The 51,816-nt window shown below is 56.3% G+C and carries 35 protein-coding genes; 20 read left to right on the top strand and 15 right to left on the bottom strand.

The window, feature by feature from the left end; genetic code table 11:
- The first annotated feature begins 465 nt into the window (after window positions 1–465).
- The 4 genes from H9S92_RS22780 (at window position 466) to H9S92_RS04430 (ending at window position 2,958) form a co-directional block, all read left to right on the top strand.
- Window positions 466–714 carry a PIN domain-containing protein gene (locus tag H9S92_RS22780; RefSeq protein ID WP_406612067.1) on the top strand — a complete coding sequence of 83 codons (249 nt, stop codon included), beginning with the start codon at window positions 466–468 and terminating at the stop codon, window positions 712–714.
- Between the two features lie 86 nt (window positions 715–800).
- The gene (locus H9S92_RS04440) at window positions 801–1,676 is read left to right on the top strand and encodes an NADAR family protein (protein ID WP_187465510.1); all 876 of its coding nucleotides are present in this window, start codon (window positions 801–803) and stop codon (window positions 1,674–1,676) included.
- Between the two features lie 212 nt (window positions 1,677–1,888).
- A complete protein-coding gene (locus H9S92_RS04435; protein WP_187465509.1) occupies window positions 1,889–2,530 on the top strand; it encodes a GIY-YIG nuclease family protein in 642 nt (213 codons plus the stop codon).
- Window positions 2,527–2,958, top strand: coding sequence for a UPF0158 family protein (locus tag H9S92_RS04430; protein ID WP_187465508.1), 432 nt, complete (start codon window positions 2,527–2,529; stop codon window positions 2,956–2,958). The genes H9S92_RS04435 and H9S92_RS04430 overlap by 4 nt, the downstream gene beginning before the upstream one ends.
- Before the next feature lie 163 nt (window positions 2,959–3,121).
- Here the strand turns inward: H9S92_RS04430 and H9S92_RS04425 are convergent, their stop codons facing one another.
- From H9S92_RS04425 to H9S92_RS04400, 6 genes are all read right to left on the bottom strand, one after another.
- Complete coding sequence (locus H9S92_RS04425) at window positions 3,122–5,029, bottom strand: DUF3857 domain-containing transglutaminase family protein (protein WP_187465507.1); 1,908 nt, start codon at window positions 5,027–5,029, stop codon at window positions 3,122–3,124.
- Between the two features lie 14 nt (window positions 5,030–5,043).
- Window positions 5,044–7,011, bottom strand: a complete 1,968-nt coding sequence (locus H9S92_RS04420) for a DUF3857 and transglutaminase domain-containing protein (RefSeq protein ID WP_187465506.1) — start codon at window positions 7,009–7,011, stop codon at window positions 5,044–5,046.
- A gap of 278 nt (window positions 7,012–7,289) precedes the next feature.
- Entirely contained in the window at window positions 7,290–8,387 is a 1,098-nt protein-coding gene (locus H9S92_RS04415; protein WP_187465514.1) for a ligand-binding sensor domain-containing protein, read from the bottom strand.
- 70 nt (window positions 8,388–8,457) lie between these two features.
- Window positions 8,458–9,255, bottom strand: coding sequence for a hypothetical protein (locus H9S92_RS04410; RefSeq protein WP_187465505.1), 798 nt, complete (start codon window positions 9,253–9,255; stop codon window positions 8,458–8,460).
- Between the two features lie 345 nt (window positions 9,256–9,600).
- Window positions 9,601–10,401 (bottom strand): hypothetical protein, encoded by an 801-nt coding sequence (locus H9S92_RS04405; RefSeq protein ID WP_187465504.1) that lies wholly within the window; start codon window positions 10,399–10,401, stop codon window positions 9,601–9,603.
- 165 nt (window positions 10,402–10,566) lie between these two features.
- The gene (locus tag H9S92_RS04400) at window positions 10,567–11,874 is read right to left on the bottom strand and encodes a dicarboxylate/amino acid:cation symporter (protein WP_187465503.1); all 1,308 of its coding nucleotides are present in this window, start codon (window positions 11,872–11,874) and stop codon (window positions 10,567–10,569) included.
- 238 nt (window positions 11,875–12,112) lie between these two features.
- On the opposite strand from H9S92_RS04400, the gene thyA reads away from it, so the two are divergent.
- From thyA to H9S92_RS04385, 3 genes are all read left to right on the top strand, one after another.
- Window positions 12,113–13,018: a thymidylate synthase gene (gene thyA / locus H9S92_RS04395; protein ID WP_187465502.1), complete on the top strand. Its 906-nt coding sequence runs from the start codon at window positions 12,113–12,115 to the stop codon at window positions 13,016–13,018.
- A 91-nt stretch (window positions 13,019–13,109) separates the two neighbouring features.
- Window positions 13,110–14,165 carry a Fic family protein gene (locus H9S92_RS04390; protein ID WP_187465501.1) on the top strand — a complete coding sequence of 352 codons (1,056 nt, stop codon included), beginning with the start codon at window positions 13,110–13,112 and terminating at the stop codon, window positions 14,163–14,165.
- Window positions 14,166–14,206: 41 nt separating this feature from the next.
- Window positions 14,207–14,686 (top strand): YkgJ family cysteine cluster protein, encoded by a 480-nt coding sequence (locus H9S92_RS04385; protein WP_187465500.1) that lies wholly within the window; start codon window positions 14,207–14,209, stop codon window positions 14,684–14,686.
- A gap of 353 nt (window positions 14,687–15,039) precedes the next feature.
- Here H9S92_RS04385 and H9S92_RS04380 read toward each other — a convergent pair whose 3' ends face one another.
- The 5 genes from H9S92_RS04380 to H9S92_RS04360 all read right to left on the bottom strand — a co-directional run bounded on the left by H9S92_RS04380 (window position 15,040) and on the right by H9S92_RS04360 (window position 22,543).
- Window positions 15,040–16,152, bottom strand: a complete 1,113-nt coding sequence (locus H9S92_RS04380) for an Mrp/NBP35 family ATP-binding protein (protein WP_187465499.1) — start codon at window positions 16,150–16,152, stop codon at window positions 15,040–15,042.
- 23 nt (window positions 16,153–16,175) lie between these two features.
- Window positions 16,176–18,707 (bottom strand): TonB-dependent receptor family protein, encoded by a 2,532-nt coding sequence (locus H9S92_RS04375; protein ID WP_246463650.1) that lies wholly within the window; start codon window positions 18,705–18,707, stop codon window positions 16,176–16,178.
- A 13-nt stretch (window positions 18,708–18,720) separates the two neighbouring features.
- Entirely contained in the window at window positions 18,721–20,052 is a 1,332-nt protein-coding gene (locus H9S92_RS04370) for an HTTM domain-containing protein (protein ID WP_187465498.1), read from the bottom strand.
- Between the two features lie 44 nt (window positions 20,053–20,096).
- Window positions 20,097–21,173 (bottom strand): imelysin family protein, encoded by a 1,077-nt coding sequence (locus tag H9S92_RS04365; RefSeq protein WP_187465497.1) that lies wholly within the window; start codon window positions 21,171–21,173, stop codon window positions 20,097–20,099.
- Window positions 21,174–21,340: 167 nt separating this feature from the next.
- Window positions 21,341–22,543: a DUF4856 domain-containing protein gene (locus H9S92_RS04360; RefSeq protein WP_187465496.1), complete on the bottom strand. Its 1,203-nt coding sequence runs from the start codon at window positions 22,541–22,543 to the stop codon at window positions 21,341–21,343.
- 289 nt (window positions 22,544–22,832) lie between these two features.
- Between H9S92_RS04360 and H9S92_RS04355 the strand changes: the two genes are divergently transcribed.
- Both H9S92_RS04355 and ffh read left to right on the top strand, forming a co-directional pair.
- Window positions 22,833–23,318 (top strand): GNAT family N-acetyltransferase, encoded by a 486-nt coding sequence (locus H9S92_RS04355; protein ID WP_187465495.1) that lies wholly within the window; start codon window positions 22,833–22,835, stop codon window positions 23,316–23,318.
- A 284-nt stretch (window positions 23,319–23,602) separates the two neighbouring features.
- A complete protein-coding gene (gene ffh / locus H9S92_RS04350; RefSeq protein ID WP_187465494.1) occupies window positions 23,603–24,946 on the top strand; it encodes a signal recognition particle protein in 1,344 nt (447 codons plus the stop codon).
- A gap of 592 nt (window positions 24,947–25,538) precedes the next feature.
- Here the strand turns inward: ffh and H9S92_RS04345 are convergent.
- The 3 genes from H9S92_RS04345 to H9S92_RS04335 form a co-directional block, all read right to left on the bottom strand.
- The gene (locus H9S92_RS04345) at window positions 25,539–26,684 is read right to left on the bottom strand and encodes a DUF4221 family protein (RefSeq protein WP_187465493.1); all 1,146 of its coding nucleotides are present in this window, start codon (window positions 26,682–26,684) and stop codon (window positions 25,539–25,541) included.
- 129 nt (window positions 26,685–26,813) lie between these two features.
- Entirely contained in the window at window positions 26,814–27,512 is a 699-nt protein-coding gene (locus H9S92_RS04340) for a hypothetical protein (RefSeq protein ID WP_187465492.1), read from the bottom strand.
- A gap of 1,122 nt (window positions 27,513–28,634) precedes the next feature.
- Entirely contained in the window at window positions 28,635–29,402 is a 768-nt protein-coding gene (locus tag H9S92_RS04335; protein WP_290283492.1) for an RluA family pseudouridine synthase, read from the bottom strand.
- Window positions 29,403–29,615: 213 nt separating this feature from the next.
- On the opposite strand from H9S92_RS04335, the gene H9S92_RS04330 reads away from it, so the two are divergent.
- The 11 genes from H9S92_RS04330 to H9S92_RS04280 all read left to right on the top strand — a co-directional run bounded on the left by H9S92_RS04330 (window position 29,616) and on the right by H9S92_RS04280 (window position 51,101).
- Complete coding sequence (locus H9S92_RS04330; protein ID WP_187465491.1) at window positions 29,616–29,894, top strand: DUF4212 domain-containing protein; 279 nt, start codon at window positions 29,616–29,618, stop codon at window positions 29,892–29,894.
- A gap of 136 nt (window positions 29,895–30,030) precedes the next feature.
- The gene (locus H9S92_RS04325) at window positions 30,031–30,471 is read left to right on the top strand and encodes a four helix bundle protein (protein WP_246463646.1); all 441 of its coding nucleotides are present in this window, start codon (window positions 30,031–30,033) and stop codon (window positions 30,469–30,471) included.
- A gap of 147 nt (window positions 30,472–30,618) precedes the next feature.
- A complete protein-coding gene (locus H9S92_RS04320) occupies window positions 30,619–32,334 on the top strand; it encodes a sodium:solute symporter family protein (protein ID WP_187465490.1) in 1,716 nt (571 codons plus the stop codon).
- Window positions 32,335–32,905: 571 nt separating this feature from the next.
- Window positions 32,906–36,040 (top strand): glycoside hydrolase family 2 TIM barrel-domain containing protein, encoded by a 3,135-nt coding sequence (locus tag H9S92_RS04315; protein WP_187465489.1) that lies wholly within the window; start codon window positions 32,906–32,908, stop codon window positions 36,038–36,040.
- Between the two features lie 21 nt (window positions 36,041–36,061).
- On the top strand, window positions 36,062–39,022 hold the full coding sequence (locus H9S92_RS04310) for an Ig-like domain-containing protein (RefSeq protein WP_187465488.1): 2,961 nt from the start codon (window positions 36,062–36,064) through the stop codon (window positions 39,020–39,022).
- 78 nt (window positions 39,023–39,100) lie between these two features.
- Window positions 39,101–39,943 (top strand): glycoside hydrolase family 16 protein, encoded by an 843-nt coding sequence (locus H9S92_RS04305; RefSeq protein WP_187465487.1) that lies wholly within the window; start codon window positions 39,101–39,103, stop codon window positions 39,941–39,943.
- A 315-nt stretch (window positions 39,944–40,258) separates the two neighbouring features.
- Complete coding sequence (locus H9S92_RS04300) at window positions 40,259–43,675, top strand: hypothetical protein (protein ID WP_187465486.1); 3,417 nt, start codon at window positions 40,259–40,261, stop codon at window positions 43,673–43,675.
- Between the two features lie 119 nt (window positions 43,676–43,794).
- Window positions 43,795–44,985 (top strand): glycoside hydrolase family 17 protein, encoded by a 1,191-nt coding sequence (locus tag H9S92_RS04295; RefSeq protein ID WP_187465485.1) that lies wholly within the window; start codon window positions 43,795–43,797, stop codon window positions 44,983–44,985.
- Window positions 44,986–45,052: 67 nt separating this feature from the next.
- Complete coding sequence (locus tag H9S92_RS22180) at window positions 45,053–47,446, top strand: MFS transporter (RefSeq protein ID WP_187465484.1); 2,394 nt, start codon at window positions 45,053–45,055, stop codon at window positions 47,444–47,446.
- Window positions 47,447–47,459: 13 nt separating this feature from the next.
- On the top strand, window positions 47,460–48,350 hold the full coding sequence (locus tag H9S92_RS04285; RefSeq protein WP_187465483.1) for a glycoside hydrolase family 17 protein: 891 nt from the start codon (window positions 47,460–47,462) through the stop codon (window positions 48,348–48,350).
- A gap of 42 nt (window positions 48,351–48,392) precedes the next feature.
- Window positions 48,393–51,101: a helix-turn-helix and ligand-binding sensor domain-containing protein gene (locus H9S92_RS04280; RefSeq protein WP_187465482.1), complete on the top strand. Its 2,709-nt coding sequence runs from the start codon at window positions 48,393–48,395 to the stop codon at window positions 51,099–51,101.
- Between the two features lie 445 nt (window positions 51,102–51,546).
- Here the strand turns inward: H9S92_RS04280 and H9S92_RS04275 are convergent.
- A partial coding sequence (locus H9S92_RS04275) for a T9SS type A sorting domain-containing protein (RefSeq protein ID WP_187465481.1) occupies window positions 51,547–51,816 on the bottom strand: 270 nt, incomplete at its 5' end.

Genomic DNA, 51,816 nt, shown 5'->3' with positions numbered 1-51,816 from the left:
TACGGCCTCAGGAGCCGGGGACGCTGCGCGCCCTGCGGGCTGTAAAGCTTCGCTTTACTATTATCTAACCTAGACACAGGTTATTGAACACTCCCTTCCATTGACAAAGCATTCACAAAACTCATTTTCAAGATGACCTCTGAAGCCAGCCATCTTTTCATCTGTAATTTGTAACCTTATAAAACCAGATCCATGACAGTAGTTATCAAGCATTCCACCGACAAAGCCAGCATGGATAGACTCCTTGAAACCTTACCTAAGTTGAACAGGTTTGATGCAGCCAAGTTCTGTGGTGTACTGGCCTTGCGTGTATCGCCTCTGTCTATCCAAAAGGTGATGAGAGATGAGTGGAAGTAGTTTACTGATAGATACGAATATAGCCTTGTATCTTCTAAATGGAGACACAACAGTGTCGGCACTTTTAAACGGCGCGATATTCACGTATCTTTTATCACAGAGTTAGAATTGCTAGGCTATCAGGAACTTAAAGAGGAAAATCGTGCTATAATCAGAGAGTTTTTAGATAACTGCATTATAGTAGACCTCAATCAGGCGATAAAGCTTATTACTATAGATCTGAAACAAAAATACAGATTAAAGCTCCCCGACGCTATTATTGCCGCTACTTCAATTTATATGAATCTCCCCTTGATATCTGCAGACAAAGATTTCGAACGTATTCAAGATATTCAGTTCGTTCGCTACGAAATTTGAAAAGCTAGTTGCTACCAATGCTTTAAAAACCGTTTATTAGCCCTTGACGCGGGTCGCCTGAAAACACCCTACCAAATACCCCAAAAATGGAACTGAAATATTACCAATACCGGCTCGGCACCGCGCAAAGGCTGCCTAGCGAGCGACACCCCAATCGCTACGCCATTGCCTTAGACGCGCCCGGAGCTGACGCGAGCCCCTTCGTAGAGCAGATTTTGCGTTGCATTACGTCGGACCAGCTTTCGCCGATCATCCGAAAACACATTTACCGGGGCTTACAACTTGGGGATGCGGATTCCAGCAGATGGGTTGCTGTAGCAGAGTTACCTCTGAGGAAGTTCGAGGCACAAAATGATGGTTCTCGGTCGCAGGCTTTGGACTTGTCTGCTGAAGAAGCAGCTAAATATCCCCCCAATTTTTTGACGGAATCCTATTCCTATTTTTGGCGGAGCGTACACCCCTTTTCGCAGTGGCATAAGTGCAACTTTACGGCTGATGGGCAAGCCTTCAACTGCGCGGAACAATACATGATGTACGGCAAAGCCACCTTGTTTTCCGACGCGGAGGTTGCCGAGAAAATCCTACGTTCGACCAACCCCCGCGAGCAAAAACAACTGGGCAGGGAAGTGAAGGGGTTTGACCCCCAGGTTTGGACCCAGGAAGCTCCCGCCATCGTCTACCAAGCCAATAAGGAAAAATTCCAGCAAAACCCCGAACTACTGCAGCATCTTCTGGACACCCGTGGCAAAACCATCGTCGAGGCAAGTCCTGACGACAACATCTGGGGCATCGGTCTGGCGGAAGAGCACCCCGGGGCAAAGTCGCTGACCACCTGGGAAGGAACCAATTGGCTAGGCATCGTACTTACGGAACTCCGGGAAGAATTGCTGGGAAATGACTCAGAACACGGATATTTAGGGCAGGCCGAGCTGCCTGCGCAAACCATCCATCCGCAGCCATAAATCATGCAGTTCCTGGAGTTTGAAAGCGGCCCCTTCATGGGTGGGTTACATCCGCTCTTGCGCGAAGGCACCATTTTCCTCCCTGCGCCACTTGCCCAATTTCTCCGTCCGTTGTAGCTTTGAATGGCCAGCAGCCATGGACTGAGGATTGGGCTACGCAAGGGAACAAACAGGTGCCAACGGATTAACTGCGAAAACAGAGCAACTCAAATATGGACCCAAAAATCGAATCCTACTTAACTGGTTTAGCGCTGAAGCTGATTGACGGAAAGTGGAAAATATTCGAATTTTCGGAAGATTGGGTAAGGTCATTTGACACTGCCGCAGGGGTATACGCAATACGCGAGGAAGGAACCATTTGCTACATTAGCGAAACGAAAAATGTCCGGAAAAGCATGGAAAACCTGCTGGATACGCGTCACCACTCCCTAAGACGCACCATCGGCGCTGTCTTATTTTCGGATAAGGAAGGCTACCAAATGGCAAGTCCAAGTAAAAAGTTCCCGCCAGAGTTCGAGAAGAAATTGAACATGCGCTTTGAAGACAACTTCGAAGTGGCCGCCATCGCCGTTGCCATCGGGAGAAAGGAACTCGAAGAACATTTGATAGCGCAATACCAGCCAAAGTACAATTTTCGCGAAAAAAGAAAGTCGGAAAAGTCGGAAAAAGCTTACTCCGTAGAAGAAATCAGACAGAGCCACGGGAACGCTTACCAACCCTGGACCACCGAAGCTGATGAGCAACTGGCGCAACTCGCCAACGAAGGAAAATCGATCAACGAACTCGCCCTCCTGTTCGGAAGAAACCGAGGCTCCATTACCTCCCGTCTCAAAAAAATCGAAGCGCGAAAATGAAAAAACCAACGCCAAAAGACATCGAAACAATCGCCGAATACCTCGATACGGGGATGCGCGCCTTCTACAACAAGGTCATCGGGGAAACCATTTTCTTACCCGCCGACGATGAGGATATTGAAGATTTTGGCCTCGAAGAAGAATACGCCGACTCCCTGAAAAAGCTGAAAGACGAGGAGGATGATTTCGTCCAGATCCACAAATGGACTTCCAGCGAAGCCTTCAAGTGCAGGGAGGCGTTCGCCGATCAACTAACGGGAAATCCGCAGCTGCAAACCAAACTCTTCAATGCCCTGAACAATAGAAAACCCTTCAGCGGCTTCCGCTACGTCATTGATCAGGAAGACAAGTACCGGCAGCAGTGGTTCGACTACGAAGCAAACTGCATCTACAACTACGTAGCGCGGGAATTGCGGCATTTGGAGTAAGGTTCAATAATTCCTGATTCCGTAGCCTGGATTTTGCGGAGCTTGCGGGGCTAGTGTCCCTCCCCAGCTTCTCCCCCTTTGGGGGTTGGGGGGATGTCCTAACTCCCCCCTTCGGGGGGCCGGGGGGGAGCACCTGCGGCCGCGCCCAAAAAAACCTTCCTTGTTACGTCCGCTTCTTGCGCAGCACCACCTGCCGGCGATCGGCCTTGGCGACGTCCACAAAAAACTGGCGGAAGGCCTCGTAGTCCGTGGCGGGAAGCTGCACGGGCAGCAGCTTCAGGGTGCGGATCCATACCAGCTGCCCCGGTTCCGTTTTCACCTCCGAGCGGTACTCGCCCGCAGCGTGTTCGTAGGTGATGACGGGGTCCCCGAGGCTTTCCACCTCCAGCTCGCTGGGCACCTTCAGGTAGACCGAATCGACGTAAAAACGCGCCTCATTGCGCACGATGGGAAATTGGCGGGCACTCAGTTTATCCGGCACCTCATCGTAGTTGAAGTACTTGTTGAGGGGTACGAAGGATCGTTCACCGAGCGTGCGGGCGTATCCGGTGAGTCGGGTGGTGTAGTCCAGGCGCGCCACGGGCTCGTCTGGGTCGCATTCCAGGCGGTAGCCGCTGCCGGTTACGTCGGGCAAATCCGCCCAGTCCTGTAATATTTCCAACTGCTTGGTGGGGTTTTGCTCATGGTGCAGCAGCTCCCGGAAGTCTTCGTGCGGCACCCCGTAGTAAGCCGCCCGCATCCGGAATTCAGCATCGCCGTTGGGGGCCAGTTCCAGCGCAACGGAGCGCACGTGACCATTTTCGGCGGGCACCAATGCCGGCGTCCGCTGTAGGGAACCTCCTTCCGGAGTGACCCAGAGTACGTTGCGGTCCTGCTTGCCATCCCCCAGGTAGCCCGGCGGCGAAGTACTGCTGGTACACTCCAGGTACATGTCTTCGGAAGGGACGTACAAGATCATGTGGTTGAACGCCGAGGTGGTAAAGTCTTCCTCTACCGGGTAGAATTGCCGGTCATTCCAATCGATCAAAACGGGGTAAGAAGGGATGCCCACTTCACTGAGCATCGCGCCGAGGTAGTTGCTCAGTGCCTTGCAGTCGCCGTAGCGGTTTTCCTCCACGTACTCGGCCGAAAAAGGCTGCCAGCCACCGATGCCCAGCTGTACCCCCACGTAGCGGGTGCGCCCCTGCAGCAGGCGGTAGAGCGCAGCAATCTTTTCGCGGTCCGTCGTCAGGTCCGCCGTAGTTTCCGCCACCAGGCGCTTAAGGTCGGCCGGCAAGGCATTGCGGCCCGCCAGCAACTGGTTCATGAAAGCCCCAAAGTCTTGCCAGCTGTTGAGACTGCCCTGGTACTTCCCCACGTTGAAGCGCTCCAGGCCCGTGTGCAGGTAAGGCATCGTTTGCGTTATCGGAGGCGCCAGCGCTTCGGGCTTGCGCGCCGGCAGGTTTTCCACCCGCCAGCTGTAACTCATTTTACCACTCTCATCCGTCACCGTAGGCGCGGGCAACTCGTTGGAACGGTACAGCAGCTTATTGTTCTTGGGGACCACGGCCACGAAACTGGCCGCCTCCACCGATTGCCCGTAATACATCGGCAACCAGCGGGGAAATTCAACGATGCCGAAATTGCTCAGCTTTTTCTCGTATTCAAATTCGATGGTGTAGGGGTAAGTCGGGTGCGAAAGGGTCGTCACCTGCACGCGGCTATCGGTGTAAAACTGCCCGCCACTGATGGCCATATAATCTTCGATTTCGCTTTTTTTCGCCGTGCGGACTTTAGCCCCCAAAGCATCGTAAAGCGTCGCGGCAAAACGGGTGATTTTGGAGTCGTTGTCGTAGTACACCACCAGTTGGTTCTCGTCGTCGTGGTCGCGGTTCAGCAGGGTGACGACCTTGCGGACGTAAACCGTGGCCTGGTTGTCGGAGAGCACCTCGTAGCGCATATCGTAGGAACGCACCACCGAACCCGCATTTTCGCGCAAGGAGGATGGGACAGTGAGTGCGGAGATAGCCAGGTCCTGGGCCGACCCGCCAAAGCAGAGCAAGCAGAAAAAAACAGATGCGAAACCTTTCATGATGGGGTGCATGATTACGTACGTTTGAGCACCAGCGTAGACTGCTGCAGGTCGATGATGCGCCGGAACATATCCCGGACCGTAGGGTATTCGGCGGCGGCGTAAACCGTACGTTTCACATTGACGGTGAAGTTGAGGGAAATGGTTTGCTCGTCCTTTTTTTCCACGGCAAACGTTGCCACCAGGCTTCCGTCTTCGGAAATCAGCCGGATGGATTCGGGCAGTTCCTCGATGGCGTAGCCCTCCGGAAGTTTGATGTTGGTGATGTAGCGCCGTTGCCAGGGGTAACTGAAGTCCACGGGGTACAGGCGCTCCTCTACGTCGGCCATCCCTTTATCCAGCATCGGGCAGAGAATGGGCTGCACGTACAGATAATCGTCGAGGGGCTGCCCCATCGGCACCTTGAGTTGGTAATCGACGCTCAACGGCCCGCTCAGGGTTTCTTCCTCCTTAACTTTATAACTCACCAATTCTGCTTCGGGAAAAGCACCGAGGATATCGTCTACCAACGGCATTTCCAGGTCTTCTTTCTTTTCTTTGATCTTGGTCCGGCCATCGAAAGCAAAATAGCTGTTCAGGCGGGATTGAATGCTGACCTCGGCCAGGCCATCTTCGGCCAGTACTACTTCCGCAATAACGGCCTGGCTCGCGGACGGTACGTCCACATCCATCCAGTGCGGGTTCTCCGGGTCGGCAACGAAAGCGCGGTGGTTGAGGGCGACCACACGGGGAAGCCCGGGCGGCCGGCTGACGTCATTGGGATCCAGCAACACCTCTTTTCCGTCCAGTTGAACCACTACCATCAGGTGCCGGAACTGGGTCATCAAGGGGTAAAGCTCCAAGGGGCTGCCCGTGTCGCGCAAGGGCACCAGCACCGGCTGGGCGTTGAAGCCCGCCTCCCGCAGGAGCGCCAGCAAAAGCATGGCCTTTTCCCCGCTGCTGCCCTTGGCGGCGTCAAACACCTGGTTGGGCGTGTGCTCCGAAGTCCAGCTGAAGTAACCGTCCCACTCAATGCGTCCCGCTACGTAGTTGTAAAGGAATTCCACTTTTTCCGCGTCCGTGGCCTGTTGGTTAACCTGCGCTTGCAGTTCCTTCCAGGCTTTGCCGTAGTTGCCCCGGTTGCGGTAGGCCAGGCCAAAGGAAGGCCAGGTATGGATGTCCTTGGTCGTTTCTCCCCACGTACTGAAGACGTTTACCGTCGCCTGGTTGGGGTAGCGCACGGACTGAAGTTGCAGACGGACCTGCGGGATGTAATCCGTAAAGTTATTAACGTAGGGTTGGTGTTTAAAGGCGGGCAGATCCCGGTAGGCCCACTGGATAGAGGTGTGGGCAATCTGTTCGCTGCCGTAGTGCCGCGTCAAACGGTCCGTTTTGTTGATGTGGAAATTGCCGCCGTTGCCCAGGCTGATGTAGTTGAAATAGGCGGGAATCAACGCCCGGTATTCCGTCCAGCGCACCGGCACCGACTCCTGAAAATAGTAACGCGAAGGCACGGTGATGAACTCGTCCGTCTTCTGGTATTCGTATTCAATGATCGCCCCCGGCGTCAGGCCCGGGAAGGTAAACTTGAAAATGTCCCGCTCATCGTCGTAGCGCTCGCGGATGAAATCGGAATTCCTCAGCTTGATTTTTTCTCCGTTGGGCAGGTGGACCATCGCGCTGGTCTCCATCAGTTTCTCGTGCTGCCGGCTGTAAATGACCTGCACCTCCGCCCGGTCAAAACTGGATTCGCGCAGGAGTTTTACCCGGCGATGGACGCTTTCGCGCAGCCCCGGCCGGCCTTCATACGTATACTCGATGCGCATATCCATCAAATCATAAAGGACGTAAGCATCGGCCGTAGAGTCGCCGGGGGCCACCGTTAATTTCAGATCTTCCTCAGAAACCTGTCCGAATTTTACGTTTCCCGGGTCGTCTTGCGCAATAAGCTGGCTGCCGCAGCACCCCAGTGCTACGATCACAATAAAGAGTAAAGACTTCATAAGAGTGTAGTGAAATATGTTAAATAGAGCAACGACCCTGCGTTCTCAAAATAGGATTATTCAAATGTATAAGACCATTCTGATGGCAAGATAAGACATTTTTTTTGCGCGGCCGCAGGTGCAAGGATATTTTTTTAGCAATGTCCGGACAATTGCCCCAGGTCATTTACTGCGCAGAAAAGTCGGTTAAACACCCGAATCCGTACGCGGCCTTGGGCCCGTAGGCCGTTGCTGCGCTGGGCAACGCTTGCGTTATCGTCCGTTACCTAAGGCCTTGATTAAAGAACGAACGGCACAAAATTTGTCCCGTCAAATTTGTACACCCCCGCCTCGTGGGTCCCCACCCAGAGCTCGCCCTTGCGGTCTTGGTAGAGGCTAAAGAGGCTTAGGTCTTTCGTACCCTTTTTCACCGGATAGTGGGTGACGGACTGTCCATCGTAGCGCCAAACCCCTTCGTCGTAAGTGACCATCCAAAGGTCGCCAGCGGCGTCTTCCACCACGGAGAAAAAGTAGATGTGATCGGCTCCTCGAGCGGTGCTTAAGCCCCTTATTCCGGGGGATCGGCGGTACTCCAGCAGCGCCTTGCCATCCGCGTCGCTTACGCCCGCCGCGATGTCGTAACGGAAACGGTTGTTGCAAAACCAGTACTTACCCTCCGCGTCCTCCAGGATCGAGCGAATGCCAAAGGAGCCCCCCTCGGGCGTATTCGTCAGGTGGTCCTCGTACAGCCAGCCCAACGACTTCCCATCGTAGCGGCCGACGCCGAAGTTGGAGGTCCCAAACCACACCTGTCCTTTACGATCCCGGTAGATGCTGTACACATCGTAGGGGCTCCAGGGTTTGTCGGGGAACTCCGCGAAGTAGGCATCCGCCAGGTGGTGCTTCGGAAATTGCAATTGGTACAGCTTTTCCCCGTCGTAGCGGGAAGGCCCCTGCTCTCCTTCTTTCCCGAGGGTGCTGAACCATAAGTCGTCGGCTTGTAAGGCCCAGTGTTCTTCCGGTCCGTTGGCAATGACGGGTTCCAGCGTTTGGAAGCTTTGTCCGTCAAACTTACTAATGCCCGCCAGCGTGGTGAAAAAGATTTGGCCCTTTTTATCTTCCTGGATACCTCGGATGCCGCCGCTGCCCAACCCGTCCGCCGCAGAAAAATACAGGAGAACTTTCCCGTCGTACCGGTACGCACCGTCGCTGGCGCTGCCAAACCAATAATCGCCATTGCTCGCCTGGAAAATGTACCATATATCCTTGCTCAGCGCTGGCACCGTATCGCCGAGTTCCAGCGCTGGCTGCACCGCGCCTGCTTCGGGAGCGTTCTGCCCACGGCAGGCGAATATCGTGGCGAGTAGTAGTAAAAAGAAAAATTTTGGAGGTTTCATAGGCAAATATTGGCTATTCCCAAAAACGCATTTTTAGAATAGAGAGAAATAAGGCTGCCTTCATATTCGTTCACCCTTTGCAATCCCAAGAATAATATCCTCCTCTTCCATAACCAGCTCCTCTTTGCCCCTTACTGTATTTTAAATGCATCACGTGATTCGACTTGTAGTTTCGCAAAATTTTAATTACATCTGGCTTCAAAGTGCCATTCCTTAAACTTACTTTTTGTCCGAATTCGTTATTAATCCAGAAGGCTTCTTTGACGACTTCCCAGTCATTCAATTCTTTACTTTTATGGATACACCTTTCTAAGTCTCCGAAGGCAAGGTAAACCTTCGAATTCCATTGAAATTCATCATCCATGAGAAATTTAATATTCGCTTGGAGACTTTTTTGAGTGGGCTTACTAATTTTTTCAAAAAAATCTTCGCTGGCAGCCCTTCGCTCTTCGTCTTTGCTTACAACATCTAGAATTCTATCCAAAATTAACGTGCTACCAGAAATTTCTTTAACAGTAGCAGATATTCTATATTTTTTAGAGGGGTAAGCATTGGCAATTAGAGATGATTCGAAAGAAGCAATTGGTAATTCGTCCCCAACGTTTTTCACAGCGGGGTATATCAATACATTTTTCGATCCAGGTTCAGGCCATAACTTGATTACGTCTCCCGCCTTGAGATTATACTCTTTGTAATTATTCACACCAATTGCTTTTACATTTATGCGAATATCGTGACTTCTACTAGATAAAACGGACTGCTTTTTTGGTCCATCATTTTTTAGATGTGGCCCTTTTTCTCTTAGCCTAAATTGCGAAACCCAGACAAAAAGGAAAGCCGCAATTACGATAGCAAATAGTGTATACATAACAAAAAATTGAATTATTCATAACTATAATTTCCACTCCAAAGGACAATACATTTAACCCAATACACAACAACTTATCGCCTATGTTAGAGATGAACGCAGCCGATATCGAATCTAGCCATTTCAGCTTACTCTGAGACAATAATAAACAAAAAGTCACTCAAAAAGCAAAAATTTTCTTTAATACAAAAGCCAGCACAATGAATTATGATTTGCAGAGCTTGACAACTAAATTGCCTACCTGCCACCACTACCATTAAGTCCCGCAATTGGCGTAGGGGCTAAGGTAACAAGCTTACCACTAATTTTCACATAAAGTTAAATACTTAAGCCAAAATCTCCCTTTCACTGCCCCATCATCCACCCGTAAACCTGTCGCAGATACGGCGCCAGCATATCCAGTCTTTCGGCTGGCGGATAGGGCTCGAGCTGCGGGAGGGGTAAGACCGCGCCTTTCCAGTTTTCATTCAGTTCCCATTTCCAATGCTTTCCGGCGGGGAGGTCTTGGTACTCGATGCTGCGTCCTTCGGGGTAAGCGGACAGGTAGAAGTAGGGGGCGCCGATCATATCATCCTCCATGGCCAGGCCGAAGCCAATGCCCAGGTCTTCCTTCACCTTCAGGTAAATGCCGGTATCGAAGTGGTGGGGCCAGATTCGGATCTCCTCCCAAAGCTGGGCGTGGCCGAGCAGCAACAAGGCCGCCTGGTTGGCCAGGGCGCGGTATTCTTCCCAGGTCCGCAGGCCCTCCGGTGCCAACTGCCCGATTTCCTGCCCCGCAAAAGCATACTCGGGGATCGCGTAGTGCATATCGGCCAACAATCCTTCCACCGGCAGTCCCTGGGTGACAAAAACGTCGGCCAATTCCCGCTCCACCTCCACGCGGCGCCTTTGCAGGGTGGCTACGGAACCCACCACTTTTGACCGCTTATCCACAAGCTCAAAAGTCTGGGTGGGGAGGTTGAGGGTGAGCAGGAGCTTTCCCCCGGGCACCTCAATCCAGCGCCCGGTCAGGCGATCGCCCAAGGGATCAAAATACAGGTTGGTGTGGCTGTCGTCGTCCTTGGCCGCCACGTAGGTACGGTTGGCTTTGGCAATGACCTGGCTCAGGTAGTGCAGCTGTTGATCGGTTTCGGTATAGGTCTTCATGCCTTGCTTTTTTGAAAGGCAATCGCTGCCTCCGTTAGCTGGGGAACGTACCCTTGCTACCGCCTGTTCCCTCGCAAAATGTAAGTTACCGACGTATTCGCCTTGCTCCTTGTCCTAACTCCCCCCTTCGGGGGGCCGGGGGGGAGCACCTGCGGCCGCGCCCAACTATTCTGCTGCCACGTAATGATCATCCAACCTCCGCTCTTCGGGGTCGTTGAGTTTGTCGACGGATTTGGCCACAATCATTGCCACGGTGGCATCGCCCGTGACGTTGGCCACGGTACGGCACATGTCCAGGGGCCGGTCTACGGCAAAAATCAGGGCCAGGCCCGCCTCGGGAATGCCCGCCTGGCCGAGTACGATGACGAGCATGACCATCCCCGCACCGGGCACCGCCGCCGAGCCGATACTGGCCGCCAGTGCCGTGGTGATGATGCCCAGCTGGGTCATCAAACTGAGGTCCATACCGTAAGCCTGGGCAATGAACACGGCCGCCACTGCCTGGTAAAGGCTGGTTCCGTCCATATTAATGGTCGCGCCGATGGGCAACACAAAACTGGTCACTTCCTCATCCACGCCCAGGTGCTCCTCTACGCGCTCCATCGTCACGGGCAGCGTCGCGGCGCTCGAACTGGTGGAAAAGGCGAGGAGTTGCGCCGGACTGATCCCGCGGAAAAAGAAGGCGGGGCCGCGGCCAGCAAACACTTTCACCAGCGTGGGGTAAACGATGAAAATCATGATGGCCAGCCCGGCCAGTACGCACAGCGAGTAGTAGAACAGGGCCAGGAATAAATCCGTACTCGGTGCCTCCACCACCAGCGCCGCCAGCAGGGCAAAAACGCCGTAAGGCGCCGCAATCATGATGAGGTCAATGAGTTTGAGGACCACTTCATTGACGCCGTCAAAGAAATCTTTCACGGGCTGGGCCTTCTTAGGGTCGATCAAAATCAGGCCAATGCCGAAGCAAATGACGAAGAAAATGACCTGCAACATATTGCCATTGTTGGAGGCTGCCCCGACGATGTTTTCGGGCACCAGATCCACCAGCGCCTGCAAGGGGCCGGATTCGCGCTGGGCCGAAGCGGCGGTGATGCGGGCACCGGCGTCGGCGGCGTAGTCGTTGAGCAGCGAATCGCGCGTACTGGCGTCGAGGCCCCGGCCCGGCCCGATGAGGTTGACGATAAGTAGCCCGATGACGATGGCCAATACCGTGGTAGCGATGTAGATGACGATCGTCCGCCCCCCCATCTGGGAGAGTTTCGAGATGTCCTTCAGGTCCGTTACCCCCTTGATGAGGCTGGCCACGATGAGCGGAATGGCGATCAGCTTGAGGCTGTTGATGAAGATGGTGCCGAAAGGCTTAATCCAGTCTTTGACAAACTCGGCCCAGCCCATCTGGCTGGCCAAAACGCCAAAAAGGATACCGGCGGCCATGCCGAGAAGGATTTGCCAATGCAGCGCAAGCTTTTTCATGTGTAGCGGTGGTTTGGGCGAAAGATAGTAAAAAAGTAATGTCGTGGCTTTAGCCCAACCAGTAGTGCCAGGCTTAAGCCCGAAGCAGGGTCGGGCTTAAGCCGCGACAGTACCTTGAGGGAGTCGGGCTAAAGCCCGAAAGGGGGTCGGGCTAAAGCCGCGACAATACCGTGCCCGCCAGCAAAAGCCGACAAAAACGGCAAAAAGTGATAATTTGCCGCCAGCCAAGTGCTCCACCATGCAAGCTTACCACAAACTGCTCCAACACATCCTCGACCACGGCACCCTGAAGGAAGACCGGACGGGAACCGGCACCCGCTCAGTGTTTGGCTACCAGTTCCGTTGCGATTTGGCGGCGGGTTTTCCGCTGCTGACGACCAAGAAGGTCCACTGGCCCAGCATTGTCCACGAACTGCTCTGGTTCATCCGCGGCGATACGAACCTGCGCTATCTGGTCCAGAACAACGTCAAGATCTGGAACGAGTGGCCCTTCCGTCACTACTTAGAAGAAAAAGGAATGGCCGAGCGCTTCCCCCAGCACAGCCGGGAGTGGAAGGCGGAACTGGAACGTTTTGTCAATCGCATCAGGGAAGACGCTGAATTTGCCGCGCAGTGGGGCGAACTGGGGCCGGTCTACGGCCGGCAGTGGCGCAATTTCAACGGGGTAGACCAGCTGGCGAAAGTCATTGAAGACCTCCGCAACCAGCCCGATTCGCGGCGGCACATCGTCAGCGCCTGGAACCCTGCCGACCTCCCCGAGATGGTCAAAGCCGGACTGCCGCCCTGCCATACGCTGTTCCAGTTTTACGTTGCGGAGGGCAAACTCAGCTGCCAGCTCTACCAGCGTTCGGGCGACGTCTTTCTGGGCGTTCCCTTCAACATTGCTTCCTACGCCCTGCTGACCCACCTGGTGGCACGGGAATGTGGTTTGGGGGTGGGCGACTTCGTCCACACCCTCGGCGATGCCCACCTTTACAACAACCACGTGGAACAGGCGCGCGAGCAACTCGGCCGGCAGCCCCGTCCCCTACCCCGCCTGGAAATAGCTGCCAGTGCCCCGGATATTTTCCACCTCAGTTTCGAAGACATCCAGTTGCTCGACTACGACCCGCTGCCGGCCATCCGCGCGCCCATCGCCATTTAAGGACTGCGGGGAAAGACCATTTTATGCGTATTTATGTGTACTTTTTTGTCTGAGAGGGGGTTTTATGCGTACTTATGCGTACTTTTATGTCATGCGATCCGTACAAAACCTAGAAATTACCCCGGAGATCCTCAACCTCATTGCCGAGATTGATGAGTTCAAAGGAGCGTGGCGTGCCCTCGGAAATTTAGCCCCGGAGGTGTTGGTCCGGCTCCAGAAAGTAGCCACCATTGAAAGTATTGCATCGAGCACGCGTATCGAGGGAAGTAAGCTATCTGACCGACAGGTGGAACAATTGCTGCTCAACCTGTCTGTCGCCAATTTCAACACCCGCGACGAACAAGAGGTAGCCGGGTACGCCGAATTGATGAATACGATTTTTCAGCATTTCGCAGACATTCCGCTTTCCGAGAACTTCATACAACAAATGCACGGCCTGTTGCTCAAATACAGCGACAAAGACCAGTGGCACCAAGGCCAGTACAAGCAGCACCCCAACCACGTAGTAGCCACTGATGCAGAGGGGCAACAAATTGGCATCGTCTTTGAAACAAGTAGTCCCCGGGAAACGCCCCAGAAAATGAGGGAACTGGTGGAATGGACGCAGCAGGCGCTTTCCGACGGGCATTTTCACCCGCTTTTGGTAGTCGGTATTTTCATCCTCTGCTTTTTGGCCATTCACCCTTTCCAAGACGGGAATGGCCGCCTTTCACGGGCGCTTACCACCTACCTGCTGCTGAAAGTGGGGTACCGCTACGTGCCCTACAGTTCTTTGGAAGCCATCATCGAACAAGAAAAGCAAGCCTATTATTTGTCGCTCAGGCGCACCCAGTCTACCCTGGGCCTCGCGGAGACCGATTGGCATCCGTGGTTGCTGTTTTTTCTTAAATCGCTTAAGCGGCAAAAGGATAATCTGGAAATTAAGGTCAGCCGGGAACACATTCTCCTCACCCAAATGCCAGAACTGGCCCAGCAAATTCTCGAGATTATCCAATCGCGTGGCCGCACCACGATGAGTGAATTAGAAAGGCTGACCAGTGCCAATCGGAATACACTCCGAAAAAACATTGCAACGCTTATCCACAATCAGCAACTCCAGCAGAACGGGGTAGGAAAAGGGACTTGGTATTCTCTAGCCCTGGAGTAAACCACCCGGCCAAAGATCATCGTCCTTCAAATCAACAACCCATGGACATCCCCAAAGCCATCGCCCGCGCCGAGCGGGAACAGGCCGACAATAAGAAGTTCTTCCGCCAGCTGCGCACCCGCCCGCCGCGGGACCTCGACGAGCAGTTCCAAACCCAGCACGACGCCGTTTTCCGGGAAATCGACTGCCTGGACTGCGCCAACTGTTGCAAAACCACCAGCCCCATTTTTCGCGACGTCGACATCGACCGCCTGGCCAAGCACCTCGGCATCCGGCCAGCCGAACTGGTCACGCGCTACCTCCGCCTCGATGAGGAAGGCGACTACGTCCTCCGCACCGCACCTTGCCCTTTTTTGGGGGCCGATAACTACTGCTCCGTCTACACGGCCCGGCCCCGCGCCTGCCGGGAATACCCACACACCGACCGCAAAAACATGCTCCAGATTCTTCCCCTCACCCTGCGCAATACGCTGGTCTGCCCGGCCGTCGGGGAGGTCGTGCGGCGTTTGCGGGAGGGCTAACCGAGGTGAGTTGAGACCTAGGCTGTTCCGTTTGAATATGATTGTACGTTACTCTTTTTGCCCTCTCCCTCGGCTTATTTCTGGGGCCCCTACCCCAGAAAACGCGTCCAACGGAGAGGGATGACCCAAGCACCATTCTTTTTAAGTTACACTAAGCATTTTTGAGGCTCTAAGCTCGTCTCGACATTCTTGAAAGGGGAGCTAAAATTGGTAGTGACAAAAAGTAAGTAAAGGGAACAGCCTAAGTTGAGACCCTTCAATAATCACAACGAAGTGGCCTTCAACGGACTTTAGACGGCAGTACCCTAGTGGGGAATGGTCCACTACAGAACTACAGAACTACCGTACTAAAACTACCGCTTCACCTCCACCACCGGAGTTGCCGCCAGCAACTCATTGCGCAGCGCCGTTTGCCGGGCGACGTTTTTGGCCACTTTCATCCAGGCTTCGCGCGTGATGGCGTCTTCCTTGTTGAGGTAGGCGGGCAGGCCGGCATCGCCGCCTTCGCGGATGGATTGCACCAGCGGGATCTGCCCCAACAACATACTGTTCGATTTTTTGGCCAGCGTCTTGCCCCCGTCTTTGCCAAAGAGGAAGTACTTGTGGTCGGGCAATTCTGCGGGCGTGAACCACGACATATTCTCTACCACCCCCAGGACGGGTACCTGGACATCGGGGAGAAAAAACATATTCATGGCCTTGATTGCGTCGGCCAGGGCCACCTCCTGTGGGGTCGTTACCAGTACTGCGCCGGTAACGGAGACGGTCTGGACGAGGGAGAGCTGCACGTCTCCTGTCCCGGGCGGTAAATCGATGATCAGGTAATCCATTGGCGGCCAGACGCACTCTTCGAGAAACTGCCGGACGATGCCGGAGAGCCGCGGCCCGCGCAGGACCACTGCCTGTTCCGGCTCCACAACAAAACCCGTGCTCATCACGGGCATCCCGTAGGCGAACAGGGGCTTGATCTTGGGCTTGCCGTAGACTTTTTCCACCGTCGGCTTCTGGCCCTGGAGCCCGAGCATCGTAGGAATGGAAGGCCCGTAAACGTCCGCATCCAGCAAGCCCACTACTGCTCCCAGGTCTTGCAGCGCAAGGGCGAGGTTGACGGCAACGGTGCTCTTCCCTACCCCACCCTTCCCACTGGCGACGGCAATGATGTTGCGCACGTGCGGCAAGGGGTTGCTTTTCTGGGGGCCACCGCCCTGACCGGCGCTTGCCGTAGCCCCGGGATTGGCCATGTGGACGTGGACCTCCGCCTGGGGGTAAACCGCCAGGATCGCCTCCTGGCAGGCGAAGTTGAGTTGCTGTTTGTAGTCCGCATCCAACTTCGGCAATTGCAGCGTGAAGGAAACGTTGGGCGGCTCTACTTTCAGGTGCAAGACCATATTGGCCGTGATCAAGTCCTGCCCCGTGTTAGGGTCCTGTACCGTGGCTAAGGCTTTGACGATTTTACTGGTTTCCATGGCACAAAGGTACGGTGGGCGGCTTACAACACCAGCTCAATCCCCAGATACCCACCCCGTGGCGCACTGGGGATGATGCCCGGCCCGGGGTAGCCGGTAGCCCGGCGGGTGAAATACACTTCATCGAGCAAATTGGTCACGCCAGCTTCCAGTTTCAGCTTTTTCCACTGGTAGGAAAGCGACAGATCGAGCACCCCGTAGGCGGGGATGGCCCCGACGATGCCCGACTGGTTGTCTTGCCGGTCCTGGGGCGCATTGCTGGCGTCGGTGAATTGCCGGGAGAGGTAGCTGTACTGCAGCGAGCCCAGCAGGTCGGCGTAGCCAAAACGCAGGCCCGTCTTAAGATTAAGCAGGGGAATAAACTCCACGGCCTTCCCCACCACGCCGGCAATTTCGGAGGCGGTGTACCGCGACCCGGTCAGGCTGGTATTGGCAAAAGCCGTCAGGGTATACGGTCGGCCGGCCCGGCTTTTCCCCGCCAGGGCATTCCACTCCAGCAAAGATTCCAACCCGTAGAGAAAGGCCGCGCCAATGTTTCCCCGCCGACGGATGATCCGTCCCGTTTCCCCGCTCGTGCCGTCGGCCCGCACGACCACTTCGGGGGTCAGCACTTCCCCCAGGCGGTCGTTGTAGCGCAGGGCAAAGACGTTGGCCGTGTAGGCCAGTGCGCCCACTTCGCCCCGCACCCCGGCGTCGGCCGTAAATCCGTCTTCGTCCCGGATATCGGGATCGACCTGAAAGGAGGGATTGACCGTACGGATGTCGTTGAAAGTCACCGAACGGTAGTTCTGGCTGATGTTGCCGAAAAATTCCAGCTGCTCCGTCGGGCGGTAGCTCACGCCGATGCCGAGGAGGAAAAGCTGCCGTTCGAAGACGCGGTCGTCGGGGAAAGTCTCGTCGCGGATGGGGTTGCCGGCCAGGTCAAAGTCGATGCGGCGAAAATCGCCCAGACTGGCAGTGCGGATGTACTCAAAACGGGCTCCGGGCGTGATGCTGAGCCGCTCGTTGAGGTAAAGGATGTGTTCGCCGAAGAAGGCCAGGTTGCGGTTGGGGAAGGCGAAGGCCGACTGGTTGGGGTAGGCCGGGAAATCGGCGGTGGCCAGGCGGAAGTCGGCGTCGGCCCCGTTCGTCCCCGGGCCCTGTACGGCGCTGTTTTCGGCGTGGTAGTATTTGCTGCCGAGCAGGAATACGGCCGCGCGCCCGGCCAGCTGGTAGCGGTGCAGCACGCGGGCCTCCACGCCCCAGTTGTTGAACTCTCCGCTGATGAGGTCGCGCGGGGCCGTGGGGTCATCCACCTGCGAGACGCGGTTGGTGCGGAAACCCACGGCTTGCCGGCCCGCCGCGAGGCCAAAGACGCTGACGGAGGCATTGGTCCGGTCGTTCAGTTTCTGGTCGTAGCGCAGGTTAAAGAGTTGCCAGTCGACGGCAAACCAGTTCCGGCTGCGGTTGCTCTGCCGCGGGTCGGCGTAAAACTGGGCGTCGGTTAGTCCTCCGGCTTGCTGGGCGAGGTAGTCCAGGTAAGTGTACTCCAGGCGCACCCGGGCCTTTTCGCTCAGGGCGTAACCCAGGTGGAGATAGGCATTGCGGCTGTTGAAGCCCGAATTTTCCCGGAAGCCGTCGCCGCGCTTGTAGTTGAAGTAGCCGTAGTAGCCGAGCTTGCCCACCGTGCCGCTCAGGGCGTTGAAACTGGTAAAAAGGCCGAAGCTGCCGACGGTTTGGCGGCTCGTCAGTTCGATTTTTTTGCGGGGGCTGGGGGTGCGGAAGACAAAATTGACCAGGCCGCCAAACTGGGTGCCGTACTGCAGGCTGGCCGCGCCGCGCACGACCTGGATTTCGGCCAGGGCCTCGGCCGGCGGCGTGTAATAGCTCTCGGGGTAGCCCAGTACGTCGGCGCTGATGTCGTAGCCGTTCTGTCGGGTGTTGAAGCTGGCCGAGCGGTTGGGGTCCAGGCCCCGCCCGCCGATGGAAAGCTGGAGGCCCGCGTCGTCGCTTTCGTAGATGTTCAGGCCCGCTACCTGGGCGTAGAGCTGCCGCGCGAGGTTGCTGGCCAGGTTGACGGTGAGGGCTTCCAGGCGCACCACCTCGGTCTTTTTTCCGGCGTAAATGGCCGTCCCCTCCACGGCCCGCAGGCGTTGGAGGGCGAAGCGTTTTTCGCCCTCGGCGCGGATGGTTACGGCGTCGAGATCAAGCTGTAGGGGTTCGAGGGCGAAGCTTACCGCAGTGCGGGTGCCGGGCAGCGCGACGGCCTCCTGGCGGGTGCGGTAGCCGGGGGTGAAGATCGTGAGATTGACCACCGTCGTGCCGGCGGGGAAGGCGAGTTCGGCCGCGCCCTGGCGGTCGGTCAAGACCACTTTACCCGTTTCGGCGGCAAAGATTTCCACGGCCGCCAGGGGGCTTTCGTTGGCCGCGTCCAGGAGCCGGAAGAGCAAAGTTTTTGGCGGAGCAGCGCCACTCGGTTCCGTCGGGGGAGCCACCTGGGCGCGGCCGCAGGTGCAGGCCAGGATCATGAGGAGCAAGGTGAGGCGGCTCCGGCCCATCCACGGGTATCGGAGCAAAGTCCGAAAAGGATTACAGTCCATAAATAGTGTCTTCAAAAGGCAAGAGCCAGGCGGTGCGCGGCGTGGCCCAGGTCACCGTCGTCAGGTCAACGCTGGGGTTTACGTAGGGTCGGCTGCCCCGGCCGTTGAGGGCCACGTAGCTCTCGGCGTAGACGGCGGGCGGGGCCTGGCCTCTTTGCTGGTATTCCCGGGCCAGGTGGTGGGCAAATTCCAGGATGAAATCAGGCTGCGTAGCCAGTTGCTTGGCCTGCAACGGCGTCAGGTAGCGGCTGGGGTCTACCGTCCGGCTACGCCCCGTAATGGGGTCTTCAATGCGGTAGCTCAGGTAGCCCGCCTTTTCCATGAGCATCACCCGCCAGCTGAAGCGGTAGCCGGATTCGGTCCAGAACAATTCCCCCGGGTACAGCAGGTACCGCCACGGCAGCAGGAGGTGTAAGGCGAGCACGGCGCAGACCACCGTCTTGGGCAGGCCCCAATTTCGCTCCCTTACGACTTTCCCCGGCACCTGCGGCCGCGCCCCCAATCGCCCCAGCCCCGTGCGCAGGTACCCGATGATGCGCTCGTGGACGCCCGCATCGAGAAAGATGAGCGCACTGACAATCATGATGTACGGAAACATGCCGATGGGAAAGAGGACGCGGGTAAGGACGTGAAAGACCACCACCGCCCCGAAGGCCAGCCAGCGGGTGGGCCGCCAGAGCAAGAGGAAGGGGATGAACAGGTCGTAGGCCGCCCCCAGCCAGGCGAAGGCGAAGTGCACCCAGCGCTGTTGCAACAGATCGCCCAGGCCGGGGAGGCTGTACTTGGCCGGGAGCCAGATGGCCAGCGGCTGGGCCTGCAAGAGCCAATCGGAATTGAGCTTCGCCAGACCCGCGTAGCAGTACACCACGCCGACGAAAACCTGCAGGGCGTGGATCGTCCAGGCCGGCACCGTCGGCCGCTCCCGGCCCCGCGCGTCGAGGGAAAAGTAGTCGGCAGCCGGCAGCCAGATGAGCAGAAAACTGAGGAGACTGACGAAGTAGTAATGGTTCAGGTAGGTGCTCTTGTCCATCAGCTCCACGTAGGTGAAACTCAGAAAAAACACCGTGCTTGACCAGCGGTATTTCCAGCCCAGCAGGATGCCAAGCGCAGAAAGTCCCACGACGGCGAAGAGCAGGTAGGTCCAGTTGCCCAGCGGCTTGACCCACTCGAAGTAGCGGTAGCTGAAGAAGTAGGTCGGCTCCAGGTACAGCTTTTCAATCCATCCCTTGGCCCAGAAGCGGACGACGCTGAGCAGCATCATTAGCCCGAACCCGATACGGAACACGGCCAAAGGAGCGGCGGAAAGGGAGCGTCGTCCCATGAAACACTTTGTTTGGAGCGTAGTCAATCCGGCAAGCCCGTTACTCAGTCACCGTCGGCGTCGACGTAATCGACGTTGATGCTCAGGGCCTGGAGCATATCGACCTTGAGAAGCACGACGAGCTTTTGCATTTCATCGTAGAGGGCCAGCATGCGTTGGTTGTCGTTCGTTACCTGGTCGGCAAAGCTGCTGTCGAGGCCCGCCGTGGTGGTCCGAACCACCTCAAACTGCCGGATGATGCGGGCGCTGAGCAACTCGCCGTCGCGACGGACGTCCAGCGCGTCGAGGTAACGGGCCAGGCCGCGGTCGGCAAAGAAATCCCGGGAGCTGGCCAGTGCCTCCAGGAACAGGGGCAGGGAATTGCCCGCGTAGAGGCCCTCGGCGCGGTCGGGTAAGGGGTCATCGCTGAAGATGCCGGCGGGGATGCCGACTTTGCCCGCGCGCAGGAATTTCTCGTAGTAAAAGATGTAGTCGTTCACCGTCCGGTCAATGCTGGCCGTGGCGCTGTTGCCGTCGTTTTGGATGAAGACGGCACGGTAGCCGTTGTTCCAATCGGCCAGGGCTGTGGTCGTCAGCGCGAGCATGCGGTTGGCCAGTTGCGTCAGGTAAGCCTGGTAAGCGGTATGCTGCGGTCCGGTAGTCAGTGCTCCTTCTTCCAAGCCGTAGAGCAGGTATTCGACGGCGGGGAAGCCCTGGGCGGCGGTATTGGAGGGCAGGTCGAGGTTGGCGGGAGTGGTGGCGAGCGCGTTCTCTTCGATCTTCACGACGTTGGCCGGGTAAGTGTTGAGCTGCTCGCGGAGGCGGATTTCTTCGGCCTTGCCAATCACCAGGGGGCTGAGTCGCTGCCAGCTGAGGTAGGCCTGGGTGAAGGCATCCCGCAGCGCGGTGAGGTTGGCCGGATTGGCTGCGCTGGCAAAAGTGTCCTGGGCGGCGACCAACGTCGAGAGCCGGCTTTCCAGGTCGGTCAGGTTGGGGATCACCACTTCATCGGCCCATTCGGTCAGCATGCCGCGGCGGTCGAAGGAAGGCAGTACGGGGCCGTCGTCGTCCGCGCCATCGGGACCACAACCCGCCAAAAGCAGCACGGCAACGAGGAAAAGGAAAGGATAAGTCAGTCGCATCGTAATGGTTACTTGGTGGCTGAGGAGGGCCTGCGTGGCAGGTTAGCTGTTTTGAGCAATTTTTGAAGGGATTCCGAACGCCGCCGCCCGGCCCAACGTGGGCTCCGGGGCGCCATTTTCGTGGCGACTTCCCGGAGCCTTTAAAATCCATTGTTCAAAGTGTTGTCTTAGTTGGCGGCCTGGCTGACGGAAACGCCGTACTCCGCACCGATGGCGTCGGCGAGGCTGGCGAGGGCATCGGGGCTCAGGTCCCAGAAGCCGTTGCCGCCGGCGTTGCGCAGGGTGGTCAGGTAGTTGGCGGAGTTGGTGGCGGCATCGGCCGTATCGATGAAGCGCAGGCTGTAGATGAAACCGTAGGCTTCGCTCAGGTCGTGGAAGGCGCCACCGAAGTCGGCAGGCTGGGCCCGCAGGCCAATTTCCGCCTGCTTGAGGTAGAAGATGGCGCGGACGACGATGACCTTCTCCAGGGCACTGCGGATGATTTCGGCCTGGCGGTCGCGCTCGGCGTAGTCGCCCGCAACGATGGCGGCGCGGCCCGTGCGGAAGGCCGTTTCGAGCTCGGCGGCGAGGCCTGCGAAGTCGCTGTCTTGGTCGACCCGATCGGCGTATTCCCCGAGGAAACTATCGTTCGTATCCCCCAGGTCGAGCAGCGGCGTGGCGGGGGTGGCGGAAGCGCCGAAGAGGTAGCCAAAGGCTTCGTCCCAACGGTGCTCCATGTAGGTGTAGGGGCTGCTGCCTTCGGTGATGCCCGCGTCGTTGTCGGCCCGGCTACTGCCCGCATCGAGCACGGCTGGCGTCAGGTAGTGGTTGGCAATCTGGTCGTACATCATCGCGCCGATCAGGGATTTGCCGAAGGCCTGGTTGTACTCCAGTCCCCAGGCATTGACGTAGCGAACGGCGCTGCCGTCGGCAATTTGTCCGGGTTGGCCAGCGGAGGCGAGCTGCTCGCGGTTGGGGAAAACTTCGGCGACCTGGGCGGTGATCCAGCCGTCAAAATCGGCCTTGATGGCCGCCGCCGCTACGCTGTTGGCAGCAAAAAGGGCCTGGCTATCGGCGACTTTGGACCGGACGGACTTGGTAGCCGCATTGAGCGCCGCACTGGCGAAAGGATCAACGCCCTCGGGGTTGCGGAACATGTTGTTCAGGTCGGTCTCGGTACGGGAGAAGTTGAGGAAGGCAGCAAACAACTCACTAGCCATCCCAATGCGCTCGGTCTGGCCGGTGAAAGAAACGGTGGAGTTGCCAGCGCGACTGAAGTCATAGGTGGTGGGGATGGTGAAGTCGGGGCTGAGGTCATCGTCATCGTCTACGCAGGCGGCGAAGAAAAAGGTGCCGGCAAAGGCCAGCAGGAAGGGTAAAAAACGGCTCATTGAGGAGTTATTTTTATCTGTACCAATTCTTAATAGCGCAAAGGTAGGCACAGCCAATCGACCCCTGCAAGCGACTTGCCCATTATCTTGAATGAATCTAATTAAATTTAGGTTAAGTCCTGTTCCCGGGGAAATGTATCGGGACTGTCTTCCGGGTTTTCCCCAAGCAATCATCTGAGGTATGCGTGCCATCGGACGTAGAAATCACTGGTTGGCCCACTATTTTTGTGGGGCCGGTTCAGGCTGGGGAGAGTGGGAACTTTCTTCAGCAAAACTGCCGGGAATTAGTATGCTTTCTGTCCGTATCCGTCCCGCCGGGCCCTTCGATGCAGCCGCCCTGGCGGCCATTTTCAACGCCTACCTGGGAAAGGCAACCCTGGCGTTGGAGCCGCTCGGCGAGGTGGATTATCTGGCAGTGCTGGATGACCCGCGGGCGGCCTTGCTGGTGGCCGAAGGTGCAGCCGGGGTACTGGGCTACGCGGGGGTGAAGCCCTACAGCCCCCGCGGCGGCTACGCGGTGGCGGGGGAAAGTTCGACCTTTTTCCGGCCGGGACACACGGGAACGGGCGAAGGAGAGCGGCTCTACCGGGCCTTGCTGGCGGCGGCCTACGCCCTGGGCTACCGGCACCTGACGGCCCGGATTTGGGCGACGAACGCGGGCAGCATCCGCTTCCACACGCGGCTGGGTTTCCGGCTGGTGGGTACCCAGCACGCCATTGGCCGGGTGGACGGGCAGGTGGTGGATGTGGTGTTGATGGAGCTCGTGATGCCGTGATTGGGGGCGCGGCCGCAGGTGCAGTGGAGGGTTAAGGAGCGGAGGAGGTCGATTTCGCCGTAGCTGCCTGGACAAGGAACTCCATGCTACTCCATGGGCAAAAAAAGGGCCTTCGGCCTCGGGGTCGGGCTAAAGCCGCGACAATATCTTGGGCTTTGCTTCTTCAACGGGGCATTGCACCTGCGGCCGCGCCCGGATCCGCAAAAATCAGGCACCGCGAAAGGCAACCACCGCCGTGGACGCCGCGTTTTTGTATATTTGCCGCCCGATAAATTTTGCCCCGCATGTTTGATAACTTAAGCGACCGCCTGGAAGGTGCCTTTAAAAGCCTGACCGGTGACAACAAGATCACCGAAATCAACGTCGCCACCAGTTTGAAGGAGATCCGCCGCGCCCTGGTTGCGGCCGACGTGAACTATAAAATTGCCAAGGAATTCACGGACAACGTGAAGGAAAAAGCCCTGGGCACCGAAAACGTCCTTAAGGCCGTCAAGCCCGGGCAATTGATGGTCAAGATCGTCCAGGACGAACTGACCGAGCTGATGGGTGGCCAATCGGTGGGCATCAACATCAAGGGCGAGCCGGGTGTAGTCCTCATTGCGGGCCTCCAGGGTTCGGGCAAAACGACCTTCTCGGGCAAGCTGGCCAACTACCTGAAAGACAAGCGCAAGCTGAAGGTCTTGCTGACGGCCTGCGACGTTTACCGCCCCGCAGCCATTGACCAGCTGACGGTACTGGCCGGGCAGGTCGGCGCGGGCATCTACAAAGAGCCGGAGAACAAAAACCCGGTGGAGATTGCCCTCAATGCCATCGCTTACGCCCAGGACAATAAGTACGACGTCGTCATCGTCGACACGGCCGGCCGCCTTTCGGTCGACGAAAAGATGATGCAGGAGATCAGCGACGTGCGCGACGCGATCAGCCCCAACGAGACGCTCTTCGTAGTGGACTCCATGACGGGCCAGGACGCCGTCAACACCGCCAAAGTCTTCAACGACCGCCTCAACTTCGATGGCGTGGTGCTCACCAAACTCGACGGTGATACCCGCGGCGGTGCGGCCCTTTCGGTGAAGTACACCGTTGAAAAGCCCATCAAATTCGTCTCTACCGGTGAAAAGATGGAGGCCATGGACGTGTTCCACCCCGACCGGATGGCCCAGCGCATTCTGGGCATGGGGGACATCATTTCCTTCGTAGAACGGGCCCAGGACCAGTTCGACGAAGAAGAGGCCAAGCGCCTGGAGAAGAAAATGAAGAAGAACAAGTTCGACTTCAACGACTTCCTCGGCCAGCTCAACCAGCTCAAGAAAATGGGGGACATCAAATCCCTCCTCAACATGATTCCCGGCATGAAAAAGGCCCTCAACGGGGTCGACATCGACAACTCCGCCTTCTCCAAAGTGGAGGCCATCATTCAGTCCATGACCCCCAAAGAGCGTGCCAACCCCGAACTGATGAGCATGAGCCGCAAGCAGCGCATTGCCCGCGGCTGTGGGCAGAGCATGGACGATGTGAACCGCTTCATCAAGCAGTTCGATCAGATGCGCACGATGATGCACAAAATGTCGAACAACCCGGCGATGGCGGGCATGGGGGGGAATTTTAAAGGGCCTAAGCGGCGGCGGTAGTTGTGAATGAGCTTCGCTCTTTTTTTTGAACCACTGAGTTCCTTGAGAGAAGAGCTTCGCTCTTATTTTTGAACCACTAAGGACACGAAGAGGGGCTAAGGTATAGCAGGAAAACCTGGTTGAAGGTGCCCCCACTCAAATAGGAAGACCCGGTTGAGGGTGTCCCCACCCGAACATCCACGATTCGGGTAGGGACACCCTACATCCCGCACATTTTGCGTTTTTTGAACCACTTGTTGGAGCTTCGCTCTTATTTTTGAACCACTAAGGACACGAAGAGGGGCTAAGGTATAGCAGGAAAACCTGGTTGAAGGTGCCCCCACTCAAATAGGAAGACCCGGTTGAGGGTGTCCCCACCCGAACATCCACGATTCGGGTAGGGACACCCTACATCCCGCACATTTTGCGTTTTTTGAACCACTTGTTTGGAGCTTCGCTCCTTTCTTGAACCACTAAGGACACTAAGAGGGGCTAAGATTAGATAGTCGCCGTATAACGGCTCTACCACATCACGCTCCAAGTAACTCCATGCTTTACTCCATGAGCATGAAATACTGCGAAGCAAAACTCCGTGGGCTAAAACTACGTAGCCTCAGTTAGGCTTGTAAATGGAGAAGGTAGCGGTTCCGGCTTCCGTGACACCGAGCGCCCCCACGTCGTAGATATTCAAGCCTTTTTCGCTGCAGAACATGTTGAAAGGGCGGAGGTACTCGGGAATTTTCCATTCTCCCAACACCTGGTAATCCAAGTTTAGGACCAGCAGGTAGTAGTCGAAGCCCAGGGCGGCAACCGGGTTTCTTACTTTGACCTCTCGGTACATATATCCGTTCTGGTTGTCAACGTACAAACTGAAGTAATAAGACAGCTCTCTGAAATACTTATCCTCCTTTTCCATGTCTGGGTATTCACCAAATTTGACGGGGGGTGAGAAGGGTTCTACTTCCCTAAATTTATTGGTGACGACGGGGTATTTCTTTTTAAACTTGAAATTTTCGTCGTAAGCGTACAGGTAATTACTCACCGGAAAAGAGACCACGTACTCTTTATTTTTACTGTTAAACCCGATGGAAGGCCAGTAGAGATACGGCGTTGTGCTGTAAAAATTTTGGCCGTATTCTTCCGGGAAAGGAATTACGTACGAAGTGGACCGGTCCTGCATATTGAACTGGAGAAAAGCAAAATGCTGGGCCAAATCGTTGGTAGGATCGGGGGAGATGCCAAAAAGGAAATCCCCGGCGGGCGTTTGCAGGGGCCGGTTTTGAGCTGAACTGACCAGGTAAACATCTTCGCGGCCTTTAAAGTCCACCACGGTTTCAACGCGCTCCGGCGAAACTAAGAGCAGCCGATTGAGCATATTTGCTGCGTACAGGTAAGTATTTTCATTTACCGCCGCAATTCCGTCGAAGTCTGATTGGGGCTTTATTTTCTTTGGCCCATCCTTTGGCAGCGGGTAGTAGTTATTGATTTTCTCCCCAATGGGGTCAAAATCATAAATTTGCCCGTTCGACAAATGCAGAATCCTGTTCCTTTGGCTGGACGCTTGCTGGGTAAGTCCAGCGAAGTTATCGTAATTGTAGCTAAGGCCTACGGGAATTTTAGCTTCCCCTATTTTAAACATTTCTATATCTCCGTGCGGAGGAACTTTGGAATGATCACTCTCACTTTCTGGCTGACACGCGGTTGTCACGCAAGATAGGGCAAGCAAAAAAGTAAATACGCGAGCCTTGTGTATCAGCATACATTCGAGGGTTTGGAGCCTTGGAATAGGCCGTTATCGTTAATTTGAGTTATAAATCTTGAGAGCCCGTCACTGCTGCAAGCTGACCTTCTAAAAGGAAACCTAACGATACGATAAAGATCCAGTCCCTCACTCCCCCAAACTCAGCATCCGCACGGGTCTTTCTTCCCGGTGCGTAGTGAGTCCTCTGGCGGTCAGGGCTTTTTCTAGGGCGGGCAGGCCCTCGGTCAGGGGGAAGTTGCCGGAGACTTTACACCCTGGGCTTGCGGCGACAAAGCTTGCGGTCTGCCAGCGGTTCAGGTCGGATACCAAAGTCTGCAAATCCTGCTCGTGTACGGTAAGTACTCCGTTTTCGTATTGCCGTGCTACGCCTTCGGGTACGGTTACGGTGTTGGAGAGGCTCCCGCCGCAATCCAGTACGGTGACCAACTGACGTACGTAGGCGGTATCTAAAGTAGCGTGCCCGGTAGCTGCCAAGATGGCCCGGACGGCAATTTGCTGCGCCGCCGCCCGACTGGTATCCGGAAAGTAGTAGCGAAAGTTGAGGTATTGATCCGCTGCGGTGGGGATGCGCATACGTTCGCCGGTAATTTCCGTCAGCACCTTGCTCAGGGGATATCCGTTGAATTCCCAGAGGCGTTCCCCCGTCGAAGTTCCGGTGGACGTAGGGATGCTCTCCAGTACTTCCACCTGTGGCCCATTCGCCGGAGGGCTACTGCTGGCCGGGGCGCCGGGGGCAGGTTCGGATGCGGGCGTTTCGCCTCCGCAGGCGAATAAAGCGGCGGCGCAGAAAAGCAGCAGGCAAAGACGAGTGAAGGATGCGGGCATGGTGGGGAAGGGTTTTGATTTGTGGTACTGCGCCCAGGGAAGTTTAATTCCTGGAACGGTGGAGCAATGGGCTTCTTCGAAAACTAGCATTGTAACCACGAGGGCTTTATTCGTTAAAAGAGCAGGTTTACGGTATCATGCCGTAGTGAAACGGCGAAGTGACTTGCGCCATACTAAGCAAATATAACGCCTTCGCCGAATTTGCAAAGAAATCCGCAATTTCAACAGTCCGCACAGCAGGCCCAAACTTAGTCCCGCTTAGTGCCCTCAGTGGTTCAACCTTAGTCTCTCTTCGTGTCCTTAGTGGTTCAAAAAAAGAGCGAATCTCCATCAAGTGGCTCGATAAGCGTAAAATGTGCGGTAGAGAGGTTGTCCTAACCCGAAACGTGGATGTTCGGGTGGGGACACCCTCAACCGGGTTTTCCTATTTGAGTGTGGACTCTCTCAGCCAGGTTTTCCTGCCATACCTTAGTCTCTCTTCGTGTTCTTGGTGGTTCAAAAAAAGAGCGAAGCTCTAACAAGTGGTTCAAAACGTAAAATGTGCGATATGTAAGATGGCCCTACCCGAAACGTGGATGTTCGGGTGGGGACATTCTCAACCGGGTTTTCCTATTTGAGTGGGGACTCTCTCAGCCAGGTTTTCCTGCCATACCTTAGTCTCTCTTCGTGTTCTTGGTGGTTCAAAAAAAGAGCGAAGCTCTAACAAGTGGTTCAAAACGTAAAATGTGCGGTATGTAAGATGGCCCTACCCGAAACGTGGATGTTCGGGTGGGGACACCCTCAACCGGGTTTTCCTATTTGAGTGGGGACTCTCTCAGCCAGGTTTTCCTGCCATACCTTAGCCCCTCTTCGTGTTCTTAGTGGTTCAAAAAAGAGCGAAGCTCCATCAAGTGGCTCGATAAGCGCAAAATGTGCGGTAGATAAGTTGTCCTAACCCGAAACGTGGATATTCGGGTGGGGACACCCTCAACCGGGTTCTTTCTATTTGACTGGGGACATTCTACACCAGGTTTATCTTCCATATCTTAGTCCCGCTTCGTGAACTTAGTGGTTCAAAAAAGGACTGCACAGCAGGCCAAATCAAAGTGCTTCAAAAAAGTCTGCGCAGCAGGCCCCAACACACTATTTCCCCTTATTCAACTTCCGCAACTGGTTCAACACCGCCCGCATATCTTTCGGCATTTCCGCTTCAAACTGCATCCGCTCGCCGGTAGCGGGATGATCGAAGGCCAGGCGAGCGGCGTGGAGGGGGACGCGGTCCAGCAGCGGACGTTCTTCCTGGTCGTTACCTAGGTTGTAGCGCCGCCCTTTGATCTCCGAGAGCCGGAAGGCGTCCCGTTTGCCGTAGAAGGGGTCCACCAACAGGGGGAAACCGGCGTATGCCAGGTGGACGCGGATCTGGTGCGTACGGCCGGTAAAGATCTGCACGCCGAGGAGGCTGAACTGGTGGCCCAGGCTTTCCAGCTGTTTGAAGATGGTGAAGGCGTATTTGCCTTTATTGGAGACCATCATCCGGCCCGTCTGTCCGGGGTTGTTGGCAATGGGCTCATCCACTTCTACTTCCGCTTCGCCGGGCTGCCCTTCTACAATGGCGTGGTAGATCTTGTCCACTTCACGTTCCTCAAACTGCCGGTTCAGCTCCCGGTGGGTTTCGGCGTTGCGGGCGACCACCAGCACGCCGCTCGTGGGGCGGTCCAGGCGGTGCACCGCAAGGATGGGGTCGCCAAACTGCGCGCCGAGCAAATGCATCAGGTTGGGAATGTCGGGGTCGTAGCGATCGGGGATGGTCAGCAGGCCCGAAGGCTTGTTGACAACAATTAGGTGCTCGTCCTGGTAAAGTACGTCGAATTTCAAGGCAGACGGAATTGAACGCGCAAAGGTAGGGCACACGCCCTTAGCCGAGGCTACCCTGCGCCACCTTCCAAAGTCTTGCGGGAATCCGCCGCCTTGCGCAGCAGGCAAAGTGCCAGGCTATTTCCAGCAAGAGGGAGGCATCCTCACGCAGCTTTTCGCCCGATCGGTAAATTTGGTCCACCGCGTTGTTGCAACACCCGCAGAAATGCCGATCTTCCCGCCCCTCTCCTACTCAAGTCCTACAAGATCATGCCATCTCCCCCGCCCCACCCTACTTCTCAAGACCGCCGCACCGCCTACTGGCGCGAGAACCTGCGCTATCTGGTGATTCTGCTCAGCATCTGGTTTGTGGTCAGCTACGGCTTCGGTATCCTCCTGGCCGAACCCCTCAACCACTACCGCATCGGCGGGGCCAGGCTCGGTTTCTGGTTTGCCCAGCAGGGTTCTATTTACGTTTTTGTCGTCCTCATTTTTGTCTACGTTTGGTTGATGAACCGCTTGGATGGGAAGTATGGTTTCGGGGAGTGAGTTGGTGAGTGGTGAGTTGGTGAGTTGGCTGCCGCACTGGAAAGGCTGCCGCATATATTTTGGGGGTGATGGCGTTTTCTTAGTAAAGCGCCGTCTTATCCCTTTCACTGAATTTCAATCGACAAAAAAGTAAAGTATGAATTACTTAGATACCTATCTGCCAATTGATGATCATTTTGAAGTAGCGGAACCTAAATCCCCGTATAAGCAGAGAGATAGCAACGTTGAGTTTGCTGCAAAAATGCGGCAGCGGACTAAGGCTGCAGCAATTGCTATAGTCAACCTAATGGGTAAGCAAAAAGAAACCCCTGTACTAAGAGTGATTAGTTTTCAGCTCCTTAAATCAGCAACTTCAGCTGCGGCGAACTATCGAGCAGCTTGCCGCGCAAGGTCAACGAATGAGTTTTACGCCAAAATGTCGATTGTGGTGGAAGAAACCGATGAAACCCTATTCTGGCTCGAAATGCTGCACGATTCTGAAATACCAATCGACAAAGCTGCAGTCACACTACTTGGTAAAGAGTGGCAGGAAATTTTAATGATCATGGCCAAATCCCGTTCAAACGTAAAAAAGTAATCAGCTTTTCCAGCGCAGTATCCGAAACTTATGGTGCTAGTGATTATCACTCACCCATATTTCGGTACAGGAGAAACGCATTACCCTATTTAGTTTTTAGCCTCACCACTCCCCAACTCCCCAACTCACCAACTCACCAACTCACCCATGACCGTACAAACCTGGACCTTCCTCATCGTCGGCCTCACCTTCGCCCTCTACATCGGCATCGCCATTTGGGCCCGGGCGGGCTCCACCCACGAGTTCTACGTGGCCGGCGGCGGCGTCCACCCCGTGGCCAACGGACTGGCGACGGCGGCCGACTGGATGAGCGCGGCCTCTTTCCTTTCCATGGCCGGCATCATCAGCTTTGCGGGTTACGACGGTTCGGTGTACCTGATGGGCTGGACGGGCGGCTACGTTTTGCTGGCGCTCCTGCTGGCGCCCTACCTACGTAAGTTTGGTAAATTCACCGTGCCCGACTTCATCGGGGATCGCTATTATTCCAACACCGCCCGCAGCGTGGCCGTCGTTTGCGCCATCGTGATTAGCTTCACCTACGTGGCCGGGCAGATGCGGGGCGTGGGCCTGGTGTTCAGTCGCTTTCTGGAGGTGGAAATCGATACCGGCGTGTACATCGGCACGGCCATCGTCTTTTTCTACGCCATCATGGGCGGCATGAAGGGCATTACCTACACGCAGGTGGCCCAGTACTGCGTGCTCATTTTTGCCTTCATGGTGCCCGCCATTTTCATTTCGCTCAACATGACGGGGCATTTCTTGCCCCAGCTTGGCTTTATCGGGGAAGTCAGCGACGGCAGCGGCGTGGCGCTGCTGGATAAATTGGATGGGCTGCACCGCGACCTCGGTTTTGCGGAGTACACCAGCGGGCAGAAGTCGACCATCGACGTATTTGCCATCACTTTCGCGCTCATGGTGGGTACGGCGGGTTTGCCCCACGTCATCGTCCGGTTTTTCACGGTACCGAAGGTCAAAGACGCCCGGATTTCGGCCGGCTGGGCGCTGCTGTTCATCGCCATCCTCTACACTACGGCACCGGCCATCGCGGCCTTCGCCCGCACCAACCTGATCGACACGATCCACAACCAGCCCTACGCCGAAATCCCCGAGTGGTTTACGAAGTGGGAGACGACTGGCTTGATTGCCTGGACCGACAAAAACGCCGATGGCATCATCACTTACGGTCCGGGCCTGGCGAGTAACCCAGGCGTAACCAATGAATTGTACATCGATAACGACATCATGGTGCTGGCCAACCCCGAAATTGCGGGCCTGCCCAACTGGGTCATTGCCCTGGTGGCGGCGGGCGGCCTGGCGGCGGCGCTTTCCACTGCGGCGGGGCTGTTGCTGGTTATTTCCACGGCCCTTTCGCGCGACCTGATGAAGATGCAAATCAAGCCCAGCATGAGCGACCGCGAGGAGCTCTGGTGGGCGCGCGGAGGTGCGGCGGGCGCGGTGGTGGTAGCGGCCTATTTCGGTATTCATCCGCCGGGCTTCGTGGCGGCTACGGTGGCCCTGGCCTTTGGCCTGGCGGCGGCGAGTTTCTTTCCGGCCATCGTACTCGGCATCTTCGATAAACGGATGAACCGCGAGGGCGCCGTGGCGGGCATGGTCGTCGGCATCCTGCTCATGTTCGGCTACATGGCCGTCTATAAACTGGGCTGGTTTGTCGCCGAGGTGCCACCGGCCAGCAGCTGGTGGTTCGGCATCTCGCCGGAGGGCTTCGGCACGGTGGCCATGCTGGTCAACTTTGCAGTATCGTTGGTCGTCAGTCGCCTCACCACCCCGCCCCCGCAGGCGGTTCAGGACATCGTCGAGGACATCCGCATCCCCCGTGGCGCTGGGGAGGCACACCTGCATTAGACAATTTTGGGCGCGGCCGCAGGTGCAGGGGACGTTGAACATTCGAACATGTTCGAAAGTGCGAACCGGGGGTGCAGGGGGACGGGCGGCGGCAGCGAACAACTCCCACCATCATTCGAACATGTTCGAATGTACGAAGCTGGGGCTTGACTCGACCGACCCCGGAGGGTCCAACCTTAATAACCCCGGATGGAGAATGCAACGCTTCCGGAATCCGGGGTGCCTACCCCATCCAGCCTCACCTTGCTCCTTCAACTTCCCCTGCACCTGCGGCCGCGCCCAGCACAACCCAGCTCCCCTGACCTTCCTGAGCCGGGGTAATTTCCCACCCAGCACCTATAAAACCACTATACAGACAGTATGCGGGTATGAAAAATGGCACAATCATAAGACGCTGATTTTGAACATTTTAGAAACTGGTTTGTCTCTTTTCCACAAAGTATCACCCGACTGTATAGCAATTGTATATATCTTGCAAATCGGAAGTAACCAATAGTTTCAAGGCGTTAAAGCGAATTTAATTTTGCATTCTGACTCTTTTCAGAATTTACTCACAGTAATAGTCGATCGTATGAAAAGCTTAATTCTACCCCTGCTTCTGGTGCTTGCTGCTGCCGGACTGTGGGCCCAACCCAATCAGGTGCGCGTAGTGCAAGGCCCGGAGGGGACGAAACTGACCGTCAACGGTGCCGATTTCATGGTTAACGGGATGAACTGGGATTACTTCCCCATCGGCACCAACTATTCCTACAGTTTATGGACGCAACCCGACGACATCATCCGGGCGGCCCTGGACGAAGAGATGTCTCTGCTGCGCAACATGGGCGTCAACGCCATCCGGCAGTACACTGGCGTTCCCGCCCGCTGGATCACTTACATCTACGAGAAATACGGCATCTACACGATGCTCAACCACTCCTTTGGCCGGTACGGACTTACGATAGACGGTGGCTGGATGGCCAACACCGAGTACTCCGACCCCCGGGTGCGGGCACTGCTGCTCGATGAGGTGCGCAAAATGACCGAGGAGTACCAAAATACCCCTGGCCTGCTGATGTACCTGCTGGGCAACGAAAACAACTACGGCCTTTTCTGGGGCGGGGCGGAAACGGAAGACATCCCGATCCAGGACCGCAAATCCACCATCCGGGCCGAAGCCATGTACAAGCTGTTCAACGAAGCGACGGTGGCGATGAAGGGCATTGACCAATCCCACCCCGTAGCGATGTGCAACGGCGATCTCCTGTTCCTGGACATCATCGCCCGTGAGTGCCCGGCCATCGACATTTTCGGCACCAACATGTACCGTGGCGTCTCCTTCGGCGACGCATTTACCCGGGTCCGGCAGGAATACGGTAAGCCCATCCTGTTCACCGAATTCGGAGCCGACGCCTTCAACGCCCAATCCAACCGCGAAGACCAACTTGCCCAGGCCTACTACATGGTAGGCAACTGGAAAGAAATTTACGCCAACGCCGCTGGCATGGGCGGGGCCGATAACTCGCTGGGTGGCTTCACCTTCCAGTTCAGTGATGGTTGGTGGAAGTTTGGGCAGACGGACAACCTGGATGTCCACGACAACAACGCCTCCTGGTCTAACGGGGGCTACGACCGCGACTACGTCCCGGGCGAAAACAACATGAACGAAGAGTGGTTTGGGGTAACGGCCAAAGGCCCGACCAACGAACGCGGCCTCTACAGCCTCTACCCCCGGGCTGCCTACTACGCCCTGAAAGAAGCCCACCGCTACGATCCCTACGCCAACGGCAGCAGCAACGCCGATCTGGACAATTACTTCGACAACATCCAGCTGATGGATGCCGTCACCCGGGCCCGGGGCGACCAGGCGGCCATGGAAAGCGAGCGGGCGGGAAAAATCCAACTGAGCCGCCTGAGCGCTGAACTGACCTCCTTCAACACCGGCGGCAGCCTCATCGCTACGCCGCAGGAAGACGACCCGACGGACAACGTCTTCCCCAACCAGCTCGGCTTTGACCACATGCAGTCCATCTTCGTGGGCGTCTCGGCCAACCCCAACCCCAGCCTGCGGGCCAACGTGGAATTCAACATCCTGGGCAACGTGGCGCAAAACCCCATCAACGAAGTCTTCTACGAAAACCGCGGCCGCCCCGTTACCTTCAACTCCACCAACGGGCAGGTGACGCAGGCGGATGTTAACCGCATCGCCCTCTACCGCGCCGACATCAACTGGACCCACGATAAATTTGACCTCACCGCCTTCTACCGTACGGGCCACTACCACTGGGGCTACGAAGGCGACTTTTTCGGGCTCTACCCCGAAGCCAACTACGGGCCGAACATCGACATCTACAACGGCCAGGCTCCCCTGGGCGTAGAGATCGAAGGCAAAAAAGAGCTGAAGGGACTCACCCTGGCCATGGGCCCTGAACTCTGGTGGGGAGCCAACCCCGCCATACTGGCCAAGTACCGCCGTGAGCTGATGGGCATGGAAGTAACCGGCATTTTCCACGAAGACCTCGAAGAGCGGGGACAGACGGAAAGCTCCTTCGCCATCCCCATGCCCCGCACCCGCCGGGCCACCCTGCAGATTGAAAAAGAAATGGGCAACCTGGGCATCCAGCTGGGTGGTATCTGGGGTGGGTCTCCCCTCATTGGCCGTTCCTTCCAACTGGTGGAAGGGGAAAGTGGCGACTACACGGTCTACCAGGACGAAATCAAGTCTTCCGACAACTGGGGCGGTAAAGTAAAACTGACCTACTCCAAAGGCCGCATCAACTGGTACGCCCAGGCCGCAGCCCAGGGCTTGGTGGCTGGCGGCAGCGCCGACCCGACGCTGACCTTCACCGGCTGGCGCCTGAAAGACAGCGGCAGTGGCAACCAGTACAACTTCCTGAGTGGCTTCACCTACCTGGTGGGCAACCTGCAGATTGCGCCCAACTTCCTCTGGCAGCGCCCGATTGAGGGGCCGATCCCGGGCGACGTAACTGCCCCGGGCCGCCCGCGCAACATCCTGGCCGATCCCTTCTCCGTTCGCGCCAACCGGGAGACGGTGGCGGGGGAAATCCTCTTCACCTTCGACCCCACGCCGGCCACTTACATGCACCAGTGGGACAACGACCGGGCCGAAGACGCCAAACTGGCCGTTGCCGCCGGCTTCGTTTTCCGCCACCTGCCCACCACCCAGGATGCCGCCATCGGTATTCTGCCAGACGGCCGAACCTTCTTTGCCTTCCCCGGCGCTGCCCCGGCTGCCGACCTCTGGGAGGCCCACGCCCGCATTGTCTCGAAGGTCAATACCGACCTTGGCCTCGTCGCCAACGTCTATACCGGCACCGCCCAGGCCAACGGCTCCGACCCCCGCAAAATCCAACGCTTCGGTACCGACGTGCGCCTGATTTACAAGCACATGAAACTCATCTCCTCCATCAAATTCAACGACTGGGGGCCATTTGACTACCACCGCGACTTTAACCTCACCTTCCCGACCCAGCTGCAACTCGACCTCTCCACCACCCTGGGCAGGCCCAGCTGGTTCAGTCTCCCGGAAACGAAGATCGGCGTGATGGGCATCTACCGTACGCTCGACCAATTCTCCCCCCGCTACTGCCCAACGCGTGCACCGATGCCCGACGGAACGCTGGCCTGCGCCCCAACGGCGATTGGCTTCGACAATGGTAACGAGTGGGAAATCCGCACTTACCTCCACATCAACATCTTCAAGTAACCCGCGAAAAATTAATTGAAAATGAAAAAGCGATTTAACCAACTGCGCGCCGCACTACTTTTTGCCGCCCTTTTCTTTGGCATGGGTTGCGAACGGGAACTGGAGGAACTCGAACTGGCCACCTTCCCCACCAACGCCGAAGTCTTCATCGATGGCTTTCCCGGCGACCTGAACTACGCCGCCTTCGGAGGCTCTGCGGTGGGCGCTTTTGACGTCGACACCGAAGTCAAATACGCCGGCACCACTTCCATGAAATTTGCCGTACCCGACTTTGAAGACCCAGCGGGGGCTTACGCCGGTGGTGCTTTCTTCCTGACCGGCGGCCGGGATTTATCCGGCTACAACGTACTCACTTTCTGGGCCCGGGCTACCCAGGCGGCCAATATCGACATCGTCGGCATCGGCAACGACTTGGGCGGCAACAATTTTCAAGCCTCCGTCGAAGGCCTCGCCATCAATACCAACTGGCAGAAATACTATATCCCCATCCCCGACCCTTCCAAACTCACCCAGGAGCGCGGCATGTTCTTTTATTCCGAAGGACCAGAAAACGGCCGTGGCTATACGTTCTGGATCGACGAGATGAAATTCGAAAAACTGGGCACCGTGGTGGCCGTTAACTCCGGCATCTTCAACGGCGAAAACCTGACGCAGACCGTAGAAACGGGTGCCACCTTCCGGGCCGACGGTTTTGCCGTGTTCAACCTTCCAACGGGGATCAACCAACGGGTCAATGCCGCCCCCTCTTATTTCACCTACACTTCTTCCAACCCCTCCGTAGCCAGCGTAGATGCCACGGGGGCGGTGACGGTGCTGGACGCCGGTACGGCCACCATCACCGCTACCCTGGGTGGGGAGCCAGCGGTAGGCTCCCTGGCCATCACCTCCACCGGAGACCCCATCCTGCCCTCCACGCCGGCCCCTACCCCAACCGTGCCCTCGGCCGACGTAATCTCCATCTTCAGCAATGCCTATACCAACGTTCCGGTCGATTTCTACAACGGCTTCTGGCAGTTTTCCACGACCCAGTCTGCCAACGTTCAGGTTGTTCCGGGTGACGACATCATCCGCTACAGCCAGCTGAATTTCGTCGGCATCCAGTTTACCGCCCCCACCATCGACGCGCGGGCCGTCAACCGCATCCACCTGGACATCTGGACGCCCGACCCGACGGCGCTGCCCGCAACCTTCAAGGTGTTGCTGGTAGACCTGGGGCCCGACGGTGCCTTCGGCGGCAACGACGACGTTTCGCACGAAGTAACCATCACCAGTCCCGTGCTGCAGACCCAGCAGTGGGTAAGTATTGACCTGCCACTCAGCGCCTTTCCTGGCCTGACTTCGCGGGCCAACCTCGCCCAGATCGTACTTTCGGGTGATCTGCCGAACGTCTTCATGGACAACCTCTACCTCTACAACGGAGACGGCGGCGGATCCGGCGGCGGAAGCGAGCCTACCATGGCCGCTCCCACCCCCACGCGCCCGGCGGCCAACGTCATTTCTCTGTTCAGCGACGCCTACAACGATGTACCGGTAGATACCTGGCGCACCGATTGGTCTGCCGCAACTTTTGAAGACGTAAACATCGCGGGCAACGCCACGAAAAAGTACAGCATGCTCGATTTTGTCGGCATCGAAACGGTAGCCAACCAGGTCGACGCGGCTGACATGAGCCACCTGCACCTGGATGTATGGTCCGGTGATTTCACCAGCTTTTCCATCAAGCTCGTCGATTTCGGCCCCGACGGCGGTTTTGGCGGCGGCGACGATGTAGAGCACCAGATCGACTTCGCCACGCCCGCCCAGGGCCAGTGGATCAGCTACGATATCCCCTTGAGCGACTTCACCGGCCTGACTACCCGCAGCAACATCGCGCAGTACATCCTCGTAGGTCAACCGACGGGTGCCACGACCGTTTTTGTCGACAACATTTACTTCTACCGGACGGGCGGCGGCGGCAACCCAACGGAGCCCGCCACCGCAGCGCCTGCGCCCACGCGCCCGGCAGCCAATGTCATCTCCCTCTTCAGCGATGCCTACACCGACGTGCCCGTAGACACCTGGCGCACCGATTGGTCTGCCGCAACCTTTGAAGACGTTACCGTAGCTGGCAACGCCGCTAAGAAATACAGCATGCTCGATTTTGTCGGCATCGAAACAGTAGCCAACCAGGTGGATGCAACGGATATGACCCACCTCCACCTCGATGCCTGGTCGGCGGATTTCACCAGCTTCTCCATCAAACTCGTTGACTTCGGAGCCGACGGCGGTTTTGGCGGCGGCGACGACGTAGAGCACCAGATCGATTTCCCCATGCCTGCCCAGGCCCAGTGGGTAAGCTACGACATTCCCCTGAGCGACTTTACCGGCCTGACCACGCGGGCCAATCTTGCCCAATACATCCTCGTAGCCCAGCCATCCGGTGGAGCAACGGTTTTTGTTGATAACCTCTACTTCTACGGCAGCGGGGGTGGTGGTAACCCGACCTCCCCGGTCGCAGCCGCTCCAACACCCACAACGGCGGCAGCCAACGTCATTTCGCTCTTTAGCGATGCCTATACCGATGTACCCGTAGATACCTGGCGCACCGATTGGTCGGCGGCCGTACTGGAAGACATCAATGTAGCGGGCAACGCCACTAAGAAATACAGCATGCTCGATTTTGTGGGCATCGAAACGGTGGCCAATCAGGTGGACGCTACGGCCATGACCCACTTCCGGATCGACGTGTGGTCGGCAGACTTCACCACCTTCGGCATCAAGCTCGTTGACTTTGGGCCCGACGGTGCCTTCGGTGGCGGCGACGACGTGGAGCACCAGGTCAATTTCACCACCCCCGCCCAGCGGCAATGGATCAGCTATGACATTCCTCTGAGCGATTTTACGGGACTGACCCGGCGAGCCAACATCGCCCAGTATATTCTGGTGGGCCAACCAACCGGAGCCACCACCATTTTCGTAGATAACGTGTATTTCCGAAATTAAACCCCGCAGTGGGAGTTGACTACCGCAAACTAAATGCGGGTCAACTCCCCTGCTCCATCCACCAAAATACATTTCAGCATGAAACTATCCAATAAAACGATCCGCGGGTTTTACCTCCTCCTTCTGGTAGTGATGACCAGCCTGGCCCTTGGCCTGAGCAGCTGCGAAGCGGACCAAACCCAAAACCTGGAAGAGCGTACCTGGCGCGTAGTCTGGAGCGATGAATTCGACGGTGCCGCTGGCCAACTCCCCGACCCCGGAAAATGGACCTACGACCTCGGCACGGGCGACAATGGCTGGGGCAACGCGGAATTGCAGTCCTACACGAGCAATCCCGAAAACGTGTCCCTCGACGGTAACGGCAACCTGCAGATTACCGCCCGCCGAAACGGCAATTCTTTTACCTCGGCGCGCATCAAAACCCAGGGCATTTTCGAGCAGGCCTACGGGCGCTTCGAAGCGCGGATGAAAACGCCCTACGGACCGGGCCTGTGGCCGGCGTTCTGGTTGCTGGGGGCCAACATCGATGAAGTCACCTGGCCCCAGTGCGGCGAGATTGACGTCATGGAATTGCGCGGGCAAATCCCCGATAAAATTGCCGGCAGCCTCCACGGCCCTGGCTACTCGGGAGGCAATGCCATCACTTCCGATTTTGCCCTGGAAAATGGCCGCTTCGACAGCGAATACCACGTATTTGCCATTGAGTGGGGCCAGGATTATATCGACTACTTCGTAGACGATTTCCTTTACCAGCGCATCGAGAAAAAAGACGTTCCGGGAGAGTGGGTATACAACCAGCCCTTCTTTATGATCCTCAACGTTGCCGTGGGCGGAAATTACGTCGGTTTCCCTACCAGCCAGACGCCCTTCCCGCAGCCCATGGTCATCGACTACGTGCGCGTATCGGAGCGCACCAATTAATCGCGGCTTAAATTATCCCTGCGCTGGATACTTCTTTTCGCAAGGATATATTACCAAGGGCGCGGACGCAGGTGCCGGGTAAGTTGAGGGAGCGAAGGGAATGCCTCCGTTGCTCCTTATCCCTTCCCTGGCACCTGCGGCCGCGCACTCCGAATAAAGCGAATAGGCGAATAGATGCCCCCGCGGCCAGGACGGGCAAAGAAGGCGGAAAAAGCTGAACGCCAGTGCATTAGCAAACTGATACTACGCAATAAGCCAAGCGCGCGAACGCCGTTCCGTAGTGTTGTTTTATGCCTTAAAATAAAATAAAATTTCATGGAAGATCTCCAGCGAATTGAGTGGAACAATGAGCATTTTTATAAGATCTCAAATGTGGATACGTTTCGTCCATTTTTCATGAGCGTCGTCAGTGACGGCAACCACTGGATGTTTGTGGCCAGCAACGGGGGTATTTCTGCCGGCAGGAAAAATGCAGAATACGCCTTATTCCCCTATTACACCGACGATAAAATTACCGAATCGGCAGAAATTACGGGCAGTAAATCCATTTTCCGGATCCGCGTAAATGGTGCTGACCGGGGCACCTGGGAGCCCTTTTCCATCCGCGGGGAAGGCCGCTTTCGCACCAGCCGTAACCTTTACAAGAGCATTTATGGCAATAAAATAATTTTCGAGGAAATCAACCACGATTTTCAGCTGTCCTTCCAATACCAGTGGAGTTCTTCCAACCAGTTCGGCTTCATTCGTACGGCCACCTTAAAAAATGATTCGGCAGAAGAAATTTCCGTGGAATTATTGGACGGCTTGCAAAACATCCTTCCCGCCGGCGTCCCCAGTGATTTGCAAAACCGCACCAGCAATTTGGTGGATGCCTACAAAAGAAGTGAACTCCACGCGGCAACCGGCCTTGGTATTTACGCACTCAGCGCCATCATCGTGGACAAAGCCGAGCCCAGCGAAGCGCTGAAAGCCAACGTAGTCTGGTCTCTGGGGCTGGATGCCCGCGGCCACCTGCTCTCCGCCCGCCAACTGGGCAATTTCCGGCGGGGCGAGGGAATTACTCCGGAAACCGACGTAAAAGGAGAAAAAGGTGCCTATTTCGTGCACGCTACCCTGGTCCTGCCCGCTCAGGCTACGCGGACGTGGACCATTGGCGCGAACGTCAACCAGGACCACGCGGCGCTGGCCCGATTGATCCAATTGCTAACCGAACCCGAGCCATTGGCGGCGGAGGTTGCCAGGGAAACCGACCTGGGCACCCAAAACCTTCTGGCCCTCTGCGCGGCGGCCGATGCCCTGCAGTGTACCGCCGATCCGCTGCGGGATACGCGCCACTTCGCCAACGTGCTGTTCAACATTATGCGCGGAGGGATTTTTGACGACAATTACAACATTGAACGGCAGGACCTCCTGAATTACCTGGCCAAGGCCAATCACCAGGTCAGCAAAAACCAAAGAGAAGTCTTGCAGCAGCTTCCCGAAAAATGCTCCCTGCACGAGCTCACGGCGCTGGCCGAAGCCACTCCCGACCCCGATTTTCAGCGCCTCTGTCTGGAATATCTGCCCCTGAAATTCAGCCGCCGGCACGGGGATCCCAGCCGGCCGTGGAACCGCTTCTCGATTAACACCCATAACGAGTCCGATGGGAGCAAAATCCTGGATTACGAGGGCAACTGGCGCGATATTTTCCAGAACTGGGAAGCGCTCGCCCACAGTTACCCCGATTTCCTGCGGGGGATGATTTTTAAATTCGTCAACGCCAGTACCTTCGATGGCTACAACCCCTACCGGGTTACCAAAGACGGCTTCGACTGGGAGACCATCGAGCCCGATGATCCCTGGTCTTACATCGGCTACTGGGGCGACCACCAGATCATCTATCTACTGAAGCTGCTGGAATTGCTCGAAAAACACCAGCCGGGCAGTGTGGCTGATCTCTTTGGCAAATCCTTCTTCGTTTACGCCAACGTACCCTACCGCATTAAATCCTACGAAGCCATCCTGGACAACCCCAAAGACACCATTGACTTTGACGCGGCGCTGGACCGGGAGATTCACGCCAGAAAAGAGCAAATGGGGGCCGACGGTGCCCTGCTGCGCGACCGAACGGGGAGTATCCACCGCGTAGGATTTCTGGAAAAATTACTGGCTACCCTGCTGGCAAAACTCGCCAATTTCATCCCCGAAGGCGGCATTTGGATGAATACCCAGCGCCCCGAATGGAACGACGCCAACAATGCCCTGGTGGGCAACGGCGTCTCCATGGTGACGCTCTATTACCTGCGCCGTTTCATTGTCTTTTTTGATCAGGTGCTGGACCACGGGGCGGAACAGGAAATGGCCATTTCCGAGGAGTTAAAAGGGCTTTTCGACGGCATTTTTGCGGGCTTCCAGGCGCATACCTCCTTGCTCAGCGCGGGCCTGGACGACCGGAGCCGCAAGCAAATGCTGGACGCCCTGGGAACGGCTGCCCACGCTTTTCGCCAGCGGATTTACGCGCAAGGATTCAGCGGCAACACCCAACTCATCCTGAGCAAGGACATTCGCCAACTGCTGCACACCAGCCTGGCCTTCATCGACCACAGCATCCGGGCGAATAAACGTGCCGACGGCTTGTACCACGCCTACAACCTGGTCGGTATTGATGCGGCAGGGCTTTCCGTCGGTCATTTGAGCGAAATGCTGGAGGGGCAGGTGGCGGTTTTAAGTGCTGGGGTACTGGCCCCGGCCGACTGCCTGGAAGTGCTGGACGCGCTGAAAAACAGCTCGCTTTACCGGAAAGACCAAAACAGCTATATCCTCTACCCCGATAAAGACCTCCCCGGCTTTTTAAGGAAAAACACGGTACCTGCGGCCGCGCTGAAAGCATCCCCCCTGCTGCGGGAAATGTTGCAGCAAAAAGATACGCGCATTATTACCGAAGACGTCACGGGAGCATTCCACTTTAACGGCAATTTTAAAAACAGCGGCGACGTCAGTAAAGCCCTGAACGCCATCGATCCGGGCCGTTATGACAGCCTGACGCCAGAAAATAAAAAGCAGGTCCTGGGCATTTTCGAGGAAGTGTTTAATCACCGGGAATTTACCGGCCGCTCGGGTACCTTTTTTGGTTACGAAGGCCTGGGGTCTATTTACTGGCATATGGTATCGAAATTGCAACTGGCGGTGCAGGAATGTTGCCTGCAGGCCATTGCGGCGGGGGCTCCGCAGGAAATTACCGGGCGGCTGGCAGCCCATTATTACGCAATTAACGAAGGGATTGGGGTACATAAATCCCCGGCGCATTACGGTGCTTTCCCCACCGATCCCTATTCCCACACTCCGAAGGGAAAGGGCGCCCAACAGCCGGGCATGACCGGGCAAGTCAAAGAAGACATCATCAGTCGCTTTGGCGAATTGGGCCTGGTAGTAGCCGGGGGAGAATTGCATTTCAAGCCCGATTTGCTCCGGGCACAGGAGTTTCTTTCTACCGGCAGCGTATTTGATTATATTGACCTAAGTGGCCAAGCCCAAAGCAAGCATGTGCCCGCCGGGGCCCTGTGTTTCACTTACTGCCAGGTACCAATTACCTACCGGCGGGCGGAAAATACCGGGGTAGAAATCATATACGCCGATGGCGCCCTGCAAAAAAATCCCAACCTGAAATTAGATCCCGAAACCAGCAAAAAAATCTTTGCACGCACCGGAGCGGTACGCGAGATTTTGGTTGCACTGCCAATTCAAAACGAATGAAGTACCTGGGAGCCACCCGCAGCGGAAACTGCCGAAAAATGGGTATTCTACGCTTAGCCGCCCTGATATTCGGTGCATTCTGTTCGCTACACACCTGTTCTTCGGAAAATCAAACACCCATGGAAGCACCCCACCTCACCGCTGCCGAAATACTGGGAAAACCGGGTTATCACGCCATATCGTACGGAGGTTACCGCAGTGTGACGCGGGATACCCAACCCAGCCTGCAGCAATTAAAGGAAGATATGAAAATCCTGGCGGCAATGGGCGTCCGGATTATTCGTACCTACAACGTTCACCTGCCCCACGCACCGAATGTTTTGCTCGCCATCGAAGCCCTGAAAAAGGAAGACCCCGGCTTTGAAATGTACGTCATGCTGGGTGCCTGGATTGACTGTAAAAATGCCTGGACGGACCTCCCACCAGACCATAACGCGGAGAGCGAAAGAAATGCTGCGGAAATTGACCGGGCCGTCGCCCTCGCGCAGCAACATCCCGACATTGTAAAGGTTATTGCCGTGGGCAACGAAGCCATGGTAAAATGGGCGACCAGCTATTATGTGCAGCCGGGCGTGATCCTGAAATGGGTAAATCATTTGCAGGCGCTCAAGCAAAAGGGGGAATTACCCAAAGACCTCTGGATCACCAGTTCCGATAATTTCGCGTCCTGGGGCGGTGGCGGCAGTGAATACCACGTAGAGGACCTCAATAAGCTGATTCACGCCGTGGATTACATTTCCATGCATACCTACCCCATGCACGATACGCACTACAATCCGCAGTTCTGGGGCGCGCGGTCGCAGGGGCCGGGAAAAGACAAAAAAGCCATGATCGAAGCGGCCATGTTGCGCGCCAAAGCCTACGCCATCAGCCAATATGACTCCGTTGCCCACTATATGCAAAGTCTGGGAGTGGATAAACCCATCCACATTGGCGAAACCGGCTGGGCCAGCAACGACAACAGCCTGTACGGCGCGGAGGGCTCCCGGGCCACCGACGAATACAAGCAAAGCCTCTTCTACCACCATATCCGCAGTTGGACAGACGAAAAAAACATCGCCTGCTTCTACTTTGAAGCCTTTGATGAGCCTTGGAAAGACGCCCAAAACCCCGGGGGTTCCGAGAACCACTTCGGATTGATCAACCTCCGCGGGCAGGCCAAACACGCCCTCTGGCCACTGGTTGACGCCGGCGTTTTTGCGGGCCTGACCCGCGACGGCAACCCCATCACTAAAACATTCGGCGGGGATACCACCAGCCTGCTGGCCAGCGTAGCGCTTCCACCGGTTGATACCCTCCAGGAACGCTAAAGGCACCACCGGCAGGCTCCCCCACTGTACCCGTATTTCACTACTCACTCAGTTTAAAGTTAAGATCATGTCTAAAGTCAATAACGAAGTAATTGATATTCCTGCCATAGACGGAAAAGCAAGTAGCAAAGTCCCTTTCGGCCAAAAAGTAGCCTTTGGCCTGGGAATGCTGGCCAACCAGATGTTCCCTGCCGCGCTGGGGATTTTCATGGTGGTGTTGGTGCAAGACCTGGGCTTCCCCGGCTGGATGTGGGGCCTGATCTACTTCCTGCCCCGGATCTTCGACGCTTTTTCGGACCCCATCATGGGATTCATCTCCGATAATACCCGCTCCGTTTGGGGCCGCCGCCGCCAGTACGTTTTTCTGGGGGCCATCATCATGGGTATTTCCTTCATCATCATGTGGCAGGTGTACCGGGAAAACAGCCTCGAATACAATTTCACCTACTTCCTCGTCTGGTCCTTCATCTTCTACCTCGGCCTGACCATCTTTAGCGTGCCCTACGTGGCCATGGGCTACGAGATGAGCGACGACTTTCACGAGCGGACGAGCATCATGGCCACCGCCCAATGGATCGGGCAGTGGGCCTGGGTTATCGCGCCCTGGTTCTGGGTAATTATGTACGATCCCGCCTGGTTTGAAAATGCAGATGCAGCCACCAGAAATCTATCGATTTGGGTCGGTATTTCCTGCATGATTCTGGCCATGATGCCCGCCATTTTTATCAAGAGCGAATCCACCAAAAACGACGAAAGTCTGGCGCCCCTAAATTTTAAAAACATCGGCGGCAGCCTGAATGAGATTTTCTATGGTTTCGTAGAGGCCTTCAAGATTGTTCCCTTCCGGCGGATGTGTATCGCTACCTTCTTCATTTTCAACGCCTTCAATACCGTAGCAGCCTTCTCCTTTTTCATCGTCGTTTACTACCTCTTCAGCGGAGACTCGGCGGCGGCGGGCTTGTGGCCAACGCTGTTTGGCAGCGTTGGGGCGCTGGTGACCACCTTCGCAGTTATCCCGACGGTGGCGTGGATGTCCAGAAAAATGGGAAAGAAAAAAGCCTTTATGGTAGCCCAGGGCATTTCTGTCTTCGGCTACATCCTCCTTTGGTTTCTTTTCATACCGGGTAAACCCTACCTGTTCTTATTTGCCCTTCCGTTCTTTTCCTTTGGCATCGGCAGTTTGTTTACCTTGATGATGTCCATGACTGCCGACGTCATTGATCTCGACGAATTAAACACCGGGAAGCGCCGGGAAGGAATTTTCGGGGCCATTTACTGGTGGATGGTAAAATTCGGTTTCGCCATCGCCGGTGGATTGAGTGGCGTCATCCTGAGTTTTGTGGGCTTCAGCCCGGAGTCGTATACCGAAGAATCCATCACGGGTTTAAGAGCTTTCTTTTCGGGCGTGCCCATTGCCGGTACGTTGATTGCCCTGTTCGTCATGCGGAAGTACGACCTGACGGAGATGCGCGCCAACGAAGTGCGGCAGGCCATTAACCTGAAAAAACTGGGCCTGGGCACTTCTTCAGCGTACCAGAAAGGAAAACTGGAATCTTTGGCGGGGAAAAGCATTCACTCCACCACAATCGGGCGGGATTTCAGCCGCGCCTCCAAAGCTGAGTTGCAGCAATTGTTTGCGGAAACCCTCGAAAATAAGCTTCCCGGCTTGTGCTTCAGCCCATACCTGGAGCGTCAGGATCCCAGTGACGTGCTCTCCGAGGTCCAGATTTTGGACCGCCTGCAAACGGTACAGCCCTTTACCCACGCCATTCGCTCCTTCTCCTGTACGGGCGGCAACGAACTGATTCCGAAACTCGCCCGGGAAAAAGGCTTGCGTACGGTGGTCGGGGCCTGGATCAGCAGAGACAAAGTCCGCAATGAAAAAGAGATCAATGCGTTGGTCGGGCTTGCCCAGGACGGAGTAGTGCATATTGCCACGGTAGGCAACGAAGTATTGTTGCGGAACGAATTATCCGTAGGCGAAATCATCGCCTACCTGCAGCGCGTCCGGGCTTTGCTCCCCGCCGGCGTCCAACTGGGCTACGTCGATACCTACTACCAGTTCCTGAGTCACCCCGAACTGATCGAATACTGCGACGTGGTATTGATCAACTGCTATCCATTCTGGGAAGGTGCCGACATTGCCCACTCTTTGGCCTACTTCGAGCGCATGTACGACTTGGTAAAGGCCATTGCTGGTAATAAGGAGGTAATGGTTACCGAGACGGGCTGGCCCAGTGAAGGCCAGGAAGTAGCAGCCGCTAAACCCTCCGCCGAAAATGCCATGAAATACTTCATCAACGTGCAGGAATGGGCGCGGGAAAAAGACGTTAAAGTCTTTTACTTCTCCTCCTTTGACGAAATCTGGAAAGTACAGCAGGAAGGAGCCGTGGGCTCCCGCTGGGGGCTGTGGGATAAGGACGGTGTTTTGAAGTATGGCACAGCAGGTAAATTAATCTAAACATTCCGCAAACATGTCGTATAAATCAGGCAACAGATTAGCGCTTTCCGGACTGGACTTTACCGACCAGAGCCGAACCGAAATAGCTAACCAGTTTTTGGGCACGTTGGAAAGGGGGATGCACGGTATTTGCATGAGCCCCTATGAGGAAGGACAGCAGCCGGGCGACCAGCTCACCGAAGAGCAAGTCCGCCGAAGGCTAAAAATCATCCAGCCTTTCTCCAACTGGATTCGCTCGTTCTCCTGCACCGAAGGCAATGAACTGATCCCTAAAATAGCCCGGGAAATGGGCCTCAAAACGCTGGTCGGGGCTTGGCTCGGGAAAGACGCCGAAAAAAACGAAGCCGAAATCGCCGGCCTCATCGAACTGGCCCAGGAAGGCTTGGTGGATATCGCGGCCGTAGGCAACGAAGTCCTCTACCGCAACGACTTGGATGAGGCAACGCTCCTGGCCGCCATCCAGCGGGTCCGGGCAGCCGTACCAGCCGGGGTGCCCGTAGGCTACGTCGATGCTTACTACGAATTCCGGGACCATCCCCAGGTGGCCGATGCCTGCGACCTGATCCTGGCCAACTGCTATCCCTACTGGGAAGGCTGCGCCCTGGAATACTCCCTGGTCTATATGAAAGACATGTACCAGCAAGCGCTCAAGGCCGCCAAAGGCAAAAAGGTAATCGTAACCGAAACCGGCTGGCCCAGCCAGGGAAAGGGATTGGACGGGGCTCACCCCTCCGAGCTCAATGCCATGAAATACTTCATCAATGCCCAGCGGTGGTCGGCCGAAGAACAAATTGATCTCTTCTATTTTTCTTCCTTCGACGAGTCGTGGAAGGTGGGCGCCGAAGGTGACGTTGGAGCCTACTGGGGCATCTGGGACAAAAACGAAGAACTCAAGTATGTCTAGCTGCCCCAACGCATTTTCGCGGAATGACTACCTTGGGGGGCAATGGGAAGACTAAGGACCTGGACTCTGGGGATTTGCCTGGCGGCGGCCGCCTTATGCTGCGGCCAGAAATTTCCTACCAAGGGCGTTCCCCTGCTCCAACACTACCCACCCGAAACTTACGACCGGGCAGGAAAAGCCTGGGACATCGCCTCGGCTCCTAACGGATTGGTCTATTTTGCTACCGACAAAGGACTGCTGGAATTCGACGGGCAGCAGTGGCAGCGCTTTTCGGGCAGCAGGGGATTTACCCGCTCGGTGCTGATCGAGTCAGACTCGGTGCTTTACTCGGGTTCCGACAAAGACTTCGGTCGCTGGCAGCGCACCCCGCAGGGCAGCTTCACCTTCACCTCCCTCTATCCTTTCCGCGACAGCAACGATGGCTTAAACGAGGAGTTCTGGGCTACCTACAAAATCAAAGATTACCCCGTTTTCGTTTCCTTTGACAATATCTACGTCTACGCCGAAGCGCAACTCACCAAAATTGCCGCCCCCCACCGGTTTACGGGCAGTTGTGCCAGCGGAGAACTGATTTATCTCTTCGACGAATTGGACGGCTTATTTGCTTTCGACGGACTGAGCCTGAAGCCCGTAGTCCGATTTCCGCCATCGTCTGGCCAAACGCCCCGCATCGTGGGTGTCCAGGAAACGGGGAACGGACTACTGATCGTCACCCGCAACCAAGGCCTGTTCCGTTTTGCCACCGGGCAATTGACTGCCGTGGATGCCCCCATCAATCCTTACCTGCAACAAGACCAGGTCTTTTCCTTCACCCCCGTAGACGGCACCCACTACGCTTTTGGCACCGTGCTCAATGGCATCTACATCAGCGACCTGGCCGGAAACATCACCCAGCACATCAATCGCCAAAAGGGCCTGCTCAACAATACCATCCTGGCCGCCCACTACAGTCCCCAGGGCAAACTCTGGCTGAGCATGGACTTTGGCATTTCTTCCGTCCAACTCTGGAGCGGAGTGGCGTATTTCCTGGACGTCCCAGGCAAGGTGGGGACTGGCCACACGGGCCTTCTTCACGGGGGCATTTTTTACCTGGGCACCAACCAGGGGCTATATTACGCCGACTGGGAAATGCTCAATAACCGCGCTGCCCTTCCTGCATTCAAGCTGCTTGCGGGGTCATCAGGGCAGGTATGGGACCTCAGGATTATCGACGGCAAAGTACTGGGGGGCCACGACCGGGGCCTTTTTCAACTCAACGGGGAAACCCTCGAGTGGTTGGGCAGCCAGGAGGGAACGCTCGGTATCCTGAAAATAGCGGAAGGGCAGTTGCTGGCCGGCACTTACAACGGAATCGCCCTATTCGAAAAAATAAACGGTGCATGGCAATATGTCCGCAAAATAGCCCCCATCCAGGGAGCCTGCAGTGCCCTCTTGCTGGAGGATGCGGAGACCCTTTGGATCAATTTACCCAATTACGGCCTCCTCCGCGCCAGCCTGGACCAGGACCTGGGAGTCGAGGCACAGAAAATTTTTCCCGCCGCCCAATTCAATAACGAAACAATTCACCTGCAAAAGACGGACGGAGCCATACAGGCCATTACCACCGGGGCCGTTTATACCTTCCAGCAAGCGGAAATGGACTTCAGCAAAGGACCCGCGCCAGCCCAGACCGTCCATATTAAAAACCCCTTGGCGGGAACCCTCTACCCCACTCCACTGGATTCGGTTTACGGTTTTTTTCCGGTGTATAATGGCTTCGCTTTAATCAACCGGAAGTTCCGGGCGGAACCCGCCGTCATCCCGCCACTTTCCATTCGTCGTGTTGTAGCATTCAATAACGACACTACGCAAATACTGGCCGAGGGAGACGAAATTCCGCACTACCTCAATCACCTCCGGGCTAACTTTAGCGTCCCCCAACAAGACCGGGTAAGCTACCAGTATACCCTTGATCCGATTTCGGACCAGTGGAGTGACTGGGCGGAAACCACCGAGGCCGAATTCGTCAATCTGGCAGCAGGAGCATACACCCTGCGCGTGCGGGCAAACGGGCCGGAAGGCCAACTTTCCGAGGCAACCTTCTCATTTTCCGTAGGAGGACCGTGGCATACCTCGTACTGGGCTTACCTGCTCTACGCGGTGGTTTTCTTCCTGCTTCTCGGGCTCAACCATCTGTGGCAAAGCAGGAAACTGCGGGAGCAAAGCCGGCAGCTCCAGGTCCGGGATAAAGTAAACGCCCGGCTCCAGGCCGCCGCCGAAGAGAAAAACAACTTGCTAAAGAAATACGCCCAGCTCGAAGAAGCCCTCTCCGAAATCAAAAAACAGTTGCGCGGCAAAACCATCGAACTGGCCAGGAAAGCTAAAGAAAGTGACGAAAAAGGCCGGGTATTGCAAATTCTGAAGGAAAAACTCGATAGCCTCACCCAACAGACTCCGGCCATTAAATTTCAGTTGACCCAGCTCAGCCGCGTCCTCGATAACTACGAAGAAACCGAAGACAATAGCTTCAGCCTGCAAATGGAGGAACTACACCAGGATTTTCTCAATCGCCTCAGCGAGCGCTTCCCGGAATTAACCCATTACGATTTAAGACTTTGCGTTTACCTGAAATCAGGTTTAAGCACCCGCGAAATTGCCGAATTAATGAACGTTCTGGCCTCCAGCGTAAACGTCAGCCGCTCCCGACTACGCAAAAAATTAGATTTGGGAACCAAAGACGATCTTTATAAATTCCTGAATAGCGTGGAATAACTTTTCCATCCCATCAAATACAAATCCTCATCTCCTTTTTTCGGGCGCGGCCGCAGGTGCTGTGCAAGGAAAAAGAGAGCAAGGTATTGTCGCGGCTTCAGCCCGACCCCCAAGACCGAAGGTCGCTAAAGGTATTGTCGCGGCTTCAGCCCGACCCACAAGCCCGCAGGTCGCTAAAGGTATTGTCGCGGCTTTAGCCCGACCACCAAGGTATTGTCGCGGCTTCAGCCCGCCCCCCAAGACCGCAGGTCGCTAAAGGTATTGTCGCGGCTCCAGCCCGACCCACCAGGTATTGTCGCGGCTTCAGCCCGACCACCAGGACCGCAGGTCCCACCACCAAAAGAGAAAAGCCCCACCACTCCAACCAGGGAGCAGCGGGGCCTGTACTGTCGCGGCTGTAAACCCGACTAAACTTGTCGCCCATCAGGGCAATGCCTATTTGGTCCTACCGAACCACCACCATCTTACGGGTAGCGGTAAAGTCGCCGGCCGTCAGCGTGTACGTCAGTACACCCGCCGCGCCCAGTTCCGCTGCCGTCAGCGTCACCTGGTTGCGGCCAGCCGTAGCCTCCAGCTTGCGCGTCAGCAGCAGGCGGCCAGCGGCATCCTGTACCGTCAGCGTCGCTGCACCGGCAACGGCCAGCTCGTAGCGGATCACCGTCTCACCGCGTACCGGGTTCGGCGTGTTCTGCAGCAGGGCGTTCAGGCCCGTGGC

Origin of the sequence: Neolewinella lacunae (assembly GCF_014349155.1) — a bacterium.
GTDB lineage: Bacteria > Bacteroidota > Bacteroidia > Chitinophagales > Saprospiraceae > Neolewinella > Neolewinella lacunae.
The sequence above is the reverse complement of the archived record's forward strand: the minus strand, read 5'-3'. Positions and strand labels throughout refer to the sequence as shown.

Bases quoted from the DNA above. Each gene is read 5' to 3' on its own strand.
- H9S92_RS04440 (WP_187465510.1), top strand. From the start codon at position 801: ATGGAACTGAAATATTACCAATACCGGCTCGGCACCGCGCAAAGGCTG.
- H9S92_RS04435 (WP_187465509.1), top strand. From the start codon at position 1,889: ATGGACCCAAAAATCGAATCCTACTTAACTGGTTTAGCGCTGAAGCTG.
- H9S92_RS04430 (WP_187465508.1), top strand. From the start codon at position 2,527: ATGAAAAAACCAACGCCAAAAGACATCGAAACAATCGCCGAATACCTC.
- H9S92_RS04425 (WP_187465507.1), bottom strand. From the start codon at position 5,029: ATGAAAGGTTTCGCATCTGTTTTTTTCTGCTTGCTCTGCTTTGGCGGG.
- H9S92_RS04420 (WP_187465506.1), bottom strand. From the start codon at position 7,011: ATGAAGTCTTTACTCTTTATTGTGATCGTAGCACTGGGGTGCTGCGGC.
- H9S92_RS04415 (WP_187465514.1), bottom strand. From the start codon at position 8,387: ATGAAACCTCCAAAATTTTTCTTTTTACTACTACTCGCCACGATATTC.
- H9S92_RS04410 (WP_187465505.1), bottom strand. From the start codon at position 9,255: ATGTATACACTATTTGCTATCGTAATTGCGGCTTTCCTTTTTGTCTGG.
- H9S92_RS04405 (WP_187465504.1), bottom strand. From the start codon at position 10,401: ATGAAGACCTATACCGAAACCGATCAACAGCTGCACTACCTGAGCCAG.
- H9S92_RS04400 (WP_187465503.1), bottom strand. From the start codon at position 11,874: ATGAAAAAGCTTGCGCTGCATTGGCAAATCCTTCTCGGCATGGCCGCC.
- thyA (WP_187465502.1), top strand. From the start codon at position 12,113: ATGCAAGCTTACCACAAACTGCTCCAACACATCCTCGACCACGGCACC.
- H9S92_RS04390 (WP_187465501.1), top strand. From the start codon at position 13,110: ATGCGATCCGTACAAAACCTAGAAATTACCCCGGAGATCCTCAACCTC.
- H9S92_RS04385 (WP_187465500.1), top strand. From the start codon at position 14,207: ATGGACATCCCCAAAGCCATCGCCCGCGCCGAGCGGGAACAGGCCGAC.
- H9S92_RS04380 (WP_187465499.1), bottom strand. From the start codon at position 16,152: ATGGAAACCAGTAAAATCGTCAAAGCCTTAGCCACGGTACAGGACCCT.
- H9S92_RS04370 (WP_187465498.1), bottom strand. From the start codon at position 20,052: ATGGGACGACGCTCCCTTTCCGCCGCTCCTTTGGCCGTGTTCCGTATC.
- H9S92_RS04365 (WP_187465497.1), bottom strand. From the start codon at position 21,173: ATGCGACTGACTTATCCTTTCCTTTTCCTCGTTGCCGTGCTGCTTTTG.
- H9S92_RS04360 (WP_187465496.1), bottom strand. From the start codon at position 22,543: ATGAGCCGTTTTTTACCCTTCCTGCTGGCCTTTGCCGGCACCTTTTTC.
- H9S92_RS04355 (WP_187465495.1), top strand. From the start codon at position 22,833: ATGCTTTCTGTCCGTATCCGTCCCGCCGGGCCCTTCGATGCAGCCGCC.
- ffh (WP_187465494.1), top strand. From the start codon at position 23,603: ATGTTTGATAACTTAAGCGACCGCCTGGAAGGTGCCTTTAAAAGCCTG.
- H9S92_RS04345 (WP_187465493.1), bottom strand. From the start codon at position 26,684: ATGCTGATACACAAGGCTCGCGTATTTACTTTTTTGCTTGCCCTATCT.
- H9S92_RS04340 (WP_187465492.1), bottom strand. From the start codon at position 27,512: ATGCCCGCATCCTTCACTCGTCTTTGCCTGCTGCTTTTCTGCGCCGCC.
- H9S92_RS04330 (WP_187465491.1), top strand. From the start codon at position 29,616: ATGCCATCTCCCCCGCCCCACCCTACTTCTCAAGACCGCCGCACCGCC.
- H9S92_RS04325 (WP_246463646.1), top strand. From the start codon at position 30,031: ATGAATTACTTAGATACCTATCTGCCAATTGATGATCATTTTGAAGTA.
- H9S92_RS04320 (WP_187465490.1), top strand. From the start codon at position 30,619: ATGACCGTACAAACCTGGACCTTCCTCATCGTCGGCCTCACCTTCGCC.
- H9S92_RS04315 (WP_187465489.1), top strand. From the start codon at position 32,906: ATGAAAAGCTTAATTCTACCCCTGCTTCTGGTGCTTGCTGCTGCCGGA.
- H9S92_RS04310 (WP_187465488.1), top strand. From the start codon at position 36,062: ATGAAAAAGCGATTTAACCAACTGCGCGCCGCACTACTTTTTGCCGCC.
- H9S92_RS04305 (WP_187465487.1), top strand. From the start codon at position 39,101: ATGAAACTATCCAATAAAACGATCCGCGGGTTTTACCTCCTCCTTCTG.
- H9S92_RS04300 (WP_187465486.1), top strand. From the start codon at position 40,259: ATGGAAGATCTCCAGCGAATTGAGTGGAACAATGAGCATTTTTATAAG.
- H9S92_RS04295 (WP_187465485.1), top strand. From the start codon at position 43,795: ATGGAAGCACCCCACCTCACCGCTGCCGAAATACTGGGAAAACCGGGT.
- H9S92_RS22180 (WP_187465484.1), top strand. From the start codon at position 45,053: ATGTCTAAAGTCAATAACGAAGTAATTGATATTCCTGCCATAGACGGA.
- H9S92_RS04285 (WP_187465483.1), top strand. From the start codon at position 47,460: ATGTCGTATAAATCAGGCAACAGATTAGCGCTTTCCGGACTGGACTTT.
- H9S92_RS04280 (WP_187465482.1), top strand. From the start codon at position 48,393: ATGGGAAGACTAAGGACCTGGACTCTGGGGATTTGCCTGGCGGCGGCC.